Annotated in this window: 53 protein-coding genes and 1 pseudogene (1 of these 54 only partly in view); 35 read left to right on the top strand and 19 right to left on the bottom strand. The window is 42.3% G+C overall.

Features of this window, described 5'->3' with window-relative positions:
- Window positions 1-377: 377 nt before the first annotated feature.
- On the bottom strand, window positions 378-1,703 hold the full coding sequence (gene potE, locus C9J46_RS10275) for a putrescine-ornithine antiporter (RefSeq protein WP_107208682.1): 1,326 nt from the start codon (window positions 1,701-1,703) through the stop codon (window positions 378-380).
- 708 nt (window positions 1,704-2,411) lie between these two features.
- Here potE and C9J46_RS21495 point away from each other — a divergent pair.
- Entirely contained in the window at window positions 2,412-2,567 is a 156-nt protein-coding gene (locus tag C9J46_RS21495; protein ID WP_146144321.1) for a prepilin-type N-terminal cleavage/methylation domain-containing protein, read from the top strand.
- 461 nt (window positions 2,568-3,028) lie between these two features.
- On the opposite strand, the gene C9J46_RS10265 is transcribed toward C9J46_RS21495, so the two are convergent.
- The 3 genes from C9J46_RS10265 to C9J46_RS10255 all read right to left on the bottom strand — a co-directional run bounded on the left by C9J46_RS10265 (window position 3,029) and on the right by C9J46_RS10255 (window position 4,699).
- Window positions 3,029-3,496, bottom strand: coding sequence for a glycine zipper 2TM domain-containing protein (locus tag C9J46_RS10265; protein WP_107208681.1), 468 nt, complete (start codon window positions 3,494-3,496; stop codon window positions 3,029-3,031).
- A 120-nt stretch (window positions 3,497-3,616) separates the two neighbouring features.
- The gene (locus C9J46_RS10260; protein ID WP_107208680.1) at window positions 3,617-4,204 is read right to left on the bottom strand and encodes a tRNA-uridine aminocarboxypropyltransferase; all 588 of its coding nucleotides are present in this window, start codon (window positions 4,202-4,204) and stop codon (window positions 3,617-3,619) included.
- Window positions 4,205-4,282: 78 nt separating this feature from the next.
- Window positions 4,283-4,699, bottom strand: coding sequence for a hypothetical protein (locus tag C9J46_RS10255; protein ID WP_107208679.1), 417 nt, complete (start codon window positions 4,697-4,699; stop codon window positions 4,283-4,285).
- Window positions 4,700-4,759: 60 nt separating this feature from the next.
- Here C9J46_RS10255 and C9J46_RS10250 point away from each other — a divergent pair, with 60 nt between their 5' ends.
- Complete coding sequence (locus C9J46_RS10250) at window positions 4,760-5,218, top strand: EVE domain-containing protein (protein WP_107208678.1); 459 nt, start codon at window positions 4,760-4,762, stop codon at window positions 5,216-5,218.
- 57 nt (window positions 5,219-5,275) lie between these two features.
- On the opposite strand, the gene C9J46_RS10245 is transcribed toward C9J46_RS10250, so the two are convergent.
- Both C9J46_RS10245 and C9J46_RS10240 read right to left on the bottom strand, forming a co-directional pair.
- A complete protein-coding gene (locus C9J46_RS10245; protein ID WP_107208677.1) occupies window positions 5,276-6,082 on the bottom strand; it encodes a Cof-type HAD-IIB family hydrolase in 807 nt (268 codons plus the stop codon).
- A 157-nt stretch (window positions 6,083-6,239) separates the two neighbouring features.
- Complete coding sequence (locus C9J46_RS10240) at window positions 6,240-7,160, bottom strand: alpha/beta fold hydrolase (protein WP_107290860.1); 921 nt, start codon at window positions 7,158-7,160, stop codon at window positions 6,240-6,242.
- A 265-nt stretch (window positions 7,161-7,425) separates the two neighbouring features.
- Between C9J46_RS10240 and rhtB the strand changes: the two genes are divergently transcribed.
- Both rhtB and C9J46_RS10230 read left to right on the top strand, forming a co-directional pair.
- Window positions 7,426-8,043 carry a homoserine/homoserine lactone efflux protein gene (gene rhtB / locus C9J46_RS10235; RefSeq protein ID WP_107247029.1) on the top strand — a complete coding sequence of 206 codons (618 nt, stop codon included), beginning with the start codon at window positions 7,426-7,428 and terminating at the stop codon, window positions 8,041-8,043.
- A gap of 29 nt (window positions 8,044-8,072) precedes the next feature.
- On the top strand, window positions 8,073-9,296 hold the full coding sequence (locus C9J46_RS10230) for an EAL and HDOD domain-containing protein (RefSeq protein ID WP_107208675.1): 1,224 nt from the start codon (window positions 8,073-8,075) through the stop codon (window positions 9,294-9,296).
- Window positions 9,297-9,433: 137 nt separating this feature from the next.
- Here C9J46_RS10230 and C9J46_RS10225 read toward each other — a convergent pair whose 3' ends face one another.
- The 3 genes from C9J46_RS10225 to C9J46_RS10215 form a co-directional block, all read right to left on the bottom strand.
- Window positions 9,434-9,910, bottom strand: a complete 477-nt coding sequence (locus tag C9J46_RS10225; RefSeq protein WP_107208674.1) for a Dps family protein — start codon at window positions 9,908-9,910, stop codon at window positions 9,434-9,436.
- Window positions 9,911-10,179: 269 nt separating this feature from the next.
- Window positions 10,180-11,037: a LysR family transcriptional regulator gene (locus C9J46_RS10220; protein ID WP_107208673.1), complete on the bottom strand. Its 858-nt coding sequence runs from the start codon at window positions 11,035-11,037 to the stop codon at window positions 10,180-10,182.
- A gap of 113 nt (window positions 11,038-11,150) precedes the next feature.
- Window positions 11,151-12,746: an AbgT family transporter gene (locus tag C9J46_RS10215; protein ID WP_107208672.1), complete on the bottom strand. Its 1,596-nt coding sequence runs from the start codon at window positions 12,744-12,746 to the stop codon at window positions 11,151-11,153.
- A gap of 364 nt (window positions 12,747-13,110) precedes the next feature.
- Between C9J46_RS10215 and C9J46_RS10210 the strand changes: the two genes are divergently transcribed.
- Together C9J46_RS10210 and C9J46_RS10205 are read left to right on the top strand one after the other, a co-directional pair.
- Complete coding sequence (locus C9J46_RS10210) at window positions 13,111-13,833, top strand: SDR family oxidoreductase (RefSeq protein ID WP_107290857.1); 723 nt, start codon at window positions 13,111-13,113, stop codon at window positions 13,831-13,833.
- A gap of 160 nt (window positions 13,834-13,993) precedes the next feature.
- A complete protein-coding gene (locus tag C9J46_RS10205) occupies window positions 13,994-14,998 on the top strand; it encodes an acyltransferase (RefSeq protein WP_107208670.1) in 1,005 nt (334 codons plus the stop codon).
- 61 nt (window positions 14,999-15,059) lie between these two features.
- On the opposite strand, the gene C9J46_RS10200 is transcribed toward C9J46_RS10205, so the two are convergent.
- Window positions 15,060-15,392, bottom strand: a complete 333-nt coding sequence (locus C9J46_RS10200; protein ID WP_005372057.1) for a DUF2500 domain-containing protein — start codon at window positions 15,390-15,392, stop codon at window positions 15,060-15,062.
- Window positions 15,393-15,581: 189 nt separating this feature from the next.
- On the opposite strand from C9J46_RS10200, the gene C9J46_RS10195 reads away from it, so the two are divergent.
- The 5 genes from C9J46_RS10195 to C9J46_RS10170 all read left to right on the top strand — a co-directional run bounded on the left by C9J46_RS10195 (window position 15,582) and on the right by C9J46_RS10170 (window position 19,823).
- On the top strand, window positions 15,582-15,938 hold the full coding sequence (locus C9J46_RS10195; RefSeq protein WP_107208669.1) for a DUF4145 domain-containing protein: 357 nt from the start codon (window positions 15,582-15,584) through the stop codon (window positions 15,936-15,938).
- Between the two features lie 979 nt (window positions 15,939-16,917).
- Complete coding sequence (locus C9J46_RS10185) at window positions 16,918-17,538, top strand: lysoplasmalogenase (protein ID WP_107247033.1); 621 nt, start codon at window positions 16,918-16,920, stop codon at window positions 17,536-17,538.
- A 22-nt stretch (window positions 17,539-17,560) separates the two neighbouring features.
- Window positions 17,561-17,881 carry a DUF2007 domain-containing protein gene (locus C9J46_RS10180; protein WP_005372049.1) on the top strand — a complete coding sequence of 107 codons (321 nt, stop codon included), beginning with the start codon at window positions 17,561-17,563 and terminating at the stop codon, window positions 17,879-17,881.
- 307 nt (window positions 17,882-18,188) lie between these two features.
- Entirely contained in the window at window positions 18,189-18,431 is a 243-nt protein-coding gene (locus tag C9J46_RS10175) for a hypothetical protein (RefSeq protein ID WP_107290856.1), read from the top strand.
- Between the two features lie 240 nt (window positions 18,432-18,671).
- Window positions 18,672-19,823, top strand: coding sequence for an iron-containing alcohol dehydrogenase (locus C9J46_RS10170; protein WP_005372756.1), 1,152 nt, complete (start codon window positions 18,672-18,674; stop codon window positions 19,821-19,823).
- Between the two features lie 80 nt (window positions 19,824-19,903).
- Here the strand turns inward: C9J46_RS10170 and C9J46_RS10165 are convergent, their stop codons facing one another.
- The gene (locus C9J46_RS10165; RefSeq protein WP_005372036.1) at window positions 19,904-20,170 is read right to left on the bottom strand and encodes a DUF1145 domain-containing protein; all 267 of its coding nucleotides are present in this window, start codon (window positions 20,168-20,170) and stop codon (window positions 19,904-19,906) included.
- A complete protein-coding gene (rsmD, locus tag C9J46_RS10160; RefSeq protein ID WP_005372034.1) occupies window positions 20,167-20,772 on the bottom strand; it encodes a 16S rRNA (guanine(966)-N(2))-methyltransferase RsmD in 606 nt (201 codons plus the stop codon). Before rsmD ends, C9J46_RS10165 begins: the two co-directional genes overlap by 4 nt.
- A gap of 84 nt (window positions 20,773-20,856) precedes the next feature.
- Between rsmD and ftsY the strand changes: the two genes are divergently transcribed.
- From ftsY to glpG, 6 genes are all read left to right on the top strand, one after another.
- Entirely contained in the window at window positions 20,857-22,236 is a 1,380-nt protein-coding gene (gene ftsY, locus C9J46_RS10155) for a signal recognition particle-docking protein FtsY (protein WP_107208666.1), read from the top strand.
- Between the two features lie 3 nt (window positions 22,237-22,239).
- A complete protein-coding gene (gene ftsE, locus C9J46_RS10150) occupies window positions 22,240-22,908 on the top strand; it encodes a cell division ATP-binding protein FtsE (RefSeq protein WP_006647648.1) in 669 nt (222 codons plus the stop codon).
- Window positions 22,898-23,830, top strand: a complete 933-nt coding sequence (ftsX, locus tag C9J46_RS10145) for a permease-like cell division protein FtsX (RefSeq protein ID WP_107208665.1) — start codon at window positions 22,898-22,900, stop codon at window positions 23,828-23,830. The genes ftsE and ftsX overlap by 11 nt, the downstream gene beginning before the upstream one ends.
- A 184-nt stretch (window positions 23,831-24,014) precedes the next feature.
- Window positions 24,015-24,875: an RNA polymerase sigma factor RpoH gene (gene rpoH, locus C9J46_RS10140; RefSeq protein ID WP_105061179.1), complete on the top strand. Its 861-nt coding sequence runs from the start codon at window positions 24,015-24,017 to the stop codon at window positions 24,873-24,875.
- Window positions 24,876-25,425: 550 nt separating this feature from the next.
- Entirely contained in the window at window positions 25,426-25,752 is a 327-nt protein-coding gene (glpE, locus tag C9J46_RS10135; protein ID WP_105061178.1) for a thiosulfate sulfurtransferase GlpE, read from the top strand.
- 79 nt (window positions 25,753-25,831) lie between these two features.
- Window positions 25,832-26,677, top strand: a complete 846-nt coding sequence (glpG, locus tag C9J46_RS10130; protein WP_107208664.1) for a rhomboid family intramembrane serine protease GlpG — start codon at window positions 25,832-25,834, stop codon at window positions 26,675-26,677.
- A 60-nt stretch (window positions 26,678-26,737) separates the two neighbouring features.
- Here glpG and C9J46_RS10125 read toward each other — a convergent pair whose 3' ends face one another.
- Window positions 26,738-27,157 (bottom strand): flagellar basal body-associated protein FliL, encoded by a 420-nt coding sequence (locus C9J46_RS10125; RefSeq protein WP_107208663.1) that lies wholly within the window; start codon window positions 27,155-27,157, stop codon window positions 26,738-26,740.
- Between the two features lie 168 nt (window positions 27,158-27,325).
- Between C9J46_RS10125 and C9J46_RS10120 the strand changes: the two genes are divergently transcribed.
- Both C9J46_RS10120 and ubiA read left to right on the top strand, forming a co-directional pair.
- Window positions 27,326-27,868, top strand: a complete 543-nt coding sequence (locus tag C9J46_RS10120; protein WP_107208662.1) for a chorismate lyase — start codon at window positions 27,326-27,328, stop codon at window positions 27,866-27,868.
- On the top strand, window positions 27,862-28,722 hold the full coding sequence (gene ubiA, locus C9J46_RS10115; RefSeq protein WP_107247035.1) for a 4-hydroxybenzoate octaprenyltransferase: 861 nt from the start codon (window positions 27,862-27,864) through the stop codon (window positions 28,720-28,722). Before C9J46_RS10120 ends, ubiA begins: the two co-directional genes overlap by 7 nt.
- A gap of 95 nt (window positions 28,723-28,817) precedes the next feature.
- Here ubiA and plsB read toward each other — a convergent pair whose 3' ends face one another.
- On the bottom strand, window positions 28,818-31,259 hold the full coding sequence (plsB, locus tag C9J46_RS10110) for a glycerol-3-phosphate 1-O-acyltransferase PlsB (protein WP_107247036.1): 2,442 nt from the start codon (window positions 31,257-31,259) through the stop codon (window positions 28,818-28,820).
- A gap of 351 nt (window positions 31,260-31,610) precedes the next feature.
- Between plsB and lexA the strand changes: the two genes are divergently transcribed.
- From lexA to C9J46_RS10075, 6 genes are all read left to right on the top strand, one after another.
- The gene (gene lexA / locus C9J46_RS10100) at window positions 31,611-32,231 is read left to right on the top strand and encodes a transcriptional repressor LexA (RefSeq protein WP_005372006.1); all 621 of its coding nucleotides are present in this window, start codon (window positions 31,611-31,613) and stop codon (window positions 32,229-32,231) included.
- Window positions 32,232-32,371: 140 nt separating this feature from the next.
- A complete protein-coding gene (locus tag C9J46_RS10095; RefSeq protein ID WP_107290855.1) occupies window positions 32,372-33,169 on the top strand; it encodes a class I SAM-dependent methyltransferase in 798 nt (265 codons plus the stop codon).
- Window positions 33,170-33,525: 356 nt separating this feature from the next.
- Window positions 33,526-34,668, top strand: a complete 1,143-nt coding sequence (gene coxB, locus C9J46_RS10090; protein WP_107208658.1) for a cytochrome c oxidase subunit II — start codon at window positions 33,526-33,528, stop codon at window positions 34,666-34,668.
- A 12-nt stretch (window positions 34,669-34,680) separates the two neighbouring features.
- Window positions 34,681-36,300, top strand: coding sequence for a cytochrome c oxidase subunit I (gene ctaD / locus C9J46_RS10085; RefSeq protein WP_107208657.1), 1,620 nt, complete (start codon window positions 34,681-34,683; stop codon window positions 36,298-36,300).
- A gap of 8 nt (window positions 36,301-36,308) precedes the next feature.
- Entirely contained in the window at window positions 36,309-36,884 is a 576-nt protein-coding gene (locus C9J46_RS10080; protein ID WP_107208656.1) for a cytochrome c oxidase assembly protein, read from the top strand.
- Entirely contained in the window at window positions 36,868-37,764 is an 897-nt protein-coding gene (locus C9J46_RS10075; RefSeq protein ID WP_107208655.1) for a cytochrome c oxidase subunit 3, read from the top strand. Before C9J46_RS10080 ends, C9J46_RS10075 begins: the two co-directional genes overlap by 17 nt.
- 22 nt (window positions 37,765-37,786) lie before the next feature.
- Here C9J46_RS10075 and C9J46_RS10070 read toward each other — a convergent pair whose 3' ends face one another.
- Complete coding sequence (locus C9J46_RS10070) at window positions 37,787-37,993, bottom strand: DUF2909 domain-containing protein (protein WP_105061168.1); 207 nt, start codon at window positions 37,991-37,993, stop codon at window positions 37,787-37,789.
- A gap of 90 nt (window positions 37,994-38,083) precedes the next feature.
- Here C9J46_RS10070 and C9J46_RS10065 point away from each other — a divergent pair, with 90 nt between their 5' ends.
- The 6 genes and pseudogenes from C9J46_RS10065 (at window position 38,084) to C9J46_RS10040 (ending at window position 42,530) form a co-directional block, all read left to right on the top strand.
- Complete coding sequence (locus C9J46_RS10065; RefSeq protein ID WP_107290854.1) at window positions 38,084-38,761, top strand: SURF1 family protein; 678 nt, start codon at window positions 38,084-38,086, stop codon at window positions 38,759-38,761.
- Between the two features lie 3 nt (window positions 38,762-38,764).
- Window positions 38,765-39,301, top strand: coding sequence for a cytochrome oxidase (locus C9J46_RS10060; RefSeq protein ID WP_107208653.1), 537 nt, complete (start codon window positions 38,765-38,767; stop codon window positions 39,299-39,301).
- 24 nt (window positions 39,302-39,325) lie between these two features.
- Entirely contained in the window at window positions 39,326-40,399 is a 1,074-nt protein-coding gene (locus tag C9J46_RS10055) for a heme A synthase (protein WP_107290853.1), read from the top strand.
- A pseudogene (locus tag C9J46_RS10050) lies at window positions 40,392-40,520 on the top strand (protoheme IX farnesyltransferase); the annotation flags it as partial. The gene C9J46_RS10055 and the pseudogene C9J46_RS10050, both read left to right, overlap by 8 nt.
- Before the next feature lie 174 nt (window positions 40,521-40,694).
- Complete coding sequence (dinF, locus tag C9J46_RS10045) at window positions 40,695-42,041, top strand: MATE family efflux transporter DinF (protein ID WP_107287674.1); 1,347 nt, start codon at window positions 40,695-40,697, stop codon at window positions 42,039-42,041.
- Window positions 42,042-42,146: 105 nt separating this feature from the next.
- Window positions 42,147-42,530: a 3D domain-containing protein gene (locus C9J46_RS10040; RefSeq protein ID WP_107208650.1), complete on the top strand. Its 384-nt coding sequence runs from the start codon at window positions 42,147-42,149 to the stop codon at window positions 42,528-42,530.
- A gap of 73 nt (window positions 42,531-42,603) precedes the next feature.
- Here the strand turns inward: C9J46_RS10040 and nfuA are convergent, their stop codons facing one another.
- Window positions 42,604-43,182, bottom strand: coding sequence for a Fe-S biogenesis protein NfuA (gene nfuA / locus C9J46_RS10035; protein ID WP_005371977.1), 579 nt, complete (start codon window positions 43,180-43,182; stop codon window positions 42,604-42,606).
- A 142-nt stretch (window positions 43,183-43,324) separates the two neighbouring features.
- Window positions 43,325-44,032, bottom strand: coding sequence for a ComF family protein (locus C9J46_RS10030; RefSeq protein WP_107208649.1), 708 nt, complete (start codon window positions 44,030-44,032; stop codon window positions 43,325-43,327).
- Between the two features lie 35 nt (window positions 44,033-44,067).
- Between C9J46_RS10030 and bioH the strand changes: the two genes are divergently transcribed.
- The gene (gene bioH, locus C9J46_RS10025) at window positions 44,068-44,850 is read left to right on the top strand and encodes a pimeloyl-ACP methyl ester esterase BioH (protein ID WP_107247044.1); all 783 of its coding nucleotides are present in this window, start codon (window positions 44,068-44,070) and stop codon (window positions 44,848-44,850) included.
- A 71-nt stretch (window positions 44,851-44,921) separates the two neighbouring features.
- Entirely contained in the window at window positions 44,922-45,380 is a 459-nt protein-coding gene (locus tag C9J46_RS10020; protein WP_105061159.1) for an ATP-dependent Lon protease, read from the top strand.
- Between the two features lie 67 nt (window positions 45,381-45,447).
- On the opposite strand, the gene C9J46_RS10015 is transcribed toward C9J46_RS10020, so the two are convergent.
- On the bottom strand, window positions 45,448-47,772 hold the full coding sequence (locus C9J46_RS10015) for a Tex family protein (RefSeq protein ID WP_107287677.1): 2,325 nt from the start codon (window positions 47,770-47,772) through the stop codon (window positions 45,448-45,450).
- Between the two features lie 163 nt (window positions 47,773-47,935).
- Window positions 47,936-48,418: a transcription elongation factor GreB gene (greB, locus tag C9J46_RS10010; RefSeq protein ID WP_105061157.1), complete on the bottom strand. Its 483-nt coding sequence runs from the start codon at window positions 48,416-48,418 to the stop codon at window positions 47,936-47,938.
- A 365-nt stretch (window positions 48,419-48,783) separates the two neighbouring features.
- Between greB and ompR the strand changes: the two genes are divergently transcribed.
- Both ompR and envZ read left to right on the top strand, forming a co-directional pair.
- Window positions 48,784-49,503 carry a two-component system response regulator OmpR gene (ompR, locus tag C9J46_RS10005; protein WP_005371969.1) on the top strand — a complete coding sequence of 240 codons (720 nt, stop codon included), beginning with the start codon at window positions 48,784-48,786 and terminating at the stop codon, window positions 49,501-49,503.
- Between the two features lie 3 nt (window positions 49,504-49,506).
- Window positions 49,507-50,203, top strand: the 5' portion of a protein-coding gene (envZ, locus tag C9J46_RS10000; protein WP_107290852.1) for a two-component system sensor histidine kinase EnvZ. 635 nt of this gene lie beyond the right edge of the window; 697 of the gene's 1,332 nt are visible here — the first part of the coding sequence; it begins with the start codon at window positions 49,507-49,509; its stop codon lies off the right edge, out of view.

Raw genomic sequence — 50,203 nt, 5'->3', positions numbered from 1 at the left:
GTGCATCTTCGTAAGAAGTGGCAGTAACGATTTCGATAGTACGGCTTTCTAATTCAGCGATTAATGATTTAGTTGCACGATCGGCAAAGCTGTTTGGAGTAATGTTTTGGTGCTCAATAACGAGAGCACGCATTTTATTAGTACTATTATTGTTGTTCATAATAACGCCTGAATAGAATGATTGATGGCAGGTGTGTTTTACCACGACATAATTAATATGAAGTAATTAAACGCCTTGCCTAATACTTTTAGAAGGGAATAAATAATACTGCTTATTAATGTTTATATTAATTTTCAGTGTATTTATTATTTATTCCCATTTCATTTCTAGCTGGTTATTAATAAATTTCTTTAGTATCGAATTTATTAAATCTTAATTAGTTTGCTTTAACTTCTGGTTTAGTATCACGTGCTGCGATGAAACCGTAGAAGATGTAACCGAATAGCGTCAAGATGGTACCGCCGAATACTGCTGTCGCACCACAAGCGTATACACCGTAGATGCTGTAGATAACAGCTAATGTACCCACAACAGCGCCTAGGCGGTATTGTTTTGGTGTAACCATGTTTTTGCGAAGTAGCACTTCCAAACCTGTCATAGATAGGATGTAAGGTACCATGTTAATAAATACGGCTAGGTTCAATAGCGCGTTGAACTGACTGATCAAGTTTGGAGAGATAGTCATCACCGCTAGAATTAACTCAGCAACTAGCATGATAAGCATACCGGCAATTGGTGCACCTGCTTTGTTAGTCTTAGCAAAGATTTTAGGGAATAGACCTTCATCTGCCGCTGCTTTAGATACTTGAGCGTTAGTGAACTGCCAACCTAATAGTGAACCGATACATGCGATAACCGCTGCTAGTGTAACAATGTTACCTACTGTTGGGTTAAACATGTGGCTGAATACTAAGCCAAATGGTGCAGTAGATGCTGCTAGTTCTGCGTTAGGAATAATACCCTGGATAACACCAGTAGACGCAATGTAGATAACAGCAGCGAAACCTGTACCAAATAGTACTGCTAGTGGTACGTTACGCTCTGGATTTTCAACTGCATCAGAGTTAGCACCAGCAGATTCAATACCTAGGAACGCCCATAGAGTCAGTGCGATACCTGAAGATACAGAGTGCATTGTTGTGTCATGGTGTGGGTTCCATGCGCTCATGAATGTTTGTGGATCGAACCACCACCAACCGATAACAGATAGACCAAGTACAGGTAGAATAATACCCCAAACAGTGAATGCTGAGATTTGACCTGTGATCTTAGGACCACCAAAGTTAGCAACCATAGTAATGATAAGAATCGCACATACACCGAAGAAAGTGTGTACTGGCGTATCTAACCAAGGCATGAATGGCTTAATGTAACCAACAGCTGATACGGCAATTGCTACACAACTAATTACTAGACATACATAGTATGTGTAAGAAGAGATAAAGAAAGATGATTTGCCGTGTGCTTCTTCTGCGTAAGCTGACATACCGCCTGAACGTTTACAAAAAGCACCACATTTAGCAAACGTGTAAGCAATACACATTGCACCTAATGCTGTAACCACCCAAGATAACATTGAAATAGCACCAACTTGAGCCAAGCTCGCTGGTAGCATAATAATACCGGAACCCATCATGTTAACTGCAACAAGTACAGTTAAACCGACAAGGCCCATTTTTTTAGTGCCAGTATCTGATGACATATATTCACCTATGATTAGAAGGTAATAACTACTAAATAAGAAAGTAGTTATCGTTATATTTAATAAGACCCAATCCATGGCGAATTCATTAATAACATTAAGGTTATTATTTTATTTTTTAGTAGGGGGAACTAACTAAAAAATAACTCAGATATAAACCTTGGATATTAAGACTTATATATGAGAGTGAATTCGTTGTCCTTTCGATGAAGCGTATAATGCGACTGTTTTGCTTAAAAAAAAACGTTAATTTCGGAATGAAACGTTCCATTTTTAGTGTCAATAATGACAAACAGTATCGTTATTCGTTCAGTAACTATCGTGAATAACGTCAACTCATGAGTTGATGCTGTCAGGGCGGAGGCAAAAATAGCAATGAATAACAATGGGTTGTAAGTCTCGCGGGGTGAGGTTTATCATGTGAAATAGACTTGAAAAGTGAATAGTTAAAATATATTTATTCGCTTTTCGTGCGATTTAATGCCATTTGTATGGTGTTTATTTTTTTCTTATTCAGGGTTAATTTTTATTTAATGACAGTAAAAAGTACTTTTTTAGTGAGAAATCGACGTCACTTTGAGAGGTTTAGTAAAAACTTAAATGATACGTTCAGGATTCATTAATAATAAATGGAATATTAATAATATTTTTAATCGTTTTTTGTAATAAAAGACCGTCATTATTTTCAATAATACGCATTGATTTATTATGCCTTTAAATAATTTAGGTGTTGGCGGTGGATTAATGAAGCGTAAATTCGGTTTTACTCTTTTAGAGTTAGTCATCGTTATTGTTAGCTTAGAGAGTTTAGTTGTTGTTGCGATACCCCAACCTCGTAACCATCAATATCAAAGCGATGATTAGTGGGAAAGAAACAGCTTTATTGAGTACCGTTGATGCTATATCGATAGCAAATGATTACCCCACTGCAACGAAGAGGGGTATTGTTCAAGCGCTAGCCTCACCGAATACTTGATATCATTATCGAATGGATATGAAAACACTCACGTTAAGTGATCATTGTTGGAGTGGTTGGGCTGGCAGTATGCTGACAATAATAGATTTTAGATACGCATTATTATGTCATGTACGTTAATTTCGCAGAGGGAGCGGAAGGGGCTGGTCATACTCCTCCCTTTCATTTAGAACGCTATTTTAAGATCTGCTATCAAGCAACCGACAATACAGCTCATAACAATGAGCCTAATTTGTTAAATGCCCGATGATTACAGTCATTGATGATAAATGCTGAAGCAATATCTATTACGATCAAAGAAAAAGGCGCTAAATTAGCGCCTTTTGGGGTGTTTTTTAAGAAGAAATACTTAAGCTGGCGTGACGCGAGAAGTGCCATCGTCAGAGATGTTAATTTGAACGCGCTCACCGGCGTGGAACATGACGTTAGGGTTAACCTGCTGCACGATAGAAACGGTACGACCACTATCTAGCTTTATTGTTAGGTTTACACCATTACGCTTAGTGACTTCGTTACCTGCTTCGTTACCAAGGTAACCGCCTAATAGCGCACCACCAATTGCCGCAATTTGCGAGCCGGTACCACCGCCTACGCCTGAGCCTAAAATCCCACCAATAGCACCGCCAGCAAGTGTACCAATACCATTACCGTTACCATTTAGTGTTACCGCTTGGGTACGAGTTACGGTGCCGTAATATACTTCTTGCATCTGGCGTGCATCATTAACATTGTAAGCATTACCATAAGGATTGGTTGCACAGCCTGCGAGACCTAACGTCGATAAAATCACGGTTAAGACAAGTATCTTTGTTTTCATGTTGTTTCTTCAATAAAAATACAGTGTTTAAATATTGGGTGTAATTTGAGCTTATTCGATAAGAAAAGAAAGCACGAAAACTCATTTTACTAAAACAGTAAATATAAGGTATTGAATCTGTTAATACGTTCTCTTATGTCCACTTTTATCAGCATGAAAAGTGTTAATAAATGCCGAGAAGTATTGGTGTAATTGTGCTGCTTCTGTTGTGAATTGAAGTTGAGTCAGTAGCGCTATCCCTACTTCACAGGTACATAAATTACCGTCTTGCTGATTACGTCGTAAGGCGTAGTTTGATGTCTGTTGTGGCGTTAAAGCTAAACGCGGTAAGTCACTAAGCCAAGGGCTTTTACGTACCATTTTTTTTGCTTCTTGCCAGGTCGCATCAAGAATAATAAACAGGGGGATGGGTTGGTCAGTATCGGCTTGAGGTAGCTCAATAGGGGGATGTTGCTCATCGCTTGGGAAAACCAGATAGGCTTGGTAGTGAGGATCACGCAGTTGCGCGAGCAAGTGTGCTGGCGGCTCGGTACGTTGCCATACCTCAACGCGGCAATGAGGCAAACTGTTTACCAGCAACTTACCTGTGTTGGTATCTTTATTAAGCTCTCGAGGGTGAGTTAATAACACAAAGTGTGCGGGGCACTGAAGGTGTGGCTCAAGGTTGCAAATACAATTGTGCTGAAAGCCACAGCGAGGGCATGACATGGTTATTTCTCCTAACCTCAAATACCCTTGCAGTGTGGCATAAATCGATGTCTTAAGTCACGACAGTGATAATGGCGTTTAGTCTTGTTTTGTCAGTACTAACCCATTATTGCCGATATGATATTTCTGACCGTTGACGGTTTCTTCTGTTGCGCTGAGCTGCTTCTTACTCGGATCAAAGGTATAAATACGTTCGCTATTGAGCCCATGATGTGAGGTCATCTTTACTTGCAGTTGAGTGTCGCTGATCGCTTGCCAATTCCCGTTTTCTTTTAGACTTGGATCGCCATTGGTGTATTGATATGTGGTTGTTGCAGAGTGATCGCTTTTAAGGCTCAGTAGAGTCGTTAATCCCATTTCTGGCTGACTTTTATACTCACCCACCCAATTACTATTACTGTCATCGCCACCAAAGCTACTTGGTAACCAACTTGCACAGCCAGTTAGCGTAGATGCGGTAAAGATAAGGGCGAGGGGTAACCGTGAAACTGTCATTTTATTCTCTCTATGGTAGGCTCAAATTCATGAGGAAGTTGGCAGTAATGGTAGAACAATATGGCCTATTGGTTATTTAAAACCGAACCAGATACATTTTCTATAGACACCCTAAAATCACAAAAAGTTTCACCTTGGGAAGGCGTCCGTAATTATCAGGCGCGTAATATGTTACGTGACGAGGTGAAATTAGGCGATCAAGTCTTCATTTATCATTCATCGTGTAAAGATGTCGGTGTAGTTGGGATCGCAACGGTGGTGAAAGCCTCGTATCCCGATCACTTCCAGTTTGATCCCGAGTGCCCGTATTTTGATCCGAAATCAGATCCAGAGAATCCACGCTGGTTTATGGTTGATATTGAATACCAACGTCATTTACGGTTAGTTAGCTTAAAGCGTATGAAAGCCAATCCAGCCTTGGCTGAGATGCCATTAGTAAAAAAAGGCAGTCGCTTAAGTGTGATGCCAGTTACTGACGCGCAATGGCAGGAAATTTTAACCATGACAGGGCAGTTCTAAACTGTTTTTCAAGGGGAAAAGAAAAAGGCTGTGTTTAACAGCCTTTCTATAGGGGGGTTATGCGTGATTAAGGAGATACTTTTCTAAGTAGTGCGCTACCGCTTCATCAGCACTTGAACCGATAACCTCATTATCTGGCAGTGCTTGTTTCACTTTGTCATGAGAGGTGCCCATGATTAAGCCTTTACCTGCCATTGATAGCATTTCAACATCATTCATCCCATCACCAAAAGCAATACAATCGTCTAATGTCAGCTCGAGCGCTTTGGCGACAGCGGCTAAGGCATCGCCTTTAGAGACACCCGCATCCATTACTTCTAAGCACCAAGGTGTAGAAAATGCGATATTTGCTTTATCTTTAAACTCTTGATTAAAGGCTTGCTCCCACTTCACCATTTTCTCATGGTCAAGATCATCACGGGTGAAGAAAACTTTTAATACGTTATCTGTCGGCGGGTTCTCAACATCAAATAACTGATAGTTAAAGCTATCGTGGAAATCACGCAGTGCTTCATTTTCATGATTGAGTAGCCAATGGTCGCCTTGGTACAAGTGAATGTGTAAATCAGGATCGTGCTTTGCGAGTGCAATAACGCCACGGATCACTTCAGGGCTTAAACTTTGTTGGAACACAAGATTACCGTCGGCATCATGCACACTGGCGCCATTTGATGTGATCATGTAAGCCGGAATACCCAGTTTTTCACGCATTTCAGCGACATCTATATGGTGGCGACCTGTTGCAAATACAAAATGCTTATTGTGTTGATAAAGACGTTGTAAGACATCTTGAGTAAACGGGGCGATCTTATGCTCAGGAGTAAGCAAGGTGCCATCTAGATCTGAAGCAACAATTTTAAACATGTGAACTCTCGATAGTAAAACGGGCGGTAATGGTATGTAGCATGCCAATGAGAGATTAATTCTAGAACAAGTCAAAGAGGAAAAAAGAGGCTAAAGTTGGATAATTAGACTTCCGCTTTTCGTTCGCTTGATAAAAACGAAAGTCTGTTAGTGAAGATTAAGCAAAATGCGCCAAGAGTGCGGTAATCGCTTGGTTACGGAGCGGATCACTTTCAAATAAGATCTCATGGCGAGAACCTTCAATAATCTGAAAATCACAGTGTCCAGAGCCTTGGTTTAGCTGTTGATGAAATTGCTGCTGACAGGCGTTATCAACAATTTTATCTTCACTGCCTTGAAGTAAAAGAACAGGGATAGTGATGGTATTGGCTTGTTGAATCGCTCGACGTGCTGCTTTTATACTTTCCCATACCCAGTGATTACTTGCGCCACCAATGCGTAATTCAGGGCGGACATCATAAAGCTCGCGAAACCATTGGTAACGTGTTTGGCTGTGGGTAAGCAAGTTGCCATTGAACGGTTTTGCATAATAGGGCTTTTGACCAATAGCATAGTGAGGTTGACGACGAAATAATTCGGTGATGCCAATCAAGGCTTCGGCAAAGGGCTTTAAGTGAGGTTTAACATAGATGCCATGCATTGGCGCACTTAGTACGGCGCGATCAAAAAGAGTGGGATAACGAGCAAGTGCTAAACTGGTGATTGCCCCTCCCATTGAATGACCAAGGATGAAGTGCTGTTTATAACCTTGTGGTTTGACGATGTTTTGCATAAAAAGATGCAAGTCTTCAACGTAGTCATCAAAGTTTTCGACATACCCCAATTCATGATCGTCCACTAAGCGTTCTGACACGCCCTGACCACGATGGTCGAAGGAATAAACATGGTAGCCTTGTTTGACTAAATCATAGAACAGCTCTTGGTATTTCCAATAGGTTTCTACTCGTCCATTAACCACGATAATGACTTTATCACTGCACTTTGGGGTTAAACTGACCCATCCTAATTCACATTGTTTAACGCCCGTGAATTTTCCTTCGTGACGTTGTTGCCACATTTCACTTACCGCACTCGTCATTGTGTCTGTGAAATGTTCTTCTTGAGAAAAAGGGAGAAAAGTCGAAGGTTGACAAGTCATTAAAGCGCGTCCGAAATTTATCTGTTTAAAAATCATCACAGCAAATTATGGCGTGGCGATTACTGTGGATTAGTCAAAAATGGCATACTTAGTACAGTATACCTTATTTATCTAAGACAGAATAAGTGTATCCATATTGCTTTATTTGTTCTATTCAGGTTATAAACGCATTTTATAAATGTCATAAAAATTTCATTGAGATCACATGAGTATTGATGTTTGGTTAGCATATTTGCTCGCTGCAGTTATCTTTAGTTTTGCACCTGGCTCTGGGACCGTAAATTCAATCAGTAATGGGATGGTTTATGGCTGGCGTAAGTCATTAGCCTCTATTATCGGCTTGCAGTGTGGTATGGCTGCACACATCATTCTTGTTGGCGTAGGGCTAGGAACGATAGTCGCTGGCTCTGAGTTGGCTTTTACCATTATTAAATGGCTAGGCGCGGTGTATTTAGTGTGGCTCGGGATCCAAAAATGGCGCGAGAAGTCAGCATTAGCCTTAGATGAGCGTGATAGCTCCATATCGGCTACCACATTGTTTAAACGAGCAGTGTTTGTCAATTTAACCAATCCCAAAACGATTGTGTTCTTAGTTGCGTTATTTCCTCAGTTTATCAATCCAGTAGAACCTCAATTACCGCAGTTATTGGTACTTGGTATCACGACATTAGTCGTCGATGGTTGTGTAATGTTATTTTATGTACTGTTAGCGTCACGCTTTACCCGCTATATCCGTTCAACAACGGTGATGTCTCGTTTAAACCGTTTATTCGGATCTATGTTTATCGGATGTGGTGCTTTACTTGCTTTGGCTCGCGCGTAAATTTTGATGATAGATAAAGGAAAGGTTTGATGTATTCCTATGTTGCTCGTCAGCCAATTTTTAATCGTAAGCAACAAACGATTGGCTATGAATTATTATTTCGTGACGGAGAAAGTAATGCTTTTCCGAATATCGATGCGAGTGAAGCGACATGTCGCTTAGTTATGGAAAATTACATGGCGATTGGTGACAACCGCTCATACAAAGGTCAGCGAAATTTTATTAATTTTCCTGAGCATTGTTTGATTGAATTGATGCCATTATTACTGCCTAAAGATAAAGTTATTATTGAAATTCTTGAAAGTTGTCGTCCAAGTGATGAGCTTTTACAGGCAGTTAAACATCTCCACCAAAAAGGCTATCTCTTTGCGCTTGATGATTTTGATTGTCATCCTGAATGGCAGCGTTTCCTGCCGTATATATCCGTCATTAAGTTAGATTTACTGGCGCTAGGTCTCGATCAAGCCTGCCAATATGTCAAAGATAACCAGCACCTAAAAGCCAAGTTTTTAGCGGAAAAAGTCGAAACCTATGATGACTATTCGCAAGCATTAGCTGCGGGATTTCATTTATTCCAAGGTTATTTTTTCAGTAAACCTGAAATGCTAAAAAGCCGTAAAGTGGCACCATCAGAGCTTACAACGGTACAGCTACTGCATGAAATCTCCCATGATCCGGTCGATTTTTCGCGTATCGAAACCATTATTAGCAGTGATGTCTCTCTGTCCTATTTATTACTCCGTTACGTCAATACCGTGACCAAGCGCTTACGTTCACCGATCAGCTCATTTCGCCAAGCTTTAGTGTATTTAGGTGAAGATAACTTACGCTTATTTATTGGTGTGGTGGCGACCGCACATGCTGCGCTTGATAAGCCGAAAGAGCTTTATGCTTTATCGTTATTACGCGCCAAAATGTGTGAGTTACTGGTGACAAAAGGCGGCATTGTGCTGCGCTCAGAACAAGCTTTTTTAGCCGGGATGTTCTCGTTATTGGATGCCTTGCTTGATAATTCATTAGAGAGCTTACTGGATATGATCCAGCTTCAACCTGAAATTAAATCCGCACTTTTACAACGTAATGGGCGATTGGGCTTAGTGTTGGATGTGGTTGATGCGTTTAGTACTGCAGATTGGACACGGGTACAGATTTGTTGTCAGGTGTTGGGGATAAAAGAAAAAGTGGTGCATGAAAGTTATTTAGCTGCGGTTGAGTGGGCAGATAAATGTACCGCGGTGAATTTAAAACGATGAAAAAATGGGGGCTATGTAGTCTCGCCCCCGAATGGGAATCATAATATTGCAGTTGGAGAGCCAAAGCGGGCCGCGCCGTTGATACAGCACATATAATATGGCCCAACTAAATTCATATCTGCTTGTTTATCTATTTTCTATTGGCGGTATGCATTTAACATCCATAGCAGTTTTTCTTGTTCACGGATGTAATCACCCATCAATGCTGCCGTACCTTCATCACCCGCATCACCTGCTTGCGCTAAAATTTGACGTTCTAAACGTAGCAAGACACTAAAACCATTTACTAAGCCTTCAACACAGTCTTTACCTTGTGTTGCATTGCGATGTTCTTTGATATCACTCACGGTGAGGTAACTGCTGAAGCTATGATCTGGCGTATGACCAAGGGTTAAAATCCGCTCTGCAAGTTCATCGATTTTTAGCTGAAGATCGGTGTAGATCTCTTCAAACTTCACATGAAGTTCAAAAAACTCTTGTCCTTTAATGTTCCAGTGATAGCCACGGGTATTCATGTATAACACTTGGTAATCAGCTAATAATTTATTGAGGTCTGTAGCCAGAGCTTGCGCTTTTTGGGTATTGAGACCGATTAAATTCATTTCGCTAGTCATGCTACTTTCCTCACTTATTCGATAAATTAGCTAAAAGGTGCTGACCTCTCAGAAGATGTATTCATTATAGGGCGAACCTCATGATAGATATAACTGTTAGGTTCTATTGTACCAATAGGTTTTAGCTATCTTTATTGGCTAGATAAGCGAAAGCCACCCGATGTGATTCGGTAAACATCGAGTGGCTTTCTAAAGAGAGTGATGACTATGTACGCTGCGATTAGATCACTATGGCAGTTTTCACCATAGCAAGGGGTGATAGGAAAAACTTAACCTTTTTCTGCCTGTGTTGCGGTCACGCTTTGGCTCAGTACCTTAATGCACTCAGAAAGGGCCGGGTTTAAGGTTTTACTGGCGGGATAGCACAGCCCTAAACGGCGGAACATCCGTGGTCCTTCTAACGGTACTGCCACCAATTGATTGGCACTTTCCAGTACCCCTGTAGGGAGAAACGAAATGCCAAGCCCAGCTTGAACCAAGTGCATGACTTGAGTTTTATGCTCAGCTTTTGCAACGAGATTAACGGATAGGCCATCACAGGCGAGTAAGCTAATAGTCTGCTGATGGGCTTCGCAAGGCGGGCACTCAATAAAATCATGTTGGTGCAATTGCTCAGGCGAGACCGACGGCAAGTTTGCCAACGGGTGATCAGGCAACATGCAGAGGACGTAATCTTCATCCCATAGCGGCAAAAAGATCTCATCTTCTGCTTTGAACATATCAAGAGTTAAGCGCGCATCGGCAGGTTTTTCGTGATCAACCAGTTCGAGCGATAAATTGGCAATGTTGTGGTGTAAAGTTGCAAAGACTTTCGCCAGTTGGCTTTGGCTTAAATCAGGAAAATTTGCCAAGGTCAGTGGTAATCGCTCGGTGCGTTGCTGGAACAGTTGCGGTAGGGTATTTACATCATTAAGCAAACGGATCGCTAACGGATATAAGTAGTGAGCTTCATCGGTGACATCAACCCCTTTTTTATGACGTAAAAACAGTACAGTATTCAGCTCTTGCTCTAGTTGCTTAATACCGTTAGAGATCGACGGTTGAGAAACAAAGCAGCGCTCTGCGGCAAGGGTGATGTTTTTTTCTTCATAAACTGCAATGAAAAAGCGTAGTAGTCGTAAATCCATCGTAAGTTACCTGCATATGATGCTAAGTGAGCAGATTATCATAGGAATCGAATAAGCGGGAAAACAGGCACAAAAAAGCCGGACATGGTGCCCGGCTAAAGGAGGATTACAGGTTAACCTGCGATGTTGTAGTAAGTATTCGCACCTGGGCCGACTGGGATACCCAGTACGAACACCCAAACATAGAACATGATGCTCCAGCCAATCACGAATACAATCGAATAAGGCAGCATAGTTGCTATTAGCGTACCTAAACCAAGGTTCTTCTGGTAACGAGTGGCTACTGCTAGGATCATACCGAAGTAGCTCATCATAGGGGTGATGATGTTGGTAACAGAATCACCGATACGGTATGCCGCTTGAATGGTTTCAGGCGCATAACCTACCAGCATTAACATTGGAATAAAGATAGGTGCGGTTACCGCCCACTGCGCTGATGCCGAACCAATCATGAGGTTGATAAAACCACACATTAGGATGAAGGCGAAGAACAGCGCTGGGCCTGTTAGACCAATAGACTGTAGGAAATCTGCACCACCAACCGCGAACACTTGACCGAAGTTAGTCCACTTAAAGAACGCCACGAATTGAGCTGCGAAGAACACCAGTACAATGTACATACCCATTGATGACATTGACACAGACATTGCGTTGATCACATCACGGTCGTTCTTCATTGTGCCTACTACTTTACCGTAGACAAAACCCGGGATGGCGAAGAACACGAAGATAAATGCCACGATACCTTTAAGGAACGGAGAGCCTGCCACTAAACCTGTTTGTGGGTTACGTAAAATACCGTCAGCAGGCACAATTGTCAGTGCGAGTAGTGCTGCAACAGCTAGCGCTGCAAGACCCGCCGCTTTCAAACCTCTCTTCTCAAGCGCAGTCAGTTTGCCCATTTTATCTTGGCTTAAATCATCACTGGCTTCAGAGGCATCGTATTTGCCTAGTTTCGGCTCAACGATTTTCTCTGTAACGAACGCACCCATGATGGTGATAGCAAAGGTTGAAGCAAACATGAAGTACCAGTTCACTTCTGGGCCAACAGTGTAATTAGGATCGATCATTTGTGCTGCAGTCTGGGTAATACCCGATAGCAGGGGATCAACCGTACCTAGTAGTAAGTTCGCACTGTAGCCACCAGATACACCAGCAAAAGCGGCTGCAAGACCTGCTAATGGGTGACGACCTAGCGAGTGGAATAGCATTGCCGCAAGTGGAATAAGTACCACGTAGCCAAGCTCTGAGGCGGTGTTAGAGATAATACCGGCAAATACCACAACCAGAGTTACCATGCGACGAGATGCGCCCATCACTAAACCACGCATCGCCGAAGAAAGTAGGCCTGAGTGTTCAGCAATCGCGACACCTAACATGGCAACCAGTACGGTACCTAGTGGTGCAAAGCCAGTGAAGTTTTTCACCAGGTTTGCCACGATAAGTTGCAAGCCTTCAGCATTTAATAGGCTGACCACGTGGATCATGCCGTCTGCAGCACGACCTGGTGCGCCTTCTGGTCGAGGATCGGCAACAGAAACACCGAAATAGCCTGCGATGCCAGAGGCAACTAAAATCGCGACACAGAAGATAGCGAAGAGTGTGATTGGGTGAGGTAATAAGTTACCTAACCATTCGACGGTATCAAGAAAACGGGTAAAAAGTGTTTTCTTAGGATGTGGTTGTTGTTGTGAAGCTGATGAATGCATCACTACCTCCAATATAGTTTTAATCCCATCAATGGGTACTGCTTTTGTGAATGAGATGTTATCTCGCAAAATGTTGTAAAATCAATGTTAAATTGTTTCTAATTGTAAATAGGTAATGAATAAGACTTTAAAATTTGTCTTTAGGTAGAATTTTAAACTGCTTTTATTGTTGTGTTTCTTGTTGCATAAAAAGTTTCAGTTAGATAAGAAAAGCGAATAAAAAAATCTCTTATCCATAATTTTTTTTGATGATAAACCTAAGAAATTGATATTTTTCACTTCTCTCAATCCGACCTATAGTGAATGCATCAACAACATGTCGGCCTGTTGAATATTTTTCGAATTACCAGAGTAGGAAAGTCTTATGTCTAAATCTTTAGTTGTTATTACGGGTGCAAGTTCGGGTATTGGTGAAGCAACAGCGCGTCAACTGTCTGCAGAAGGTTATCCATTATTATTACTTGCGCGTCGTGTAGAACGCATGGAAGCAATGAACCTACCTAATACACTATGTCGAGAAGTCGATGTGACTGATGCGCAAGCCATCCAAGCGGCCGTTACTGAAGCGGAAGAAAAGTTTGGTCCTGTTGATTGTTTAATTAACAATGCTGGCATGATGTTACTTGGTTTCGCTGATGAACAAGATCCAGCAGAATGGCAGACGATGTTTAATGTTAATGTGATGGGTATGCTAAACGGTATTCACGTTGTATTGGCGGGCATGAAAGCACGTAAACACGGTACAGTGATCAACATTAGCTCTATTGCAGGACGTAAAACCTTCCCTAATCATGCGGCGTATTGCGGAACTAAATTTGCGGTTCACGCGATCACTGAAAATATCCGTGAAGAAGTCGCTGACGATAATGTTCGCTTTATTACCATTGCACCAGGTGCTGTTGAAACAGAATTATTGAGCCATACCAGTAGTGACGCGATTAAAGCAGGCTATGAAGAGTGGAAAGAAGGTATGGGTGGGGTGATTGCACCACAAGATATTGCGAATGCGATTAGCTACGCTTACAACCAACCGCAGAATTTATGTATTCGTGAAATTGTACTTGCTGCAACGCGCCAACAACCATAATGCGTTGGTGTTGAAGGAAGGAATGTCAGCGTGTCGTGAGTAATGTGAATAAAGACGCGCTTATTCAATACATGTTATTGATCCCCTGTTATATTTAAAGAGATGTTATTGGTATCAGTGATATTAATAACATCTCTTTTTTGTAGCAGAGGGATAGGTGATGAGAGAAAAGGTTGGGTATTTTGATCTTCTGCGGGTGGTTGCGGCCATTGCGGTAGTCGTGATCCATGTTTTAGGGCCGTATCGAGAACAATTAGGGCAAATACCTAACTGGGAATGGATCACCGCGATTACTTTTAACAGTTTTAGTCGTTGGGCGGTACCTGTATTCATTATGATCACAGGGGCATTAATGCTCAGTGATGAACGCCCATTTGAAGGGCGCTATTATTTCAAGCGCCGTGTTGGTAAAGTGTTGATCCCATTTGTTGTTTGGTCTGCTTTCTACGCTTTCTTCTCGGCGTTTTCTGCCTCAGGTACAGACTTTTCGACCAGTTGGAAGCTACTGACAGACATGCCTTTTCATGAAACTTACTACCACCTAGGTTTCTTTTACTACTTTATTCCTTTGTATGTCATAGTCCCTTTTTATCAATGGGCGGTACAACGTATGGAGCCTGGACAAGTAAAAGGGGTGGTGATGGTATGGCTGGTGATCACAGGATCGTATTTGTATCACATTGATGGCCTATGGAGTGAAACTTACCTGCTATACAGTGGCTATTTAGTCTTAGGCTACTGTCTGTACAAATATCATTGGCCTGCGATGAAGTGGCTTATTCCTTTAGCAATTGTGGCCTTGTTGGTGACAGATTATATGGTGGTGAGCCATAGTTTAGTGGCTGGCGAATATAAAATTGGTCGCTGGTTATCATACAAAACCCTGAATACAGCAATAGCGGCCGCAGGTGTCTTTGTTTTGTGTCGTTACATGTTTGATAAATTTAGTGAGAGTGCGCGTTCTCGATTAGCAATGCTGAGCCGCTATAGTTTAGGCGTGTATTTGCTCCATCCTATTTTCTTATGGCCATTGCGAAATTATGATTGGTATTTTGCGAACCCTCTGATTGCTATCCCTGTTTGGACAGTGATAGCGGGGGGGCTAGCGTTAGGAGCTAGTTGGTTATTAAGCCGTAGTCCGAAAACTGCTTGGTTAGTACCATAAAATAAAAAAGCCTGACAACGTCAGGCTTTTTTATTGCGTCCTATTGGCGGTTTAAATAGCGTTAATCACGCTGTAAGGCAAAGTGAATAAACTGCTGTCCACGATAGGTCATAGTGCCTTTATCTCCTGGGTTTAAAGCATGGTAATAGTGGATGCCCACCATAAATTCACGCTTTGGTCCTCCTGATATCGGCTCAACATAAATCCAATATTCTTCATCTTCTTCGCCCGCTTGAGCACCGATGATTTTATTGCTCTGTTTATCGAGGATCATTACGTCGAGTTTTTTCTCTGGCGCGCCAAGCCCCAGCGTATGTCGACGATAGCTAAAAATAAAATAGCCAAATGAGAAGATAAATAGAATGCAAATTGCCACGATGATCCCTGTTGGCATAACACTAACTCCTTGAACGATGAAAGACAGTTTCATGGCTATTATTCACAATCAGTGAAATATCACTAATCAATGGATAGAAAAGCGTGATCTATACGTGACAAAATGAAGCAAATTTTATGTTAGTTATATTGCATATTGGCACTTTAGTTGTAAGGTAAAGATATAGCATCAACAAGGAGTGGGCTCATGATTGATATTGAGCAAGTGATTGATCGTTCTCGCCGTATTGAAGATTTATTACGTCAGCATTATCACGCGAAAGGTTCTGAGCTTCAGCAATTAATTATCAGTTGTGAAGATCGCCTACCACATGATGTGCTAATTAAGCTGGATAAGATTGCTGAATTAAATAAACACTTCACTTCATCAGATACATTAGTTGATTCGAGTGATGAATTTATCAAGTTATGTAATTGGTGTGAAAAAGAGCTAGCCCCGCGAAGTAGTCGCTTGGTATGGGGAGTGGCTATTACATTATTGTGTGGCTTTACACTTGCGGCAATATGGTTTTATAGCGTGAATTGGCATCATATTAAGTTGTAAGCGTTAAATATTAGATTTTCTTATTTAGCCCGGTGCAGTAATGCGTCGGGTTTTCTTTTATTTAAAGATCAAAAATTGTAGGAATTTAATACGAATATTAACATTTTGTGACGTAGATAAAAAAATGGCGCCAATAGGCGCTATTTTTTGAAATTGATAATTCTTTTAGTAAAGAACGGGCAATGTCATTAGGCCTACAACAACTGCAATCATCATAAGTCCTTGTTTTTGTGAAGGTGTCATTATTCTTTCATCCTTTTTTAGTGGTTATTTTTTTCTTGACAAATAGAATAACATTTTTTTAGCTGGTTTGGCAATTGAGGTTGGTGAAAAACTTAGATAAAAACATTTTAAAATCAAGATAAAGCTTTTAAATGGCAGAAAAAGAGAAGTTTATTGTTTTTTTACTATGGTGTTTTTTATGTTTTCTGTTTTGTTTTTATTTTATCTTTTTGATTTTATTGTTTTTATTGGTTTTTCGATGTGAGTGCGAATTGCTTAGTTATCAAAATAAGTGTTTATGTTATCTAGTCTTTTGTACTTTTATTTATTCTAACTTTTCTGTGGTGATGTTTGTTTTTTTATAACTAAATCAGTCGTTTTTTGTGTTTTTATTACCAAAACGCCTATTTGAATTGTGTTTTTATTTTTTTGGTGGTTTATTCACCAAGGTGATATGCGTAAAAAGTTACAGTGATAGCATGATTTTTTCTCTTATCTTAATGTTCTTATTGGTTTTTTTTAATTTGGTTTATAGTGTTCTTGAGGCTGCGATGTTTTTGGTGGATATAAAGTGGTAAAAAATTAATAAAATAGCTTTTTACGAGAGATAAACGGTTGCTTTTACAATCTATCAAAGGTGTATTGAGGGCTGTTATGAGGTGGTTGTACACCATTTCTGATTATTGAGATGGCAAACACCATGATATTTGCTCACCTTTACAAAGAGTGTATTTAACAGCGTAGTGAATGTCTGATTATGTGGTTATGTATTATATTTTTAGCGGTATTGCACATTACTGCTGCTTATCGAGGACCACGCTGGCTTTACTATGTCAGTAAACCGTTAACGGTTATGTTGATGGTAATACTATGTGTATGGAGCGGTGCCCCTAGTTTTTATTACTGGGCAATTGTTATAGGGCTTTGCTTTTCAATCATTGGTGATATTTACTTAATGTTGCCAGCAGATCGGTTTCTTGCTGGCCTGATGAGCTTTTTTCTTGCTCATATTGCTTTTACCGTCGCATTTGCCAGTCAATGGCAAGGAACAATAAGCTGGTGGCTACTTGCGCTTTGTCTTGCCATAGGTATTGTCGTTTTTTTACTGTTGTTACCCTCTCTAGCACCACTACAAACGCCAGTTGCTTTCTATATACTCATTATTATGGCGATGACCTTTGCTGCTGGGCAGTATTGGTTGTTGTCCCATAGCCAAGCCGCACTATTTACCATCGTTGGCGCTATTTTATTTGTGCTATCAGATCTTACCTTGGCTGTTAATCGTTTTAAGGGTGAGTTCAGTGCCGCAACGGCGATCATTATGTCGACGTACTTTATTGCCCAAGGTTTATTTGTTGGCTCGGTACTCGTTTTATAGCCTGTCATTTGAGGAGTTATCTATGTCAGAGCAATGGCAGTGTATCTATAGCGCTTGTAATAGCTTGGAAGCGCACAGCGTGAAAGGGTTATTAGAAAGTGAGGGAGTGAATGCACGGTTAACGGGTGAGGCGTTAGGTGCTGCGATGGGAGAGCTTCCAGCGAATGTTGTTGAAGTGAAAGTATGGGTTGAGCAATGGCAATGGCAACGCGCACAAGGGATTGTCAGTGATTATAAACGCACTGATTACCATGATTGGCATTGTTCGCAGTGCGGTGAAGTGAATCAAGGGCAATTTGAATTGTGTTGGAATTGCCAATGCGACCGCGATCAAGAGCCTTAATTGAGGTGAAAAGTAAGTATCAAATCAACGTGCAAATGATAAGAAAACCCAACCGTCTTTAACCCCATTCTTTAATGCGTATCCCTTCTTGATAGATGGTTATTCCGAATTATCTTTTTGCTGTCTAATTTCCTCGTCTTACCTATTCCGCTATTAAGTACTTCACGATACTCTCTTTAATTGTTACCTATCAGTAATAATCTTTTGTGTTTTTATCGTATTGTTGTTTTTGGTGTAATTATTAATAATACATCCATCGAAACGCACAGGGCGTTCACAAACATAAATACACAAGGTTTTATTACTCATGAAAACAGTTATTAAAGCAACTATCGCAGCCGCTATCATCGCTATGTCTTACAACGCTTCAGCAAAAGATGGTGCGTTCACAGGTAATGTTCAATTTCAACAAGCAGCGGCTAGCACTATGAATGCGGCGCACTACCAAAAACAAGGTACTGCAGAGCGTTCACACTCAGGTGTGGTATTCACACAATCAGCATCACACCTTACTTTTGCTGAAAAGCTACTGTCTGCTGCTGATAAATAAGCCGCAGATATCGGCAAGTAACATCCCATTTTAATTATTACGTTTACGTAATAGTGGTTAACTTTTCATTTTATTGTTTATTTCCGGTAAGTGAGCTGTTGTTAGCATCAACACCAACAACAACCATAAAGATTCGGTGCCGATAACACTCACTTTGCTATTCACACTCTGTAAAAAATTCCGGCTTATGGCACACGCGGTAAGCCAACATAAATTACTTAATATTATCGGAGCTTTATTATGAGCAATGTCTTCTACATGCCACCTGTAACACTAATGGGTCCTAATGCTATTCAATCTTTAGGTGCTGAACTTGCGTCAAAAGAGCTGAAAAAAGCCCTAATCGTGACAGACAGTGTATTAGTTGAAGTGGGTTTAGTGAGCAAACTAACTGACGAGCTTACTGCGCACGGCCTTGATTACACTATTTACGATGGTGTGCAACCTAACCCAACAGAGAAAAACATTGAAGATGGCCTAGCGCTACTTGCAAGCAGCCATTCTGATTTTGTGATTTCATTCGGTGGTGGTTCTTCACACGATACCGCTAAAGGTATTGCATTAGTGGCAGCGAACGGTGGTCACATTCGTGATTACTCTAAAGGTGTACACCTTTCTAAAAAGCCACAACTTCCATTGGTAACCGTGAACACAACTGCTGGTACTGCTTCAGAAATGACCGTATTTGCGATCATCACTAACCAAGAAGATGAAACCAAATACCCAGTGGTTGATAAGCACTTCACGCCAATTATTGCAGTAAACGATTCAGAGCTAATGGTCGCAATGCCTAAGTTCCTAACTGCTGCAACTGGTATGGATGCATTAACTCACGCCGTTGAAGCGTATGTTTCAACAGCTGCAACACCCATCACTGATGCATCTGCAATTAAAGCGATTGAACTGATTGTAAATAACCTAGAAACCGCAGTGAATGACGGCCAAAACCGCGAAGCTCGTGATGCAATGCAGTACGGCGAGTACCTTGCTGGGATGGCATTCTCTAATGCCTCTTTAGGTTACGTTCACTCAATGGCGCACCAATTAGGTGGCGTTTACGACCTGGCACACGGCCTATGTAACGCGATTCTATTGGCAGAAGTTTCACGCTTTAACGCCAAACAAGTACCAGAGCGTTTTGTTGATATTGCCAAAGCAATGGGTATCGACACAGCAGCAATGACCCAAGAGCAAGCAGTAAATGCAGCCCTTGAAGCGATTGATGCACTCTCTGAAAAAGTGGGTACTAAGCAACGCCTAGCTGATTTAGGTGTAACTGAAGACAAGCTAGCGTTCATGGCGCAAAACGCCCTAAACGATGCGTGTTCTTTAACTAACCCACGCAAAGCGAGCCTAGAAGAAATCGTAGCGATCTTTAAAGCACGCATGTAATTACCCTGATTATCGGTAATGAGGTGATGCAACAAAAAAAGCGAACCCTAGGGTTCGCTTTTTTATTATCTTTAATTTGGTTACATCATATGCTTACGGCGGATATCAAGTAGGGCGAAGATACCAAAAATTAAAATGGACCATTTTTCCCAACCGGACATGTTAATTTTGTCGCCAAATGCACCAATAAATATCAGCATTTGTAAGCCATGCATCATAAACAAGAACGCTGTCATGATATATAACGCCATAGCAGCAACGCCAGGGAATGGGTGAACGATATTAATCAGTAGTACCAGCCAAACAAAGGCAATGGCAAGTTTTGCGATAAGTATTAGCGCCTTCATGGTTCCTCTCTTGCAAATAAGCGGTAGCAAACCTGTCCTGCCGTTTTTTCACGGTGTAGGTGCCAATGGCTTGGCGTTATCAGGTTGCCCAATTCCTTTTCTGCTTCAATATAAATCATTGCATGGGGAGCAAGCCAGCCGTTGTTTTCTAATGCGGCGATTACGTCTTGAATAAGATCTTTTCTAAATGGGGGATCAATAAAGACTAAATCATGTGCACGTCCTTGTTGTGACAAAAACGTTAAGCTGTCACCATTAACCACAGTGGCATTTTTTGCCCCAACGGTTTTTAAGTTTTGCTCTAATTGATTCGCGGCTTTTTTGTCGAGTTCAAGCATCGTTACGCTTTCAGCACCACGAGAAAGAGCTTCAAAACTTAAACCGCCGCTACCAGCGAACAGATCAAGGCATTTAGATTGATAAATGTCTTGCGCTAACCAGTTGAAAAGTGTTTCTTTTACACGGTCAGTGGTCGGACGTAGTCCTTCGACATCATGAACGGGTAATTTGCGTCCACGCCATTGTCCGCTAATGATGCGAACGAACCCGCCAGGACGATTATTTTGTGGTTTGCGAGTTGTTTGTTGTCTACGCTGCGTCATAGATTTTTTTGACCGTTAAGAAAATGATAGTATACACCTGTTTTTAGGCTGCAAATTGTACCAATCAAGCGCTAGGATTCGCCAATGGCAGAAAAAAAGAAACGCGGTTTATTTTCATGGCTCGGATTTGGCTCTGAAGATAACGATGCTCAAAAGGAACAAACTACTGAACAATCAGTAGTGGATGGGGCTATTGATAGCCCTGAATCAACACATTCCTCTGACGAGGCGAAGACGAAAGTTGAGCATAATAATGATGTTCAAACTGACGAAAGCGCTGCGGCAGAGCAAGAAAAGATTGCTAAGACCGATGATGTCGAATTGGCAAAGACGTTGCAAGTAGATGACACTGAAAAAAGCAGTGTTATTGAAGAAACTGTAACGACAGAGCCTGAAGCTTCAAATGTTCTTGAGCCTTCTAATGCAATAGATAACGCTGAGATTGTCGAATCTATCACTTCAACAAGCGTTGAAACAGGTGAAACTGAATCAGCGACGGAAGAAGAGATAGCAAAACCCGTCGAACAAGAAAAACCAAAATCGGAAGGCTTCTTTGCCCGCTTAATGCGTGGTTTAAAGAAAACTAAAACCAACTTTGGTGCGGGTTTCTTTGGCTTATTTAGCGGTAAGAAAATCGATGATGAACTGTTTGAAGAGCTGGAAGAGCAGCTACTCATTGCAGATGTCGGCATGGATACCACGCTGAAAATTATCGAAAATCTGACCGATAAAGCATCAAAAAAGGAACTTAAAGACGGTGAAGCCCTCTATGGTTTACTAAAAGATGAACTCGCTGGCATGTTAGCTAAAGTCGAACAACCTTTGGTTATCGATACTAGCAAAAAGCCTTATGTCATCTTAATGGTCGGCGTAAATGGGGTGGGTAAAACGACCACTATCGGCAAGTTAGCGAAGCAATTCCAAGCGGAAGGTAAATCTGTGATGTTAGCAGCAGGTGATACATTCCGTGCTGCTGCCGTTGAACAGCTGCAAGTTTGGGGTGAACGAAACCACGTTCCTGTTGTTGCCCAGCATACGGGGGCTGATAGCGCATCAGTGATCTTTGATGCCATTGAATCGGCAAAAGCAAAAAATGTTGATGTGGTTATTGCTGATACTGCTGGCCGTTTGCAAAACAAAGGCAACTTAATGGAAGAGCTGCGTAAGATTGTACGTGTAATGAAAAAGGTGGACGTTGATGCCCCTCATGAAATTATGCTAACTGTCGATGCGGGCACCGGTCAAAATGCCATTAGCCAAGCTAAATTGTTCAGTGATGTTGCTCCTGTATCAGGAATTACGATCACTAAGTTAGATGGTACAGCGAAAGGTGGTGTGATCTTTGCGGTGGCAGATCAGTTTAATATTCCGATTCGATACATAGGTGTCGGTGAAGGTATTGACGATCTCCGTCCATTTGCTGCAGAAGAATTTATTGAAGCATTATTTAGTGATGAGGAATAAAGTGTGATTCGATTTCAGCAGGTAAGTAAAGCTTATCGTGGCGGTAGGCAAGCCCTACAGAAAGTAGATTTTCATCTACGTCCAGCAGACATGGCTTTTTTAACTGGTCACTCTGGTGCAGGTAAAAGTACCCTGCTGAAATTAATTTGTGCTTTAGAACGACCAAGTGATGGCCAGATCTGGTTTAACGGTCATGACATCACGCGATTGCCAAATAAGCAGATCCCTTTTCTGCGCCGAAATATCGGTATTATTTTCCAAGATCATAAATTGTTAATGGATCGCAGTGTGTACGACAACGTCGCGTTACCACTGCGAGTGGAACAAGTCTCGGAAAATGAGATTAAGCGTCGTGTTTGTGCGGCACTTGATAAAGTTGGATTATTGGATAAAGCAAAATGTTTGCCGATCCAATTATCTGGCGGTGAACAACAGCGTGTGGGTATTGCCCGCGCTGTTGTTAACAAACCTATGTTACTGCTAGCTGATGAGCCTACCGGCAACCTAGATGCGGATTTATCACAACAAGTACTACGCTTGTTTGAAGAATTTAATCGTGTTGGAGTCAGCGTTTTAATGGCAACCCACGATACATCATTATTAGCGAGTCGAAATTATCGTCGCTTTGATTTACAAAAAGGAAATCTAAGGGAGCTTACTCATGGCGCGTAAATCTACGGGCTTTTTTGCGATCCATCGTCAGCAAGGAAGTGCCGCATTAAAGGATATGTTTCGTCGCCCACTAGGTAACTTTTTAACCTTAGCTGTACTCGCATTTGCGTTAACGCTACCGTGCACCTTCTACCTAATGGCTAAAAATATCACGGTAGTGGCAGATTCTTGGCAAAACCCTAGCCAAATTACGTTGTATTTGAATAACGATGTCAGTGACAGTGACGGTCAAGCTTTTGCTGATACTGTTAAAACTTGGCCTGAAGCAGAAAGTGTTCAATATATTTCGGCGGCCAAAGGATTAGAAGAATTCCGTCAACACGGTGGCTTTGAAAAAGCACTCAGTTTGTTTGATAGTAAAGATAATCCATTGCCAGCGGTGGTGATTGTTAAGCCTGCACCTGATTGGCAGGGCGATGTGCAAGCCCGTGCGCTAGCCGATAAATTAGGTAAAGAGCCACAAGTTAATGAAGTGCGTTTAGATAGTGATTGGTTACAACGTTTAGCTGCTATTCAAGATCTTGCTATAACGTTAGCGGCATTGATGTCAGGCTTAATGCTCTTTGCCGTGTTTTTAATTGTTGGCAATACATTACGTTTACAAGTGTTGAGCCATAAAGATGAAATCCAAGTGATGAAAATGGTGGGGGCAACCGACAGTTATATTTTGCGCCCTTATCTCTATGTTGGTGCTTGGTATGGTTTAATTGCGGCCGTGATTGCTTGGATCTTAGTGGCGATTGTGACATTACTGCTTGATGAAGCTGTGGCGAAACTTGCTAACCTCTATGGAAGCAATTTTAGAATGATAGGATTGAGCTGGGATGAAAGCTTAATTATGGTTATGCTTGCTACGTTTTTAGGCTTGTTGGCAGCACGACTTTCTGCTGGTCGACATCTAAAAGAGATCGAGCCTGTGTAACGTATTGTTTCTCAGCCCTGACATCATTTTATTTATTATTGATGCCTGTAATTCATATTCATTTGTACTTGAGCTTGCAATTGAACTATGTTTACAGGCATTATTGCATGTTCACGTAACGTTCGTTGTCGTTTATTTATCGTTACGATAGAACAAAAATAGCACAAACATACGAGGTCTTTGAATGTCACAAGAGATGTCTGCAATGGCTCTGGTATCAACGGAAAGTTTAGATAGTTATATCCAAACTGTTAATCGTTATCCAATGCTTACGCCTGAGCGTGAGAAAGAGTTAGCTGAACGTCTGCATTACGATGATGATATTAATTCTGCGAAAGCTTTAGTAATGTCGCATCTGCGCTTCGTTGTTCATATTGCTCGTGGTTACTCTGGTTATGGCCTACCAATTGCCGATCTTATTCAAGAGGGCAATATTGGTTTAATGAAGGCGGTGAAACGATTTAATCCCGAAGTTGGGGTACGACTCGTGTCGTTTGCTGTGCATTGGATTAAAGCAGAGATCCACGAATATGTACTGCGTAATTGGCGAATTGTGAAAGTTGCAACGACCAAGGCACAACGTAAATTATTCTTTAACCTACGTAAGTCGAAAAAGCGCTTGGGTTGGTTTAATAATGATGAAGTCAATATGGTCGCAGAGCAGCTTGGGGTTGAGCCTTCCGATGTACGTGAAATGGAATCACGCCTCGCAGCGCAAGATCCTACGTTTGAAATGCAAAATGACGATGATGAGCGTGATACCACACCGGTTGCTCCAGCTTACTATTTAGAAGATAAAAGCTCTGATGTCGCATTAACCTATGAAGAAAACAACTGGGAAAATCATGCTAACAATCGATTATCTCAGGCGTTAGCGAGCCTTGATGAACGTAGTCAGCATATCGTACGTTCACGTTGGTTAGATGATGAAAAATCAACATTGCAAGATTTAGCCGATAATTACGGTGTTTCTGCCGAGCGTATTCGCCAGTTAGAAAAAAATGCGATGAAAAAGTTAAAAGATGCAGTGGGCGATTTTTATTGATCCTTTGCCTCGTGAAGATGAGAAGCCGACCTAAGTGTCGGCTTTTTTGTGCCTGAGGATCCGTAATGACGCTGAGAAACAGAGTGATCTAACTTAGTTGACGGAGCTGAGTATCGTCTTGAATTTAATGAGATATACATCACAATTGTGGGTGTGATTGTGTACTAAATAGCATGTTATCCACAGCTTATGATCGGATCCTAACTATATGTAGTGGATCCTTTGTTTTTAAAACACATTATCAACGCAATTCACAGTTTTTTCCACAGGCGATTACTTTGTGTTCATGTTGTGGTTATGATCATCGACAAGCCCTTGTCTTCATTTGAAACTTCATTAGCCAAGAAGATACTTAGGTGTGGATAAACCCTGATTTTGGCATGGAATATATCCCTAAAAGCTGAGGTATACTGTGCTTAATAATGAGATATCGCAGTAAAACGTCAGGATCATGTGAAAAGGATCTTGTCTGGGTTTGGCGGATCATATTATTTAGCATATGTAGATCACGATGCGATGATAAAAATAACAAGTCAGGTAAAGGAAAATCATGGAACAGTTTCAACATATCTCAGTCGAGCAGGCTTATCAGTTATTACAACAAACGGATAGCCAGGCAGTTTTAGTCGATATTCGCGATCCTCAGTCATTTGCCCTAGCGCACCCAGAGCAAGCGTTTCATTTAACCAATGACACCATGGTTAGTTGGATGGATCAGGTGGACTTTGAGCAGCCGGTGATTGTGATGTGCTACCACGGTATCAGTAGTCAAGGCGCTGCACAGTATTTGATCAATCAAGGTTATGAAAATGTGTATAGCTTAGATGGTGGCTTTGAAGGTTGGCGTCGTGCGGCATTACCTGTGATTGAAGCATAAAGGCTTTACAGTGGTATCGAGCGCGCGATAATGATAGATCTTAAGTCAGATTCTATTTTTGAACAGAAAGGTCATCATTATGTATCGCTTAGCGGGATTTTATAACCCACGACAGGCACAAGCTTTTATCGATTATATGGCCTATCGAGGTATCGAAATATCGATGGCGCCAGAGCCTGAAGGTAAATTTGCATTATGGTTGGCAGATGAGCAATACCTCGTTGAAGCAGAAGCTGAGCTTAATGCATTTTTACTCGATCCAAATAATAACAAATATCAAGCGGCATCTTGGCAAGTCGCTGAAAGCCGAACCGCAAAGTTTAACTACAGTAATCCAAGTTTGATCAACATGGTTAAAGCTCAAGCTGGGCCTTTTACCTTATTGGTCATGGTCGCATCATTAGTGATTTATGGCTTATGGTTACTCGGGTTTGAACAGATCTTATTTGAATGGCTACATTTCCCGTTTATGAATGGCGATCAATGGGAGTTATGGCGTTATTTCTCTCATGCGTTACTGCATTTTTCTCCTCTTCATGTAATTTTTAACTGCCTATGGTGGTGGTTACTGGGCGGGCAAATTGAACGTCATAGTGGTTCTGCTAAATTAGTGCAGATTTTTTTACTGTCCTCATTAGTTTCAGGTTTTGGTCAGTTCTGGCTTGATGGGCCTAATTTTGGTGGCTTATCTGGTGTGGTATATGCGCTATTGGGCTACATCTGGTGGATGGGATGGCTGGCACCACAACGAGGTTTAGTGATTGCCCGCTCTTACGTTGTGTTTATGTTGGTATGGCTAGTGATCGGATTTGCAGAGCCGATGGGAATGTCGATTGCCAATATGGCACACTTATTTGGCTTAATTTCAGGCTGTGTGATTGCGTTATTTGACGCTAAAGTGAATCCACTAAAGCAAGCTAAATAATTAAGAGAAAATATCGTTAAAGGGGCAGTTTGCTTTAACGATATTTCACCGCTTTTTCTTTTATTGATAAAGAAACTTAGTAAAGAGCAGTTCAGCAACGGGCTGTTGGCGCGTTTCTGCTAGCAGGAGTCGATTGACTTGATCTTGGCAAGCTCGGCGGATCTCTTCACGGCCAGCAAGCGATTTGATTTTTGCTTCTGGTTGTTTACTCACAATATCAATAATGGCATCACGGATAAGCGGGGTGTGGTGCTCAATATTGGTGAGGTTGGTTTGATTGTTTATCATCAAATCCACTTGGAGACGAATATAACCCAGCCGTTTACCTTGGGTAACATAGTTGGTTGTGATGTCAGGCTCTAACGTGTAGTAAGTGATTTGAGGGGGAGCTGCCACATCTTCATTAGATGCTATCGCCACTGGGCTTTGAAGCATGCTGACAAGCGTTAGCGCTGCCACAAAAACAGATAATTTTATCATTATACTTATGTTGTCCACTTAGTTTGTGAGAAACAGGTGTAATCTTTGCACGGTAACGATATTCGTACTGGTTACAGCTTGCTACAATAGCAGATCATTATGGTAATAAATTAACTGAATACAACCAAGTGTTATCGATCACGAGTTTGTTGATTAAGTAGTGAGAAAATGTCGGAATTCAAGCAGTTATATAGTCCGTTACTTGAAGGTGCTGTATGGTATCCAGCCTCTGAATGGGCATTAGAAGGAGGTTCCGTTGGTTCTTGGTTACTCGAGTCTGACTCTTTATCGCGCCGTTTAGCCGCGCATTGTCGTGTTTTTTCAGTCACAGTATTAGCACAAAACGTAATAAAAAATAGTGAGTTATCACTATCAGAACGTGCGTTATTAGGACACAGCGATTGTCTTGAACGCATTGTTATGCTCAATGGTGATCAACAGCCTTGGGTCTATGCTCGAACACTAATGCCGACCACAATATTATGTGGGGACGAAAGTGATTTAGCCGAATTAGGCGCAAATCCTTTAGGGTATCGTATTTTTAATGGCAACAATTCCCGTCGTGATGCTCTGGAAGTGGCAAGAATAGGCATGCCAGAACAATCGATTTGGGCTCGTCGTTCAAGATTATGGATTAATGAAAAAGCTATGCTGGTGGCAGAGTTGTTTTTACCTCGCTCACCTGTGTATGCAAGGAATAACAAATGTTAGAAATGACTAAGGCGAGAGCGTTTTGGCAATTAGCGCGTTTTGATCGTCCCATTGGTAGCTTATTATTATTATGGCCAACCTTGTGGGCACTTTTTCTTGCCGCAGATGGCATGCCAAATATAAATGTATTAATTGTTTTTGTCTTAGGTGTCATATTCATGCGTGCAGCAGGATGCGTGATTAATGACTTTGCTGATCGTAATTTTGATGGCCATGTTAAACGCACCAAAGATCGTCCAATGCCGTCGGGTAAGGTGTCTGAGCGCGAAGCGTTAGGCTTATTTTTCTTGTTAGTGCTGGTGTCGTTTTTACTGGTTTTAACCATGAATAGCTTAACTATTATGTTATCTGTGGTGGGAGTACTATTAGCGGCATGTTATCCGTTTATGAAGCGTTATACTCATTTACCTCAGTTGGTTTTAGGCGTTGCATTTGGCTGGTCTATTCCAATGGCATATGCAGCACAAGCAGGTGATTTATCGCTGAGTGCATGGTTATTATTTACTGCTAATATTTTGTGGACGATTGCGTATGACACCCAATATGCGATGGTAGATCGGGATGATGATTTAAAGGTTGGGATTAAGTCGACTGCTATCCTATTTGGACGTTTTGATAAGTTAATTATTGGCTTACTTCAGCTTGCCACGTTGAGCTTATTGATTGCTGTCGGTATGGTGCTGCAATTAGGCCAAGTGTATTACTGGTCATTGTTACTAGCGTCAGGCTTATTTGTTTATCAACAGATGTTGCTTAAAGAGCGCCTACGTGAAAGCTGTTTCCGTGCGTTTTTAAATAATAACTACTTCGGCATGATTGTTTGTGTCGGTATTGTATTAAGTGTCTGCTTCTAGAAACATGACTTAACGCTGTATTTCGTGAGTTTAATTGTTGAGTGTTAAAGATATAAAAAAAGCGCCGTTATGGCGCTTTTTTTCGTTACGTATCTTTATTCTTGTTTGTCTTTAGCGTCATCTAAGTGCATCACCGCTTGGATGGTGAGGTTCACTTCCGGTGAGACTAACGAGGTGAGTAGATTCGCTAAGTTTTCTACTGGACGTGCTACCGCGTGGCACTCGTCATTGAGATAACCTTCGCTACGCAATGTTTTCACCAAAATACTAAATACACCCTTATCGAAAAACTCTGGTGCATTGATCCCGTGTAAACGACTTAGACGTTGAGCAAGCACTTGGCTGTGATGCTCTAAATCATTTTTCGCCATTTCAGGCTCTGCACGGAGTAAAGTTAGTGCAATCGCATAACGTTGTAATGTTTCAGATATCGTGCGAGCCAGTAGCTGAAGAGGGCCAATACGGGCATTATTGATAGAAATGTTAATCCCATCGTTAAGTAATAGACGTTGGCGTACAAGCTCATCAATGATCTTATCAATTTCAGTATTTAGCTGCTCATTATCAAAACGTAAGAACAATTCCGCTTTTAAGAATGGATACAGTAATTCAACTTGTTCATGAATTTCATCATTGGTTAAGCTTTGCTGCTGTACCACAATATGCGCAATCAACGACGGTAATGCGAATAAGTGAATGATGTTATTACGGTAGTAAGTCATCAAGATCGATTGTTGACGATCAAGCGAAATAATATCGCCTAAGGTGTCATGCTCAACCACGAACTTATCCATTGCAACCGCATGCTCAATCATTTGCTCAGCATTTTCTTTTGGCGTTGTACACTGGCTTGAATATGGCGTATTACGCAATAGTTCAAGGTAGCATTCAATTTGCTGCTCTAGTACTTCACGGCTTAATGCGCGTTGTCGTGATGCCAGTAATGCAAGGGCGCATAACGTCATTGCATTGGTTGCTGCAGCGTCGTTAATATGTGTCATCATCTTAACGGCTAAATCGTTCACGACAGGCGTTAACCAGCTTGGTTTTTGCGGCTCGATTGGGTTAATGTCTTTGTGCCACTCAGGTACATTGTCATTTAAATATTGGTTAAGCGGAATAGGCTCACCAAAGTTGACATAACCTTCGCCTAAATTACGCAACTTACGTAATGTTCGGATAACTTGGCCGACATTTTCTTTCTCTTTACGCTTACCTTGTAGCTCTTTTGCGTAAGTGCCCACTTCCATTACATGCTCATAGCCGATGTACACTGGTACTAATGTAACGGGACGGTTTAAACCACGCAGCATAGCTTGGATTGTCATTGAAAGCATACCGGTTTTTGCCGGTAATAAGCGACCAGTACGCGAACGACCACCTTCACTGAAGTATTCAACTGAATACCCTTTAGTAAATAACTCAGATAAGTATTCACGGAATACTGTTGAGTACAGACGATCACCACGGAAACTTCGGCGAATAAAGAATGCACCACCACGACGGAAAATAGGACCGGCAGGGAAGAAGTTTAAGTTAATACCAGCGGCAATGTGTGGCGGTACTAAGCCTTCGTTATAAAGCACGTAAGAAAGCAATAAGTAATCCATGTGACTTCGGTGACAGGGCACATAGACTATTTCATGACCATCTTGTGCTAAACGGCGCACACGTTGGGCATTTTTGATATTCAAACCTTGGTAAAGTTTGGTCCATAGCCAGCGTAGGAAACGCTCACCGTTCTTGATCAGTGGGTAAGAGAAATCTGCCGCAATTTCTTCCATCATACCGATGGCTTCTTTACGTACTTTTTCAACCGGTACTTGGCGGCTGATCGCTTCTTCTTGTACCACTTTATCGATGGCTTTAGAGGCAAGTAGACGCTTAAACAACAGCTGACGATCAGGCAGGCGTGGGCCAGATGTCGCAATTTGCTGGCGTGAAAAATGGATTTTTGCCACGCGAGCTAATTTTTGTGCAATCGCATCATCGGTACCATGATGATCGGCCATATAACGCAGCGATACTGGCGTACTTAAACGCACTAAACAGTCACGGCCATGCGTTAAAATTGCCCAGAATTTTGCTGGACCATTTAACGGACGTAAGGTTGCTTTGCGTTGGGATTCTTTACCCGGTGCTCGTCCCCATAAAATAGAAGCGGGCACTAACTGAATGTTTAATGCTGGATCTTGTTTGTGTTGCTCAAGTAACTCGGTAAAGAGTTCAATCGAATCTTGAGGTAGAGCATTATTAGTGCCGAATACACTCGGGCCTTCAGCAACAAAGACAAAACGTGGAAAGCTACGGCCATTAATTTCTAACTTAGTTAATGGATCAGGTAGCCCTAATGCTTTAGCGCTGCTACGCAGTGTTAATAAATCAGTATTAGAGCAATACGGTAAAATGTAGGCGATTGGCCGCTCTAAATCTAACTCTAAATCAGCAACAGGATCAGATGGAATGGTTGCTGGTTTAACTAATAAAGAAAGCGGCAACTTTAATAATTGTTGATAAAATTTTTGCCAACGTGACATATTTATAACGAGCCTCAGAATCTTAATGCGCCGCAAGGATAGCAGAAAATGATTGATTTCATGCAGCTAAAATACAGTTGATAGCGGTTAAATTATCATTTTTTATGGTCTTTTATTGTTTCTTTTTGACCGATGAGTGGTTTAAAAAACAATCTGGCATGACCAGTGAGTTAAATCTAATTGATTCTACTGAAATTATTATCTTTGCGAGACGGCTGTCATTATTTTAGTACCTAAGATCTGATAGGTTTGATTAACTGATCAAATTGGTGTTTTCGTAAACAATTGCCTTTTAATGTGGCTTAACACTGGATATACTCACAGTGAACTGTATAAAAAGACAGGTGACTCATGAAGCCGTTGACATTACGCCAACAAGAAGTCTTTGATTTAATCAAAGCAAAAATAGACGAAACAGGTATGCCACCGACACGTGCTGAAATTGCACGTGAATTAGGTTTTCGCTCTGCGAATGCGGCAGAAGAACATTTAAAAGCATTAGCACGTAAAGAAGTGTTGGAAATTATTCCAGGCGCATCGCGTGGTATTCGCTTACTTGTCAATCAAGAAGAGCCAGAAGAGCAGGGACTACCACTGATTGGTCGTGTCGCTGCTGGCGAACCGATTTTAGCGCAAGAACATGTTGAAGCGCATTATGAAGTCGATCCTATGTTATTTAAACCTCGTGCCGATTTTTTACTACGTGTAAATGGGATGAGTATGAAAAATATCGGGATTATGGATGGCGACTTGTTAGCTGTACATAAAACCCAAGATGTTCATAACGGTCAAGTTGTGGTTGCACGTGTTGATGACGATGTAACGGTTAAGCGTCTTGATAAGCAGGGAGCCAAAGTATTACTCCATGCTGAAAACGAAGAGTTTTCACCGATTGAAGTTGATCTTGAGCATCAAAGTTTAACCATTGAAGGCATTGCTGTTGGCGTGATCCGAAACGCTGATTGGATGTGATGGTTACTGAACGACGGATTGAGTGAAGCCAAAAAAGCGCAGTTAAAGCTGCGCTTTTTTATTGTCTTAAGAAAATGACGAGTAAGCTTTGCAAATCTAACTGATAATTATTATCATCCTTAATTCATAAGGAGATAATGATGACGAAAATAAAGCGCTACACCATTCCCTCTGACTTACTTCAACCGCTTTGGTATCGCAGCCGAGAAAGCTTAGCCGATGATGGTCTTATTTATGATCCGGTGGCTGCCGTAGCGTGTCGTCAATGTTATCTCGAACCTGATTGTGTCGGGCAACAAGTTCCTCAGCGTCAACTTTTGCATGCCACTTTAACTTTGCAGTGCGATAAACAAGTAAAAGACTTCTTAACTCGCTATCCTTATGGGCAGGTTGTTAATCTTGGTGCAGGGCTTGATACCCGCTTTTACCGCTTAGATAACGGACGTTGTCGCTGGTTTGAGTTAGATACTGATGAAAATTTACTTTGGCGAGAGAAACTATTTCATCGCAGTGATCGTTATATGCTGAAAACGGGTTCAGTTACTGATCTCAGTTGGTTAAAGCGTCTACCGAAAAGTGCTCAAACACCGATACTTTTAATTTGCGATCAAGCACTATTAGCCTGTAATTCAGCGCAATTAGCGACATTTATCCAGCGTATGGGGTGTAGTTTTAGCCGTATGGAAATGTGTATCGTGGTTGCGGGCGATCTATGCCATATCCCTATTGCGAAAAAAATGGGCTGCGGTGAGTATCATCATGGCTATCGTGATCCTGCGCAACAAATGATTAATTGGTTACCGTGGGCTGAGTTGATTGATTGTTTTAGCCCATTTGATAATCCCTGTCCGAGATGGCGAACATGGCAACGTTGGATTGCTAAAATGCCCAGTATGAAATATCGCTTAACGCCTGTTGTTGTTCATTTGAAATTATAGCGAGGTATGAATATTACTATCGTTAATCTAAATAACGATTCTCGTACTTGTTGTAACTTATTGATATTGTGATACATGATAGCGAGTAGTTTATTTGTATCTATATATCAAAGTGTTATCTACTTTTTTGTTAGTTATTTTATATCCATGATTCTTTGCGTATTCTGCGATTCCTGCCTACGTTAAATATATCGAGACATTTTTATGTGTTGGTATGTGCTGCTCAATAAATGCTTTAAATAATAAAAAATAAATAATGCCGATTTGATAGCTCAGCTGCATCGTTAGTCATAGAAGCATTCTGCCACATAAAATTCGTTCAATTGCATATTTGAATGACAGGGGAGGTCAGAGCGATGGTTCGTTCATTGATCGCAGGAATAGCGAGTGTACTTTTCTCAATGCCGCTGATGGCTGACACCATACAGCTTAATATGACACCGGGTGTAACGGCGGTAAGTCAGAATGTATACAGTCTTCATATGACCATTCTCTACATTTGTATCGCGATTGGTGTGGCGGTATTCGGAGTTATGTTTTGGGCTATCTTTCACCACCGCAAGTCAAAAGGCGCAAAGCCTGCTTCATTCCATGAAAGTACTAAAGTAGAAATTATTTGGACGCTGATCCCGTTCATTATCTTAATAGGCATGGCTATTCCTGCAACTAAAACGTTGATTGCAATGGAAGACACCTCAAAATCGGATGTAACTATCCTTGTGACAGGCTCGCAATGGAAGTGGCATTACAACTATTTCAACCAAGATGTTGAATATTACTCCCACCTTGCTACAAGTGCTGAACAAATCAGTAATCAACGGCAAAAGCGTGACAACTATTTATTAGAAGTTGATTACCCCTTAGTTCTTCCTGTCGGGCAAAAAGTACGCTTTTTGATCACCTCACAAGATGTGATCCACTCATGGTGGGTGCCCGCTTTTGCGGTGAAAAAAGATGCTAATCCTGGCTTTATTAATGAAGCGTGGACACAAATTGATAAGCCCGGTATTTACCGTGGTCAGTGTGCCGAATTATGCGGTAAAGATCATGGCTTTATGCCGATTGTGGTGATAGCCAAACCACAAGCAGAATACGATGATTGGCTACAGAAAACCAAGATCACGCAACGTAAAGCGCGTGAAGAAGAGCAGCGTTTGTTGGACATGCAAATGTCATTAGATGAGCTTATGACGCTGGGCGAAAAAACCTATACCGCGCGTTGTGCCATGTGTCACCAAGCTAATGGGCAAGGTATTCCAGGAGCATTTCCAGCACTGGCTGGTGAAGGGGTTTCAGTTGATCCTAAACGTAAGTTAGAGCACATCAGCGTTGTTGTTCACGGTAAGGCAGGTACCGCGATGCAAGCGTTTGGTCCACAACTGAGTTTGAAAGAATTAGCCGCTGTTATTACCTATGAGCGTAATGCGTGGGGGAATAATACTGGAGAGTCTGTGCAAGCAGCGGAAGTACAAGCGATTAAAAACGGTCAGCAACTATAAAGGAGAGTAAGCATGACGGATATGATGCGCCAAGAAGCTGAAATTGATACTGCTGGCTGTACTGACACAGAACACGACCATCATTCGCATCCTGCGAAAGGGCTAAAGCGTTGGTTATTTACCACCAATCATAAAGATATCGGCACCCTATATTTGCTGTTTAGTTTAACCATGTTTTTTGTTGGCGGCGCAATGGCGATGGTTATTCGGGCTGAATTATTTCAACCGGGCTTACAGTTAGTGGAGCCCAACTTTTTTAATCAGATGACCACAGTTCATGGTTTGATTATGGTGTTTGGCGCCGTGATGCCCGCTTTTACGGGATTAGCGAACTGGATGATCCCAATGATGATTGGGGCACCAGATATGGCTTTGCCAAGGATGAATAACTGGAGCTTTTGGATCCTGCCTTTTGCATTTAGCTTGTTGTTAGCCTCTCTTTTTATGGAAGGGGGCGGGCCTAATTTTGGTTGGACATTCTATGCGCCACTTTCAACAACATATAGCCCACCGAGTACGGGATTGTTTGTGTTTGCCATTCATATCATGGGAATTAGCTCAATCATGGGAGCGATTAACGTTGTCGTGACCATCGTGAATATGCGCGCACCAGGCATGACGTATATGAAAATGCCACTCTTTGTTTGGACATGGTTGATCACCGCATTTTTACTTATCGCGGTTATGCCTGTTTTAGCAGGCGCAGTGACCATGGTATTAACCGATAAATATTTTGGTACGAGCTTTTTTGATGCGGCGGGTGGTGGTGATCCGGTGATGTTCCAACATATCTTCTGGTTCTTTGGTCACCCTGAAGTTTATATTATGATTTTGCCGAGTTTCGGTATTATTTCTGCCATTATCCCTGCTTTTTCGCGCAAGAAACTCTTTGGTTATAGCTCTATGGTGTACGCCACGGCATCCATTGCTGGGTTAAGCTTTATCGTCTGGGCACACCACATGTTCACCACGGGAATGCCTGTCGCAGCAGAGCTATTTTTCATGTATTGCACCATGTTGATTTCAGTCCCTACGGGGGTGAAAGTCTTTAACTGGGTGGCAACGATGTGGCGAGGATCATTAACTTTTGAAGTGCCAATGTTGTTTGCTATTGCGTTTATTGTGCTCTTTACCATTGGCGGTTTTTCTGGATTGATGCTCGCTATTACGCCTGCTGATTTTCAATATCATGATACCTATTTTGTAGTTGCCCATTTCCATTATGTGTTAGTCACTGGCGCTATCTTTTCGATCATGGCTGCTGCCTATTATTGGTTACCAAAGTGGACGGGACACATGTTTGATGAGCGTTTGGCGCAATGGCACTTCTGGTGTTCGCTGATCTCGGTCAACATCTTATTTTTCCCAATGCATTTTTTAGGATTGGCGGGTATGCCACGTCGTATTCCTGACTATGCCCTGCAATTTGCAGATATTAATGCCGTGGTCAGTATTGGTGGTTTCTTGTTTGGGGTCTCTCAATTGATATTTATCGCGGTCTTGGTGAAATGTATTCGAGGGGGAGAAAAAGCACCTGCCAAACCATGGGAAGGTGCTGAAGGGTTGGAGTGGACAGTCGCATCACCTGCGCCATATCACACCTTTTCAACACCGCCCAAGATTGATCCTTAGGAGGCGTGATGGATGAGCCGAAAAAACAGCGATCATTGTGGGGGTTAATTGCCGCAGCAGTTGGGATGTTTGGCTTTGCTTTTGCGTTGGTTCCCCTTTATGACGTGTTTTGCGATATCACGGGGATCAATGGAAAAACAGCCACAACACCCACAGAAACCAGTGATCGAGTGGATACCAGCCGAGAAGTGACGGTTGAATTTGTTGCCTACATTAATCCAGGTGTGAGGTGGCAATTTACGCCTCAGGTAAAGCAAATCACGGTGCATCCTGGTGAAACAAAAATCATTAAATACGATGCGAAAAACTTAAATAAAGTCGCCACTATCGGACAAGCTGTGCCCTCGGTAACACCGGGCGTAGCGGCGAAGTATTTCAATAAAATCGAATGTTTTTGTTTTAATCATCAGCCTTTAGAGGGTGGTGAAAATGCAGAATTGCCGTTGGTGTTCTATATCGACCCTGACTTGCCGAAAGAGATAGAAACACTGACTTTAGCTTACACCCTATTCAACGTTGCAACGGACAAGGATAACCCTGTGATTGAGCAACACAGTGAGGTGGATAATGTCAAAGCCCTATAGTGAAACCGATAACTTACCGCCAACAACGAAATATTATGTCCCCGATGAAAGTGCATGGCCCATAGTGGGGGCAATTGCTTTATTTCTTATAGCGTTAGGTGCTGGCGCGACTGTCGGAGATCTGTTTGGCGGTCAAGGTCCTTGGATCTTATTGGTAGGTGTGGGGCTAATTTTATTAATGCTAGTGGGTTGGTTCCGTGATGTGATCCGAGAATCGATGGCGGGGCTTTATAGTGCGCAGATGGATCGCTCGTTTCGTCAGGGAATGAGCTGGTTTATTTTCTCAGAAGTGATGTTCTTCGCTGCTTTCTTTGGCGCGCTATTTTATGCCCGAATGATTGCTGTGCCATGGCTGGGTGGTGCAAGTAATAATGTCATGACCAATGCGGTGTTGTGGCCGGACTTTGTCGCCATGTGGCCATTGGAAAAAACGCCAGATGGCACCGAAACCCAAGCGATGGGGCCAATAGGTTTGCCGCTTTATAACACCATTTTATTACTGACATCATCGGTGACATTGCATTTTGCTCATACCGCATTAGAGCAAAATAATCGTCCTCGATTGAAGTTGCTACTGTTGCTTACAGTATTACTAGGTGCGGTGTTTGTGTACTTACAAGGTGTTGAATATGTCCATGCTTATGAAGACATGAACCTACGATTAGATGCAGGGATTTATGGTAATACCTTCTTTATGTTAACTGGGTTTCATGGCGTTCATGTCACGCTTGGTGCGATTATCTTGTTTATTGTGTGGTGTCGAATTTTAAAAGGGCACTTTACGCCTGAACATCATTTTGCATTTCAAGCAGGCGCTTGGTATTGGCACTTTGTTGATGTGGTGTGGTTAGGTTTATTTCTGTTTGTTTATATTCTTTAGTGTTTATTTTGAAGATACAAGATTAATACGGGCGAGGGTTGGGGGTGATAACCCCAGTTAATAAAGCAATCACAATCAGGCTAAAAACAACGACAGATAAGCCAATACGCCAGCCTAAGTAATGCGACATTGGGCGTGATGATTGACCTTTTAACATGATTGGGAGGGCTTTAAAAAGATTGACGATGATCACCAGTAATAAGCCGATAAGCAGTATTTTTATCAACATCGAAAGCCTCTGATTGAATAGGGGTGATAACACATTAAGCGCTTATTTAAGGATAGCTGTTTTCAACCAATAGGGATGGAGGAAACATCGATGCGAAAAGTTGCTTTTGTTATTTTTACCTTCATCGTGGTGTGTATGTTAGGGCGATTAGGCTTTTGGCAATTAAGCCGAGCAGCTGAAAAGCTTCAATTACAGCAGCGAGTAGAAGAAACGATTCAGACCGAACCTATCTCTGATATTACGCAATTACCCAGTACGCCCGTTTGGCATAATGTGGCGCTTACTGGTGTGTTTGATAATCAGCATCCGATCTTACTTGATAACCAACTAAATAATGGTCAAGCAGGCTACCATTTTTATCTCCCTTTCTTTAGCCAAGGTCAATGGATATTGGTCAATCTTGGCTGGATTGCCGCGCCTCCTTATCGTGAGTTATATCCCGTGTTACCACAATTTAGTGGCGAAAAAGTCATTACCGGTCTAATTGCACCAACCACCTCATTATTACAACTCAAACCAGAATCATCTGCCGTGAGTTGGCCGTTACGGGTACAAAATATTGAACCGGCATGGCTGTCACAACAATTAAATCGCGCCCTACCGCAATGGGTGGTTCAAATTGCAGCGACTAACCCTCTAGCGTTAAAACAAAATTGGACCCCTGTTGTGATGAAAGCGGATAAGCATTATGGCTACGCCACGCAGTGGTTTGTTTTAGCCTTTGCGGTATTAGGGATGGCTGGGTGGTGGCTATATAAGAGGGAATAAGGAATGAAAAAATATCAGGTTTTAATGTTATTAGGTGTGATGTTTTTACTGCCTATCATCCTAGCGAAATTAATCTTAACCCAACAGTGGTATAGCGGTGGTGTCACCAATAAAGGTCAATTATTAACTCCACCGTTGACGGCAAATTGGCTTGCGTCTGGAAAGTGGCAACTTATTTATTGGTTGCCTCAACAATGTGATAGCCGTTGTGAAGGTGCATTATTTCACTTAAAGCAAATGCCTCTTGCTGTTGGGGCTTATCAAGATCGGGTGAGAAGTGTTTTGCTGCTCGCCCCCGTTGAACCAACAACCGTCGTTCCCGTTGATGTTGAAAATCTGCAACGCTATCGCAGCAACACAGCAGAATATGAGCAATTTGCGCCATCTCAATATGGACTCAATGCAGTATACCTAGCCGATCCTCATGGCAATGTGATGATGGCCTATCCGCTAGAGGCTGAACCACAGGCCATTTTAGCACAAGGTAAAGACATCTTACGTGATTTAAAAAGGCTGCTAAAAGTATCAAAAATTGGCTAAATGTCATAAATAGTGGGATTGATTATGCATAAAACGCAAAAAGATAAACTGTTCTACTTTTTAGTCACCGCTGCCTTTTTTCTCTCTTTGATTGTGGTTGGGATGGGGGCTTATACGCGGTTAACGGATGCGGGGTTAGGGTGTCCCGATTGGCCTGGCTGTTATGGGTTCATGTCAGTACCGCAAACGGAATCACAATTACAAGCAGCACAAGCGATTTACCCTGATTCGCCTGTTGAACCGGTAAAAGCATGGAATGAAATGGTACATCGCTATATTGCAGGCTCGCTAGGTCTTTTGGTGTTAATGATTGCTGTGATGGCATGGAGTCGAAGTGGACGGCCTAAATTGTTACCCAGTGTGTTATTGGGTGTGGTTTCTTTTCAAGCGTTACTTGGAATGTGGACGGTTACCATGCAACTTATGCCTGTTGTAGTGATGGCGCATTTGTTGGGCGGTTTTACTATTGTATCGTTATTGTGGCTACTACGTTTACGGATTCAACCTAACCCCCTTTTCTATCAAGAGGGTTTTAAACCCCATTTATCATTATCACATCGATATTTAACGGTACTCAAAAGCGCAGCAATTGCAGTTTTAGTTGTTGTGATAAGCCAAATTGCATTAGGAGGCTGGACAGCGGCTAATTATGCCGCCGTTGTATGCACACAATTACCGATATGCGAAGGGGATTGGCAGGGAATATTTGATCCTCGCGCGTTTGAATTGATTCAACCTCAACACAGTAGCTATGAATATGGCGTTTTAGATTATGCCCAAAGGGTCTCTATTCATGTTACTCATCGTATTGGTGCAATTATCACAGCGGTTTTGGTGTTGGTGTTGGCTGGGTTGCTGTGGCTTAAACCGCCCTTACGTCGCTATAGCATTGCGATGATAGGGGGATTAACGATACAAATAATATTAGGCATTACCAATGTGCTTGCTAACTTGCCGTTACTGATTGCCGTTGCGCACAATGTAGTTGGATTAATCTTACTACTTACCGTTGTCACCACCTGTTATCGCCTGATATGCAATTGCCGCTCCCCATTAGAGGTAGAGTCTTTTGCATCGGAGAGCGCTACGCATGGATAAATCACAACGGCTTCATTCCAGTCGAGTTCGTTCGCCAGCGATAGCGGTTTGGCGTGATTACCTTACGATGACGAAACCAAAAGTCGTCGCCATGTTATTACTGACCGCATTAGTGGGCATTTATTGGCTTTATTTGTAGTACTTCTTACCTATCATTGGTGACTACCTTGGTATGGTTAGTCTCTCCGATGAACAACAGATCTTATACGCTTTAATCAATAAGACTTTTGTCGCCATAATCAACTGGTTAAACTGCTCTGCTATATAACAATAATTATCGCGGCAGAGGTAGTACGTGCTAGCAGCATTAAAAGACAAATCATTACATTATCAGGTGTTTGCATTAGCCCTGCCAATGGTACTTTCAAACATTACAGTACCGTTACTCGGGCTGGTGGATGCTGCTGTGATCGGACACCTTGATAAGTCGTGGTATCTCGGTGGCGTCGCGGTTGGCGGTACCATGATCAACGTTACATTCTGGTTGTTGGGTTTCTTACGCATGGCAACCACAGGGATTACGGCGCAAGCTTTTGGCCGAGAAGATAAACATGGGCAAGCGGCTATTTTTGTTCAAGGTATCGCGTTGGCATGGTTACTCGCGTTTATTCTTATTGCCTTACACCAACCTGTCAGCAGTGCTATTTTCCATTTCAGTGATGCTAGTAATGAAGTGAAAGTTTACGCAGAGCAATACTTTTCAATCCGTATTTGGGGAGCGCCTGCCGCTTTAGCAAACTTTGTCATCATGGGCTGGTTACTTGGGGCGCAAAATGCCAAGTTGCCAATGTGGCTTTTGATCATCACTAACCTTGTTAATATTCTTTTGGATGTTCTGTTTGTATTAGGCTTTGGCTGGAAAGTTCAAGGTGCTGCTTCTGCGTCGGTACTAGCTGATTATAGTGGTATGTTATTAGGGTTATGGTTTGTTTCTCGTCAATGGTTAGCGTTAGGTTTGCCGCCGTTAAAAGAAAAAATTATGGCTGCGCGACATGGTATAGGGCGACTACTTAAATTAAACCGAGATATCTTTTTACGGAGCTTGTGCTTACAAGCGACGTTTACCTTTATGACTTTCCAAGGTGCAACACTAGGCGATAATGTAGTCGCGGCAAACGCTGTGTTAATGAGCTTTTTAATGTTGGTGTCTTATGCCATGGACGGTTTTGCTTATGCGATGGAAGCATTAGTAGGAAAAGCCGTTGGTGCGAACAATCGTGATCAGTTAGGACGTTATTTAATTAACACTACATTTTGGAGTTTTATAATATCTGTTGCGCTTACATTGACATTTTCTTTAGGTGGTGAGCGCATAGTCAGTTTGATCTCCGATCTTCCAGCGGTTCAAGCTGAAGCTGATATTTATTTGCCTTGGCTTGCTGCAGTACCATTAGTGGCTATGTGGTGTTTTTTACTGGATGGTGTCTTTGTTGGCGCGACGCAAGGGCGAGTTATGCGCAACAGTATGTTTGTTGCAACCAGTGGTTTTTTTGCCATTTGGTGGTTAATGGATAGCTATGGCAACCATGCATTATGGGCGGCGATGTTAGGTTTTATGGCATTACGTGGTGTGACATTAGCGGTTATTTTCGGTTACCAGTGGAAAAAAAATATTTTCTTATCTCCTGCATTAAAACAGTAAGTTAGATTTAAAATATACATTTTGTATTAATTTTGAGCAAAAAAAGCTATCAAACCTGATGTTGTTTTGGTTAAAATGCGAGCACTTTTTAGCCGGGTGTTGGATATGAAAAAGAATATTCTTGCTTATTTCTTACTGACTATTGCATTGGTGTTTAGCGTAAATAGCTTTGCTACTACCCATAAAAAAATGCATGTGACAGCGACAGCGTATAATTCTGTTAGGGCGCAGACAAGCTCACACCCTAACATTGCTGCATGGGGAGATAGGTTAAAACCAGGGATGAAAGTAATTGCCGTTTCACGGGATTTGTTGAAAAAAGGATTAAAACGAGGTGTAAAGGTTAAAATATCAGGTTTGCCCGGTGAATATGTTGTGCTGGATAAAATGAATCCCCGTTGGCGTAATAAGATTGATATTTACATGGGGAAAGACATTCGTGCCGCAAAACGCTGGGGACGAAAGAGAGTCACTCTCACCGTATTATAACGAGCATCTTGGTTTCAAAACGAAAAAGCCGCATCTTATATGCGGCTTTTTGATTTTCCGTTCATACTAAAAATTAGTAGTATGAATGCTCACCACGTGCGTGATCGGTAATATCACGAACGCCAGTTAGCTCACCTTCAAACTGTGCGAGTAGCTCTTTTTCGATGCCTTCTTTCAGTGTGACATCAACCATTGAACAACCATTACAGCCACCACCGAATTGTAAGATAGCAACGCCATCTTCAGTGATTTCTGATAAAGAAACGTGACCACCATGACCGGCAAGTTGTGGGTTAACTTGGGTTTGGATAACGTAATCAACACGCTCCATCAATGGTGCATCATCAGACACTTTACGCACTTTTGCATTCGGTGCTTTAAGTGTAAGTTGTGAGCCCATTTTGTCAGTAACAAAATCAATTTCAGCATCTTCTAAAAATGGCAGGCTTAGCTCATCAAGAAAAGCAGAAAATAGCTCTAGTTTGATTTCGGTGTCGCTTGCTTCAACCGCTTCAGGTGGGCAGTAGGATACACCACACTCAGCACTTTGAGTGCCTGGGTTAACAACAAAAACACGGATATTAGTACCCTCAGGCTGCTGGGCAAGAAGCTTGCCGAAGTGCTGCTGAGCGCTTTCAGTAATAGTGATCATTGACACGACGTAATACCTGACCTATTTAGTGAGTTTTCTCTATTCTACTCTTAGAGAGACGTTCTATCATCCCTAATATTAGCATTTTTAATTTCACCACGTTTTACATCATAATGCGCGACTTTTTTGTTATAAGTGATGACTATACGGGTTTTTCGGTATGACAAATCGTAATTATATCAACGCGCTTTACGCCTTGCTGGTGGAGTCTTTTGGTTAATAATGCCACGGTTGTTCCAGTTGTAACGACATCATCAACCAAGGCCACATGCTGCGGAAGCGCACAGTCTTTAATAGCAAAGGCATTGGCTAAATTAGTTTTACGTTGTTTTTTTGTCAGGGATTTTTGTGCTTGAGTATGGCGAGTCCTCACCAATACATTGTGATCAACTTGGGTACTAAGTTCACGAGCTAAGGCTAACGCTAAGTAATGACTTTGGTTAAATCCTCGTTGCCAATAACGCCAGCGGTGCAACGGAACAGGAAGCAATAAAGGGGCGGGGTCGGTAATTTGTTTTGCTAATTGTTTGGCTAATGGTTTTGCAAGCCAGAACTTTTTCCCAAATTTAAATTGGCTAACTAATTGCTGTAGAGGCGGTTGGTACTCACCTAAACGATACAATCGTTGCCAAGGTGGCGGAGTCGTCAAACACTGACCACAATATTGTTCAGCGTTTAAAGTCGTTGTACCACATCGTTGACAGTAAGGCGGGGATGGAAATTGAGAAAGACAATAATGACACCAATAATCATCATTGGGTTCGAGTGGTAACTGACATAAGCTACAGTGGCGAAATAATAGTTTACGGCAGGTGTGAGATAGCCAAGCCGTTGTGTTTTTTGGCATCATAAACAAAACCTCAAAAAACCGAATAAGGAAGTGTAATGGCGGTAATGCTTGATTGGCACAGTAAAGGTCAAGGCTCGGATCTGGTTCTCATTCATGGCTGGGGAATGAATGGTGCGGTATGGCAAGATGTGATCCCAGCCCTCGCTGAGCATTTTACTGTGCATTGGTGTGATTTGCCGGGTTACGGTTATAGCGGTGATGTTACTGCGGAGTCCTTGGTCGAGATCACGCAAGCGGTATTAGCGCGCGCCCCTCAGAAAGCAGCGTGGTTAGGCTGGTCACTGGGTGGTCTAGTGGCAACGCAAGCGGCATTACTTGCACCTGAGCGTGTAACACAATTAATGACTTTAGCCAGTTCGCCAAGTTTTATGGCGCGAGAAAAATGGCGAGGGATCAAACCGGATGTACTCAGGAATTTTCAATCACAGCTCGCCTCTGATTTTAACTTAACGGTAGAGCGATTCTTAGCGTTACAAGCGATGGGCAGCCCGACAGCCCGACAGGATATAAAGAATTTAAAGCAAGCCGTTCTTGAACGACCGACGCCACAACCCTCAGCCTTGGCGCTGGGGTTAATGTTACTTGAAACCGTTGATCAGCGAGCAGAACTGTCATTGCTCACTCAACCTTGGCTACGAATGTATGGTCGCTTAGATGGCTTGGTACCCGTTAAAACAGAAGCCGCGATTAGCAAGCTCTGCCCACAGTCATTGAGTTATGTTTTTCAGTCGGCATCTCATGCACCGTTTATTTCACATCCTGATGAATTTATCGCTGCAGTGCGGCAGTTTATTGCTGAAGATGCTGTTGTATCTTAAAAATTACCGTTATGATTAAATAGTAACCACTTGGGTTTGTTTACTTTGCACATGGTGAATTTGTTTTCGGTATGAATATTTCTCCTCTACAAGCTGGTGGTGTGCCATTAGCCACAACGGTCAATCCGCCAACCGATCAAGTTGCGCGAGATAACCGAGTGCGAGAAAAAATTGTTCCGTTAACTGCAAGTAGTGCGGCGGCAGATGAAAAACCAATAACCAGTGAAGAGAAACAGCTAAAAAAACCAAGTTGGGATCCGAGTGAACATCCGGATTATGATAAGCAAGATGATGAAATTTTAAAAGGTTATCAAGAGGATATTGCCCGTCTTGTTGATCTGCTATCTGCCAGTAATTATCTTGAGAAAGACAGTGCACTGGGTTACAGCATGCACATTAAATTACCGCGAGAATTACTTGAGCAATTAGATAAAATTAATCAAAACGAGCGGACTAAAGGGGTGGTGGCATTTAAGTATGCACAAGCCAGTGTGCCAAACCCGCCAACAGAATATCTACAAGTGATTTGATTTCTAGTAGATAAAAGAAAGCCAGACATCTCGTCTGGCTTTTTGTTTAACTTAATAAGACGTTAGCTTATTTTTTCTTGGCATTAGCAAAGGCTGCTGCAAACGCACCACCCATTGCGGCATTACCGTTATCACGTTGACGAGGTTGGCTTTGTGGTTGACTTCGTGCAGGACGTGCTGAATTATCGCGAGGTTGACGAGTCGGCTTCTCTTGTCCTGGCTCATCAGACAGACGCATCGACATACCAATACGCTTACGCTGTAAATCCACTTCCATCACTTTCACTTTGACGATATCACCGGCTTTTACCACTTCGCGCGGATCTGAAACGAACTTATCAGACAGGGCGGAGATATGGACTAAACCATCTTGGTGTACGCCGACATCAACAAAAGCACCGAAGTTAGTTACGTTAGTGATCACGCCTTCTAATACCATGCCAGGGATCAGATCTTTTACTTCATTAACGCCTTCGGCAAAGGTGGCTGTTTTAAACTCAGGACGAGGATCTCGACCAGGTTTATCCAGCTCGCTAATGATGTCGGTTACCGTTGGTAAGCCGAAATCAGCATCGGTGTAGTCAGCGGCTTTTAAGCTACGTAGGAAATCGGTGTTACCTATGATCGCATCAACCGGTTTATTATTAGCAGCCGAAATAGCTTTAACTACCGCATAAGATTCTGGGTGAACTGCAGAGCTATCAAGTGGGTTTTTACCGTTCATTATCCGTAAGAATCCAGCGCACTGCTCAAAGGCTTTTGGCCCTAAACGGCCGACTTTTTTCAGGGCTGTACGCGCATCAAAGCGACCATTTTCATCACGGTAGTTCACGATGTTTTGTGCGATGGTGGCGTTCAAACCTGCCACGCGTGTCAGTAGTGCAGCAGATGCAGTATTGACATCCACACCCACGGCGTTTACACAGTCTTCTACGACAGCATCGAGGCGTTTCGCTAACATGCTTTGGCTAACATCGTGTTGGTATTGACCTACACCGATAGATTTCGGATCAATTTTTACTAACTCTGCTAATGGGTCTTGCAGGCGACGACCAATAGACACCGCGCCACGGATAGAAACATCTAGGTTTGGGAATTCATTTGCAGCAAGCTCTGATGCAGAGTATACCGATGCACCGGCTTCACTCACCATTACGCTCTGTACTTTTAGATTATTATCTTTAAGTAGTTTGGCAACAAACGCATCTGTTTCACGTGAAGCAGTACCATTACCAATCGCAATTAAGTTAACGTTATGCTTGTTGATTAAGGCTAAAACAACTTTGCTTGATTCTGCAATTTTGTTGTGGGGTTGATGCGGGTAGATGGTGGCAGTATCGAGTAACTTGCCGGTTTCATCAACCACTGCAATCTTACTCCCTGTTCGTAAACCAGGATCGAGTGCTAGTGTGACGCGAGGACCGGCAGGGGCAGCCATTAGCAAATCTTTCAGGTTGTCGGCGAACACTTGCATCGCGCCATCTTCGGCTTTTTCACGCAGTGCGCTCATCAGTTCGGTTTCCATGTGCATTAAAATCTTAATGCGCCATGCCCAACTTATCACTTGCTTACGCCATGCATCAGCTGGTGCCGAGCCCAGTTTTACGCCGTAGTGATCGGCAATAATCACTTCACAGTAAGAGCCTCGCACGCCTTCATCTTGGTTGGGATCAGCATTCAATGCTAATTGTAGGAAGCCTTCATTACGCCCACGAAATAGCGCGAGTGCGCGGTGAGATGGAATGGTTTTTAATGGCTCGTTATATTCAAAGTAATCTTTAAATTTCGCACCATCGTGCTCTTTGCCATCGACAAGACGTGAAGTCAGTTCTGCTTGACCGTTTAACTGGCGACGGATTTTATCAAGCAAGGTGGCATCTTCAGCAAAGCGCTCCATTAAGATTGCGCGAGCGCCATCCAGTACTGCTTTGGTATCAGCAAAGCCTTGCTCTGGATTCAAAAATTGTTCAGCTGCTTGCTCAGGAGTGTTGTCTGGTTGGCTCCAAAGCAGATCAGCTAAAGGCTCAATACCGGCTTCAATGGCAATTTGACCTTTAGTGCGGCGCTTAGGCTTGTAAGGCAAGTAAAGATCTTCAAGACGGGTCTTACTGTCTGCTGTCTTGATTTCAGCCTCTAGCGCAGGGGTCAATTTACCTTGCTCAGTAATCGATTTTAAAATGACCTGACGACGATCATCGAGCTCACGTAAGTAGCCTAAACGTGATTCTAAATTACGAAGTTGGGTATCATCCAAGCCGCCAGTGACTTCTTTACGGTAACGGGCAATAAAAGGCACGGTGTTACCATCATCGAGCAGTGTGACTGCTGCATTGATTTGTTCATTTCGAACATTCAGTTCGCTGGCAATCAGCTGATTGATAGAGTTGCTCATCCGTAGGTATCTCTTGTTTATCGTTAAGCTTACATTCTACGTCTCCCGATGAGAGTGGCAAGTTTACCGATGTTAAGAGTGTGTCAGTGAGCAGAAAAAAGATCGGAAAAGAAGCCGTGTACATAACGAACGGCTTCTATCGTATGCAGTAATGATGATTTAATTACTCAATGTCGGTGTCGTAGCGGATTTCATTGATAAACCATTCTTTCTTGCCAAGCGGAGTGGTAACGACAATATCATCATCGACTTCTTTGCTGAGTAGTGCCCGTGCCATGGGAGAATCAATTGAGATATAGTCGTTTCTGCCATAAATTTCGTCAGGACCAACGATGCGAAAGGTCTTTGTTTCTCCCGCTTCATTTTCAATTTCCACCCAAGCACCAAAGAAGACTTTGCCATCTTGTTGCGGGGAGTAATCAATCACCTTTAATACATCTAAGCGTTTACGTAGAAAGCGGACGCGACGGTCAATTTCACGCAAGCGTTTTTTATTGTATTGGTAGTCGGCATTTTCAGATCTATCACCCAGACTGGCAGCCCAAGTGACTTTCTTGGTCACTTCAGGGCGATCTTCACGCCATAGGAAATCAAGTTCTTTTTTTAATTTATTGTAACCTTCACGCGTCACCAGGTTGGTTCTCATAGCTATCCTTATAACATGACGTGAACGAGGAATGGGGCGATGATCTAACGCTTAGACGGATGGGTCAATAAGCGCAATAATAAATTGTCGCGGTAAGTTTCAAATTATGTAGAAATTAAAGATGAGATATAACAGAGAGCAGGTGTCTTTTCACCAAGATAAAACAGAGTGCAACCCTAGTTTTCACTTCATTTTAGCTTTTTTATAATTACTTAATTGACTCAGGCGCTTATCTGGCGCATAAAACGAATATACATACTCTGTTACATATTTGCCTGAAAAAAACGCAGGAAATTCTGAGTCTGTTTAGTGAGCTGACGTACACTACGGCAAAAGCTCAAGACCTCGACCGCTGAAGGTGGATTATGCAAGAAAATTACAAAATTCTGGTTGTTGATGATGACATGCGCTTACGCGCGCTATTAGAACGTTATTTATCTGAGCAAGGATTTCAGGTTCGAAGTGTGGCAAATGGCGAGCAAATGGATCGTCTATTAGCCCGCGAAACGTTTCATCTAATGGTGTTAGATTTAATGCTACCAGGTGAAGATGGCTTATCAATTTGTCGTCGCTTACGTAATGCCAATAACATGTTACCTATTTTGATGCTAACAGCAAAAGGTGATGAGGTTGATCGCATTGTTGGTCTTGAAGTGGGCGCTGATGATTATCTGCCTAAACCGTTTAACCCTCGAGAGCTGTTAGCGCGTATTCGTGCGGTACTACGTCGTCAAACAATTGAAGCACCGGGCGCACCGAGTGTTGATAGTAAGATGATTGAATTTGGCGAATTCCGTTTAAACTTAGGTACCCGTGAAATGTTCCGTGGCGATGTTCCTATGCCATTAACGTCTGGTGAGTTTGCGGTATTAAAAGCATTGGTTACTAATGCCCGTGAGCCGATGTCACGTGATAAGTTGATGAATATGGCGCGTGGTCGTGAGTATTCTGCAATGGAGCGTTCTATCGACGTACAAATCTCACGTTTACGTCGTATGGTTGAAGAAGATCCAAGCCGTCCACGTTATATCCAAACAGTGTGGGGTTTAGGTTACGTCTTCGTTCCTGATGGTCGCGAGGCGTAAGCCATGCGTTTATCGCCAAAAAGCACATTTGGTCGAACGTTAATCCTATTAGCTGGCTTGCTTATCGCAAGCCAGATTTTTTCGTATCTGACCATAGTTAATTACGCCTTATTACCCAGTATTCAGCAATTCAACCGCATTTTATCTTATGAAGTAAAATTGATGCTTAACGATGAATTGGTGATGCCGGATGATCAATGTGTACACCTTGACCGTCCTCTTCGTCGTAAACTATTAGAAGAGTTAGGTCTCACCTTAGTCGCGCCTGGTAGTGAAGCGGCCAAACCTTTCCATGATGCGATGCATATCGGTTATCTCAGTGAGCAGATGACCAAAGATCTTGGTTCGCCAACCGATGTGCGTTTATTGCTCGGTGCTGACAGTTATGTGCTGTGGCTAAAAACCGATGCGATGCCGAATTTCTTAATGCGGGTCCCGTTATCCGAGCTGCAAGAAGAAGACTTTGCGCCGCTATTTCGCTATAGCCTGATCATTGCCTTTCTTGTGATTGCTGGCGGCTGGTTATTCATTCGGATCCAAAACCGTCCATTAATGGAATTGGAACAGGCTGCACTTATGGTGGGACGTGGTGAAACGCCGCCACAACTTCCTGAGCAAGGTGCCTCTGAAATTCGCTCAGTCACCAAAGCCTTCAATCAGATGTCACAGGGCATTAAACAGCTAGAAGACGATCGCGCAT

It is taken from the genome of Photobacterium sp. GB-36, from assembly GCF_003026135.1.
In the GTDB taxonomy this organism is placed as follows: Bacteria; Pseudomonadota; Gammaproteobacteria; order Enterobacterales; family Vibrionaceae; genus Photobacterium.
Note: the sequence above shows the minus strand (reverse complement) of the source record. Positions and strands in the feature narration are given on the sequence as shown.

Excerpts from the sequence above, each read along its gene's own strand:
- potE (WP_107208682.1), bottom strand. The coding sequence starts at position 1,703 with ATGTCATCAGATACTGGCACTAAAAAAATGGGCCTTGTCGGTTTAACT.
- C9J46_RS21495 (WP_146144321.1), top strand. The coding sequence starts at position 2,412 with ATGCCTTTAAATAATTTAGGTGTTGGCGGTGGATTAATGAAGCGTAAA.
- C9J46_RS10265 (WP_107208681.1), bottom strand. The coding sequence starts at position 3,496 with ATGAAAACAAAGATACTTGTCTTAACCGTGATTTTATCGACGTTAGGT.
- C9J46_RS10260 (WP_107208680.1), bottom strand. The coding sequence starts at position 4,204 with ATGTCATGCCCTCGCTGTGGCTTTCAGCACAATTGTATTTGCAACCTT.
- C9J46_RS10255 (WP_107208679.1), bottom strand. The coding sequence starts at position 4,699 with ATGACAGTTTCACGGTTACCCCTCGCCCTTATCTTTACCGCATCTACG.
- C9J46_RS10250 (WP_107208678.1), top strand. The coding sequence starts at position 4,760 with ATGGCCTATTGGTTATTTAAAACCGAACCAGATACATTTTCTATAGAC.
- C9J46_RS10245 (WP_107208677.1), bottom strand. The coding sequence starts at position 6,082 with ATGTTTAAAATTGTTGCTTCAGATCTAGATGGCACCTTGCTTACTCCT.
- C9J46_RS10240 (WP_107290860.1), bottom strand. The coding sequence starts at position 7,160 with ATGACGAGTGCGGTAAGTGAAATGTGGCAACAACGTCACGAAGGAAAA.
- rhtB (WP_107247029.1), top strand. The coding sequence starts at position 7,426 with ATGAGTATTGATGTTTGGTTAGCATATTTGCTCGCTGCAGTTATCTTT.
- C9J46_RS10230 (WP_107208675.1), top strand. The coding sequence starts at position 8,073 with ATGTATTCCTATGTTGCTCGTCAGCCAATTTTTAATCGTAAGCAACAA.
- C9J46_RS10225 (WP_107208674.1), bottom strand. The coding sequence starts at position 9,910 with ATGACTAGCGAAATGAATTTAATCGGTCTCAATACCCAAAAAGCGCAA.
- C9J46_RS10220 (WP_107208673.1), bottom strand. The coding sequence starts at position 11,037 with ATGGATTTACGACTACTACGCTTTTTCATTGCAGTTTATGAAGAAAAA.
- C9J46_RS10215 (WP_107208672.1), bottom strand. The coding sequence starts at position 12,746 with ATGCATTCATCAGCTTCACAACAACAACCACATCCTAAGAAAACACTT.
- C9J46_RS10210 (WP_107290857.1), top strand. The coding sequence starts at position 13,111 with ATGTCTAAATCTTTAGTTGTTATTACGGGTGCAAGTTCGGGTATTGGT.
- C9J46_RS10205 (WP_107208670.1), top strand. The coding sequence starts at position 13,994 with ATGAGAGAAAAGGTTGGGTATTTTGATCTTCTGCGGGTGGTTGCGGCC.
- C9J46_RS10200 (WP_005372057.1), bottom strand. The coding sequence starts at position 15,392 with ATGCCAACAGGGATCATCGTGGCAATTTGCATTCTATTTATCTTCTCA.
- C9J46_RS10195 (WP_107208669.1), top strand. The coding sequence starts at position 15,582 with ATGATTGATATTGAGCAAGTGATTGATCGTTCTCGCCGTATTGAAGAT.
- C9J46_RS10185 (WP_107247033.1), top strand. The coding sequence starts at position 16,918 with ATGTGGTTATGTATTATATTTTTAGCGGTATTGCACATTACTGCTGCT.
- C9J46_RS10180 (WP_005372049.1), top strand. The coding sequence starts at position 17,561 with ATGTCAGAGCAATGGCAGTGTATCTATAGCGCTTGTAATAGCTTGGAA.
- C9J46_RS10175 (WP_107290856.1), top strand. The coding sequence starts at position 18,189 with ATGAAAACAGTTATTAAAGCAACTATCGCAGCCGCTATCATCGCTATG.
- C9J46_RS10170 (WP_005372756.1), top strand. The coding sequence starts at position 18,672 with ATGAGCAATGTCTTCTACATGCCACCTGTAACACTAATGGGTCCTAAT.
- C9J46_RS10165 (WP_005372036.1), bottom strand. The coding sequence starts at position 20,170 with ATGAAGGCGCTAATACTTATCGCAAAACTTGCCATTGCCTTTGTTTGG.
- rsmD (WP_005372034.1), bottom strand. The coding sequence starts at position 20,772 with ATGACGCAGCGTAGACAACAAACAACTCGCAAACCACAAAATAATCGT.
- ftsY (WP_107208666.1), top strand. The coding sequence starts at position 20,857 with ATGGCAGAAAAAAAGAAACGCGGTTTATTTTCATGGCTCGGATTTGGC.
- ftsX (WP_107208665.1), top strand. The coding sequence starts at position 22,898 with ATGGCGCGTAAATCTACGGGCTTTTTTGCGATCCATCGTCAGCAAGGA.
- rpoH (WP_105061179.1), top strand. The coding sequence starts at position 24,015 with ATGTCACAAGAGATGTCTGCAATGGCTCTGGTATCAACGGAAAGTTTA.
- glpE (WP_105061178.1), top strand. The coding sequence starts at position 25,426 with ATGGAACAGTTTCAACATATCTCAGTCGAGCAGGCTTATCAGTTATTA.
- glpG (WP_107208664.1), top strand. The coding sequence starts at position 25,832 with ATGTATCGCTTAGCGGGATTTTATAACCCACGACAGGCACAAGCTTTT.
- C9J46_RS10125 (WP_107208663.1), bottom strand. The coding sequence starts at position 27,157 with ATGATAAAATTATCTGTTTTTGTGGCAGCGCTAACGCTTGTCAGCATG.
- C9J46_RS10120 (WP_107208662.1), top strand. The coding sequence starts at position 27,326 with ATGTCGGAATTCAAGCAGTTATATAGTCCGTTACTTGAAGGTGCTGTA.
- ubiA (WP_107247035.1), top strand. The coding sequence starts at position 27,862 with ATGTTAGAAATGACTAAGGCGAGAGCGTTTTGGCAATTAGCGCGTTTT.
- plsB (WP_107247036.1), bottom strand. The coding sequence starts at position 31,259 with ATGTCACGTTGGCAAAAATTTTATCAACAATTATTAAAGTTGCCGCTT.
- lexA (WP_005372006.1), top strand. The coding sequence starts at position 31,611 with ATGAAGCCGTTGACATTACGCCAACAAGAAGTCTTTGATTTAATCAAA.
- C9J46_RS10095 (WP_107290855.1), top strand. The coding sequence starts at position 32,372 with ATGACGAAAATAAAGCGCTACACCATTCCCTCTGACTTACTTCAACCG.
- coxB (WP_107208658.1), top strand. The coding sequence starts at position 33,526 with ATGGTTCGTTCATTGATCGCAGGAATAGCGAGTGTACTTTTCTCAATG.
- ctaD (WP_107208657.1), top strand. The coding sequence starts at position 34,681 with ATGACGGATATGATGCGCCAAGAAGCTGAAATTGATACTGCTGGCTGT.
- C9J46_RS10080 (WP_107208656.1), top strand. The coding sequence starts at position 36,309 with ATGGATGAGCCGAAAAAACAGCGATCATTGTGGGGGTTAATTGCCGCA.
- C9J46_RS10075 (WP_107208655.1), top strand. The coding sequence starts at position 36,868 with ATGTCAAAGCCCTATAGTGAAACCGATAACTTACCGCCAACAACGAAA.
- C9J46_RS10070 (WP_105061168.1), bottom strand. The coding sequence starts at position 37,993 with ATGTTGATAAAAATACTGCTTATCGGCTTATTACTGGTGATCATCGTC.
- C9J46_RS10065 (WP_107290854.1), top strand. The coding sequence starts at position 38,084 with ATGCGAAAAGTTGCTTTTGTTATTTTTACCTTCATCGTGGTGTGTATG.
- C9J46_RS10060 (WP_107208653.1), top strand. The coding sequence starts at position 38,765 with ATGAAAAAATATCAGGTTTTAATGTTATTAGGTGTGATGTTTTTACTG.
- C9J46_RS10055 (WP_107290853.1), top strand. The coding sequence starts at position 39,326 with ATGCATAAAACGCAAAAAGATAAACTGTTCTACTTTTTAGTCACCGCT.
- C9J46_RS10040 (WP_107208650.1), top strand. The coding sequence starts at position 42,147 with ATGAAAAAGAATATTCTTGCTTATTTCTTACTGACTATTGCATTGGTG.
- nfuA (WP_005371977.1), bottom strand. The coding sequence starts at position 43,182 with ATGATCACTATTACTGAAAGCGCTCAGCAGCACTTCGGCAAGCTTCTT.
- C9J46_RS10030 (WP_107208649.1), bottom strand. The coding sequence starts at position 44,032 with ATGATGCCAAAAAACACAACGGCTTGGCTATCTCACACCTGCCGTAAA.
- bioH (WP_107247044.1), top strand. The coding sequence starts at position 44,068 with ATGGCGGTAATGCTTGATTGGCACAGTAAAGGTCAAGGCTCGGATCTG.
- C9J46_RS10020 (WP_105061159.1), top strand. The coding sequence starts at position 44,922 with ATGAATATTTCTCCTCTACAAGCTGGTGGTGTGCCATTAGCCACAACG.
- C9J46_RS10015 (WP_107287677.1), bottom strand. The coding sequence starts at position 47,772 with ATGAGCAACTCTATCAATCAGCTGATTGCCAGCGAACTGAATGTTCGA.
- greB (WP_105061157.1), bottom strand. The coding sequence starts at position 48,418 with ATGAGAACCAACCTGGTGACGCGTGAAGGTTACAATAAATTAAAAAAA.
- ompR (WP_005371969.1), top strand. The coding sequence starts at position 48,784 with ATGCAAGAAAATTACAAAATTCTGGTTGTTGATGATGACATGCGCTTA.